51 protein-coding genes and 1 other RNA gene (1 of these 52 cut by a window edge) are annotated in these 57671 nt (G+C 63.5%); 27 read left to right on the top strand and 25 right to left on the bottom strand.

The features are described from left to right. The 4 genes in view from IE125_RS05670 to IE125_RS05655 are tightly spaced (each overlapping or abutting the next) and all read left to right on the top strand, a layout consistent with a single transcriptional unit that may run on beyond the window. Nucleotides 1–612 carry the 3' portion of a M20 family metallopeptidase gene (locus IE125_RS05670; RefSeq protein ID WP_189443653.1) on the top strand. Its footprint begins 549 nt before the window's first position, so only the last 612 of its 1161 coding nucleotides appear in the window; its start codon lies off the left edge, out of view; its stop codon occupies nt 610–612. Then, entirely contained in the window at nt 609–1700 is a 1092-nt protein-coding gene (locus tag IE125_RS05665) for a mandelate racemase/muconate lactonizing enzyme family protein (protein ID WP_189443652.1), read from the top strand. The genes IE125_RS05670 and IE125_RS05665 overlap by 4 nt, the downstream gene beginning before the upstream one ends. After that, nucleotides 1697–2872 carry a M24 family metallopeptidase gene (locus IE125_RS05660; protein WP_189443651.1) on the top strand — a complete coding sequence of 392 codons (1176 nt, stop codon included), beginning with the start codon at nt 1697–1699 and terminating at the stop codon, nt 2870–2872. Before IE125_RS05665 ends, IE125_RS05660 begins: the two co-directional genes overlap by 4 nt. Further along, the gene (locus tag IE125_RS05655; RefSeq protein ID WP_189443650.1) at nt 2869–4065 is read left to right on the top strand and encodes a glutamine amidotransferase-related protein; all 1197 of its coding nucleotides are present in this window, start codon (nt 2869–2871) and stop codon (nt 4063–4065) included. Before IE125_RS05660 ends, IE125_RS05655 begins: the two co-directional genes overlap by 4 nt. Before the next feature lie 74 nt (nt 4066–4139). On the opposite strand, the gene IE125_RS05650 is transcribed toward IE125_RS05655, so the two are convergent. From IE125_RS05650 to IE125_RS05635, 4 genes are all read right to left on the bottom strand, one after another. Next, a complete protein-coding gene (locus IE125_RS05650; RefSeq protein ID WP_189443649.1) occupies nt 4140–5348 on the bottom strand; it encodes a pyridoxal phosphate-dependent aminotransferase in 1209 nt (402 codons plus the stop codon). Nucleotides 5349–5548: 200 nt separating this feature from the next. After that, nucleotides 5549–6274, bottom strand: coding sequence for a 16S rRNA (uracil(1498)-N(3))-methyltransferase (locus tag IE125_RS05645; protein ID WP_189443648.1), 726 nt, complete (start codon nt 6272–6274; stop codon nt 5549–5551). A 19-nt stretch (nt 6275–6293) separates the two neighbouring features. Continuing rightward, nucleotides 6294–6773: a protein-export chaperone SecB gene (secB, locus tag IE125_RS05640; protein WP_189443647.1), complete on the bottom strand. Its 480-nt coding sequence runs from the start codon at nt 6771–6773 to the stop codon at nt 6294–6296. Nucleotides 6774–6827: 54 nt separating this feature from the next. Further along, entirely contained in the window at nt 6828–7250 is a 423-nt protein-coding gene (locus IE125_RS05635) for a rhodanese-like domain-containing protein (protein ID WP_189443646.1), read from the bottom strand. A gap of 471 nt (nt 7251–7721) precedes the next feature. Between IE125_RS05635 and gpmI the strand changes: the two genes are divergently transcribed. The 3 genes from gpmI (at nt 7722) to IE125_RS05620 (ending at nt 12096) form a co-directional block, all read left to right on the top strand. Continuing rightward, complete coding sequence (gene gpmI / locus IE125_RS05630; RefSeq protein WP_189443645.1) at nt 7722–9293, top strand: 2,3-bisphosphoglycerate-independent phosphoglycerate mutase; 1572 nt, start codon at nt 7722–7724, stop codon at nt 9291–9293. Between the two features lie 68 nt (nt 9294–9361). After that, entirely contained in the window at nt 9362–10546 is a 1185-nt protein-coding gene (locus IE125_RS05625) for a murein hydrolase activator EnvC family protein (RefSeq protein ID WP_229808940.1), read from the top strand. 146 nt (nt 10547–10692) lie between these two features. Beyond that, nucleotides 10693–12096 (top strand): S41 family peptidase, encoded by a 1404-nt coding sequence (locus tag IE125_RS05620; RefSeq protein ID WP_189443644.1) that lies wholly within the window; start codon nt 10693–10695, stop codon nt 12094–12096. Between the two features lie 17 nt (nt 12097–12113). On the opposite strand, the gene IE125_RS05615 is transcribed toward IE125_RS05620, so the two are convergent. From IE125_RS05615 to IE125_RS05600, 4 genes are all read right to left on the bottom strand, one after another. Next, nucleotides 12114–13376 carry a UbiH/UbiF/VisC/COQ6 family ubiquinone biosynthesis hydroxylase gene (locus IE125_RS05615; protein WP_189443643.1) on the bottom strand — a complete coding sequence of 421 codons (1263 nt, stop codon included), beginning with the start codon at nt 13374–13376 and terminating at the stop codon, nt 12114–12116. A 43-nt stretch (nt 13377–13419) separates the two neighbouring features. After that, the gene (gene ubiH, locus IE125_RS05610) at nt 13420–14643 is read right to left on the bottom strand and encodes a 2-octaprenyl-6-methoxyphenyl hydroxylase (protein ID WP_189443642.1); all 1224 of its coding nucleotides are present in this window, start codon (nt 14641–14643) and stop codon (nt 13420–13422) included. A 116-nt stretch (nt 14644–14759) separates the two neighbouring features. Then, the gene (gene pepP, locus IE125_RS05605; RefSeq protein ID WP_189443641.1) at nt 14760–16097 is read right to left on the bottom strand and encodes a Xaa-Pro aminopeptidase; all 1338 of its coding nucleotides are present in this window, start codon (nt 16095–16097) and stop codon (nt 14760–14762) included. An 88-nt stretch (nt 16098–16185) separates the two neighbouring features. Next, the gene (locus IE125_RS05600; protein WP_189443640.1) at nt 16186–16800 is read right to left on the bottom strand and encodes a UPF0149 family protein; all 615 of its coding nucleotides are present in this window, start codon (nt 16798–16800) and stop codon (nt 16186–16188) included. A gap of 243 nt (nt 16801–17043) precedes the next feature. On the opposite strand from IE125_RS05600, the gene IE125_RS05595 reads away from it, so the two are divergent. The 3 genes from IE125_RS05595 to IE125_RS05585 all read left to right on the top strand — a co-directional run bounded on the left by IE125_RS05595 (nt 17044) and on the right by IE125_RS05585 (nt 18301). Next, a complete protein-coding gene (locus IE125_RS05595) occupies nt 17044–17367 on the top strand; it encodes a cell division protein ZapA (RefSeq protein ID WP_189443639.1) in 324 nt (107 codons plus the stop codon). 64 nt (nt 17368–17431) lie between these two features. Continuing rightward, nucleotides 17432–17616: non-coding RNA, 6S RNA (gene ssrS / locus IE125_RS05590), on the top strand. Between the two features lie 37 nt (nt 17617–17653). Beyond that, nucleotides 17654–18301, top strand: a complete 648-nt coding sequence (locus tag IE125_RS05585) for a 5-formyltetrahydrofolate cyclo-ligase (RefSeq protein ID WP_189443638.1) — start codon at nt 17654–17656, stop codon at nt 18299–18301. Between the two features lie 484 nt (nt 18302–18785). On the opposite strand, the gene ilvA is transcribed toward IE125_RS05585, so the two are convergent. Next, entirely contained in the window at nt 18786–20351 is a 1566-nt protein-coding gene (gene ilvA / locus IE125_RS05580) for a threonine ammonia-lyase, biosynthetic (RefSeq protein ID WP_268249096.1), read from the bottom strand. Between the two features lie 137 nt (nt 20352–20488). On the opposite strand from ilvA, the gene rpiA reads away from it, so the two are divergent. Continuing rightward, complete coding sequence (rpiA, locus tag IE125_RS05575) at nt 20489–21160, top strand: ribose-5-phosphate isomerase RpiA (protein ID WP_189443636.1); 672 nt, start codon at nt 20489–20491, stop codon at nt 21158–21160. Between the two features lies 1 nt (nt 21161). Here the strand turns inward: rpiA and IE125_RS05570 are convergent, their stop codons facing one another. Next, entirely contained in the window at nt 21162–22157 is a 996-nt protein-coding gene (locus IE125_RS05570) for a 2-hydroxyacid dehydrogenase (protein WP_189443635.1), read from the bottom strand. Nucleotides 22158–22287: 130 nt separating this feature from the next. Here IE125_RS05570 and IE125_RS05565 point away from each other — a divergent pair, with 130 nt between their 5' ends. Continuing rightward, the gene (locus IE125_RS05565) at nt 22288–23223 is read left to right on the top strand and encodes a histone deacetylase family protein (protein WP_229808939.1); all 936 of its coding nucleotides are present in this window, start codon (nt 22288–22290) and stop codon (nt 23221–23223) included. On the opposite strand, the gene IE125_RS05560 is transcribed toward IE125_RS05565, so the two are convergent. The 6 genes from IE125_RS05560 to IE125_RS05535 form a co-directional block, all read right to left on the bottom strand. After that, nucleotides 23160–24230, bottom strand: a complete 1071-nt coding sequence (locus IE125_RS05560; protein WP_189443633.1) for a glycosyl transferase family 90 — start codon at nt 24228–24230, stop codon at nt 23160–23162. The two genes, IE125_RS05565 and IE125_RS05560, sit on opposite strands and share 64 nt — an antisense overlap. 116 nt (nt 24231–24346) lie before the next feature. Further along, nucleotides 24347–25615, bottom strand: coding sequence for a lipid IV(A) 3-deoxy-D-manno-octulosonic acid transferase (gene waaA / locus IE125_RS05555; protein WP_189443632.1), 1269 nt, complete (start codon nt 25613–25615; stop codon nt 24347–24349). 6 nt (nt 25616–25621) lie between these two features. Further along, on the bottom strand, nt 25622–27052 hold the full coding sequence (hldE, locus tag IE125_RS05550) for a bifunctional D-glycero-beta-D-manno-heptose-7-phosphate kinase/D-glycero-beta-D-manno-heptose 1-phosphate adenylyltransferase HldE (RefSeq protein WP_189443631.1): 1431 nt from the start codon (nt 27050–27052) through the stop codon (nt 25622–25624). Then, nucleotides 27042–28142: a glycosyltransferase family 9 protein gene (locus IE125_RS05545; protein WP_189443630.1), complete on the bottom strand. Its 1101-nt coding sequence runs from the start codon at nt 28140–28142 to the stop codon at nt 27042–27044. The genes hldE and IE125_RS05545 overlap by 11 nt, the downstream gene beginning before the upstream one ends. Before the next feature lie 98 nt (nt 28143–28240). Further along, nucleotides 28241–28870: a hypothetical protein gene (locus IE125_RS05540; protein WP_189443629.1), complete on the bottom strand. Its 630-nt coding sequence runs from the start codon at nt 28868–28870 to the stop codon at nt 28241–28243. Nucleotides 28871–28936: 66 nt separating this feature from the next. Then, nucleotides 28937–30067, bottom strand: coding sequence for a glycosyltransferase family 4 protein (locus IE125_RS05535; RefSeq protein ID WP_229808938.1), 1131 nt, complete (start codon nt 30065–30067; stop codon nt 28937–28939). A 140-nt stretch (nt 30068–30207) separates the two neighbouring features. Here IE125_RS05535 and IE125_RS05530 point away from each other — a divergent pair, with 140 nt between their 5' ends. Beyond that, nucleotides 30208–30942, top strand: coding sequence for a 3-deoxy-D-manno-octulosonic acid kinase (locus IE125_RS05530; RefSeq protein WP_189443627.1), 735 nt, complete (start codon nt 30208–30210; stop codon nt 30940–30942). Nucleotides 30943–30956: 14 nt separating this feature from the next. Further along, nucleotides 30957–32798 (top strand): DUF3413 domain-containing protein, encoded by a 1842-nt coding sequence (locus IE125_RS05525; protein ID WP_189443626.1) that lies wholly within the window; start codon nt 30957–30959, stop codon nt 32796–32798. A 103-nt stretch (nt 32799–32901) separates the two neighbouring features. On the opposite strand, the gene IE125_RS05520 is transcribed toward IE125_RS05525, so the two are convergent. Continuing rightward, nucleotides 32902–33792 (bottom strand): glycosyltransferase family 8 protein, encoded by an 891-nt coding sequence (locus tag IE125_RS05520; protein ID WP_189443625.1) that lies wholly within the window; start codon nt 33790–33792, stop codon nt 32902–32904. A 159-nt stretch (nt 33793–33951) separates the two neighbouring features. Here IE125_RS05520 and IE125_RS05515 point away from each other — a divergent pair, with 159 nt between their 5' ends. The 4 genes from IE125_RS05515 (at nt 33952) to IE125_RS05500 (ending at nt 38773) form a co-directional block, all read left to right on the top strand. After that, nucleotides 33952–34740 carry a glycosyltransferase family 2 protein gene (locus tag IE125_RS05515; protein ID WP_189443624.1) on the top strand — a complete coding sequence of 263 codons (789 nt, stop codon included), beginning with the start codon at nt 33952–33954 and terminating at the stop codon, nt 34738–34740. Further along, nucleotides 34712–35863 carry a glycosyltransferase gene (locus IE125_RS05510; protein WP_229808937.1) on the top strand — a complete coding sequence of 384 codons (1152 nt, stop codon included), beginning with the start codon at nt 34712–34714 and terminating at the stop codon, nt 35861–35863. The genes IE125_RS05515 and IE125_RS05510 overlap by 29 nt, the downstream gene beginning before the upstream one ends. Nucleotides 35864–35960: 97 nt before the next feature. Further along, nucleotides 35961–37058: a D-alanine--D-alanine ligase gene (gene ddlA, locus IE125_RS05505; protein WP_189443623.1), complete on the top strand. Its 1098-nt coding sequence runs from the start codon at nt 35961–35963 to the stop codon at nt 37056–37058. Nucleotides 37059–37210: 152 nt separating this feature from the next. Continuing rightward, nucleotides 37211–38773: a sulfatase-like hydrolase/transferase gene (locus IE125_RS05500; protein ID WP_189443622.1), complete on the top strand. Its 1563-nt coding sequence runs from the start codon at nt 37211–37213 to the stop codon at nt 38771–38773. On the opposite strand, the gene IE125_RS05495 is transcribed toward IE125_RS05500, so the two are convergent. The 5 genes from IE125_RS05495 to rfaD form a co-directional block, all read right to left on the bottom strand. Further along, complete coding sequence (locus IE125_RS05495) at nt 38766–39611, bottom strand: hypothetical protein (protein ID WP_229808936.1); 846 nt, start codon at nt 39609–39611, stop codon at nt 38766–38768. The two genes, IE125_RS05500 and IE125_RS05495, sit on opposite strands and share 8 nt — an antisense overlap. Before the next feature lie 197 nt (nt 39612–39808). After that, nucleotides 39809–40963: a glycosyltransferase gene (locus IE125_RS05490; protein WP_189443621.1), complete on the bottom strand. Its 1155-nt coding sequence runs from the start codon at nt 40961–40963 to the stop codon at nt 39809–39811. Beyond that, nucleotides 40960–41883: a glycosyltransferase family A protein gene (locus IE125_RS05485; protein ID WP_189443620.1), complete on the bottom strand. Its 924-nt coding sequence runs from the start codon at nt 41881–41883 to the stop codon at nt 40960–40962. Before IE125_RS05485 ends, IE125_RS05490 begins: the two co-directional genes overlap by 4 nt. A gap of 25 nt (nt 41884–41908) precedes the next feature. Beyond that, nucleotides 41909–42943 carry a lipopolysaccharide heptosyltransferase II gene (gene waaF, locus IE125_RS05480; protein ID WP_189443619.1) on the bottom strand — a complete coding sequence of 345 codons (1035 nt, stop codon included), beginning with the start codon at nt 42941–42943 and terminating at the stop codon, nt 41909–41911. Continuing rightward, the gene (rfaD, locus tag IE125_RS05475) at nt 42936–43904 is read right to left on the bottom strand and encodes an ADP-glyceromanno-heptose 6-epimerase (protein WP_189443618.1); all 969 of its coding nucleotides are present in this window, start codon (nt 43902–43904) and stop codon (nt 42936–42938) included. Before rfaD ends, waaF begins: the two co-directional genes overlap by 8 nt. Nucleotides 43905–44054: 150 nt before the next feature. On the opposite strand from rfaD, the gene glyQ reads away from it, so the two are divergent. Together glyQ and glyS are read left to right on the top strand one after the other, a co-directional pair. Continuing rightward, nucleotides 44055–45017 (top strand): glycine--tRNA ligase subunit alpha, encoded by a 963-nt coding sequence (glyQ, locus tag IE125_RS05470; protein WP_189443617.1) that lies wholly within the window; start codon nt 44055–44057, stop codon nt 45015–45017. 2 nt (nt 45018–45019) lie between these two features. Continuing rightward, on the top strand, nt 45020–47086 hold the full coding sequence (gene glyS / locus IE125_RS05465; protein WP_189443616.1) for a glycine--tRNA ligase subunit beta: 2067 nt from the start codon (nt 45020–45022) through the stop codon (nt 47084–47086). Nucleotides 47087–47253: 167 nt separating this feature from the next. Here glyS and IE125_RS05460 read toward each other — a convergent pair whose 3' ends face one another. Next, the gene (locus tag IE125_RS05460) at nt 47254–48150 is read right to left on the bottom strand and encodes a LysR family transcriptional regulator (protein WP_189443615.1); all 897 of its coding nucleotides are present in this window, start codon (nt 48148–48150) and stop codon (nt 47254–47256) included. 104 nt (nt 48151–48254) lie between these two features. Here IE125_RS05460 and IE125_RS05455 point away from each other — a divergent pair, with 104 nt between their 5' ends. From IE125_RS05455 to IE125_RS05440, 4 genes are all read left to right on the top strand, one after another. Continuing rightward, the gene (locus IE125_RS05455) at nt 48255–48980 is read left to right on the top strand and encodes an SDR family oxidoreductase (RefSeq protein WP_189443614.1); all 726 of its coding nucleotides are present in this window, start codon (nt 48255–48257) and stop codon (nt 48978–48980) included. 100 nt (nt 48981–49080) lie between these two features. Further along, nucleotides 49081–50121: an SDR family oxidoreductase gene (locus IE125_RS05450; protein WP_229808935.1), complete on the top strand. Its 1041-nt coding sequence runs from the start codon at nt 49081–49083 to the stop codon at nt 50119–50121. Nucleotides 50122–50330: 209 nt separating this feature from the next. Beyond that, nucleotides 50331–50900, top strand: a complete 570-nt coding sequence (gene gmhB, locus IE125_RS05445) for a D-glycero-beta-D-manno-heptose 1,7-bisphosphate 7-phosphatase (protein ID WP_373297369.1) — start codon at nt 50331–50333, stop codon at nt 50898–50900. A 181-nt stretch (nt 50901–51081) separates the two neighbouring features. Further along, complete coding sequence (locus IE125_RS05440; protein ID WP_189443611.1) at nt 51082–53160, top strand: AsmA family protein; 2079 nt, start codon at nt 51082–51084, stop codon at nt 53158–53160. Nucleotides 53161–53467: 307 nt separating this feature from the next. Here IE125_RS05440 and IE125_RS05435 read toward each other — a convergent pair whose 3' ends face one another. After that, complete coding sequence (locus tag IE125_RS05435; RefSeq protein ID WP_189443610.1) at nt 53468–53890, bottom strand: hypothetical protein; 423 nt, start codon at nt 53888–53890, stop codon at nt 53468–53470. A 226-nt stretch (nt 53891–54116) separates the two neighbouring features. Between IE125_RS05435 and exaC the strand changes: the two genes are divergently transcribed. Continuing rightward, the gene (gene exaC / locus IE125_RS05430; protein ID WP_189443609.1) at nt 54117–55637 is read left to right on the top strand and encodes an acetaldehyde dehydrogenase ExaC; all 1521 of its coding nucleotides are present in this window, start codon (nt 54117–54119) and stop codon (nt 55635–55637) included. Nucleotides 55638–55820: 183 nt separating this feature from the next. Beyond that, nucleotides 55821–56129: a hypothetical protein gene (locus IE125_RS05425; RefSeq protein WP_229808934.1), complete on the top strand. Its 309-nt coding sequence runs from the start codon at nt 55821–55823 to the stop codon at nt 56127–56129. Between the two features lie 10 nt (nt 56130–56139). On the opposite strand, the gene IE125_RS05420 is transcribed toward IE125_RS05425, so the two are convergent. Then, nucleotides 56140–57126, bottom strand: a complete 987-nt coding sequence (locus IE125_RS05420; RefSeq protein ID WP_189443608.1) for a threo-3-hydroxy-L-aspartate ammonia-lyase — start codon at nt 57124–57126, stop codon at nt 56140–56142. Nucleotides 57127–57243: 117 nt separating this feature from the next. Here IE125_RS05420 and IE125_RS05415 point away from each other — a divergent pair. Beyond that, nucleotides 57244–57671: GNAT family N-acetyltransferase (locus tag IE125_RS05415; RefSeq protein ID WP_189443607.1), on the top strand; the 428-nt coding region annotated here is incomplete at its 3' end.

The raw sequence follows: 57671 nt of genomic DNA, 5'->3' as shown, positions 1-57671 counted from the left end.
CGCGTGCGTGGCAAGACGGCGCATTCGGGCACGCCGGATCTCGGCATCAACGCCATCTATCAGGCGGCGAAGTTGATCGATCACGTCGAGCGCACCCACCCGGAAATCCGCCAGCGGACGCATCCGCTGGTCGGCAATGCCAGCCTGACGATCACGCGCATTCACGGCGGTCATGCCGATAACGTGGTGCCCGAGGGCTGCGACATCATGCTCGACCGGCGCCTGATCCCCGGCGAAACCGACGCCGGCGTCAAACACGAGCTAGCCGAGATCGTCACCCGCGCCGGCGAAGCGCTCGGCTTCGAGGCCGAGATCGTCGAGTACAAGCCGACGACCGGTGGCGCGGCCGAGACGCCAGCCGATCACCTCATCGTACGTACCGCGCTGGCCGTCTGCAGCGAAGCCGTCGGTGAAACGATCGAAGCCGGCGGGTTCCAGGGCGGCTGCGACATGGTGCATTTTGCCGGCCTGGGCACCGACTGCGTGGTCATCGGGCCAGGGTCGCTGGCGGTTGCCCACCAGCCGGACGAATTCGTCCCCATCGACGAACTCCTCCAGGCCGTCGATATCCACCGCGAGATGGTCCGTCGCCTGCTGCCGAGACAGGCATGACGTTCTCGCTGCATCGCCGCACGCTGCATTACGGCGGAGACGTCGTCCTGCACACCGCGACCTCGGGCGCCATCGCAGGGCTGGATGAGCTCTATCTTCGACTCGAAGCGGGCGCGGATCGAGGGTGGGGCAGCGTGCGCATCAACATCGACTACCTCAGCGGCATTCCGGCGGCGCGCGTTGTCTCTCAGGTCGTCGAGCGCTGCCGGGCCTGGCAGACCCTCGACGATATCCATGCGCTGCGTCGCCATCTCGAGACCGACGAAGCCCTGTCGCGCCCCGCCCGCGCGCTGTTCGATCAAACGCTGGCGGACGCCGAAGCGCGCCGCGCCGGATTGCCGCTGGCGCGATGGCTGAATCCACAGGCGACGGCCGCACGCATCGAGAGCAATCAGACTCTCTTCTGGGGCGATGAGGCGACTCTGGACGGACAGGCGCGGCGTTATCGAGAGCGCGGCTTTCGGGAGCTCAAGCTTCGCGTGGGCGTAGCGGATTTCGATACCGACCTGCGCCGGATCGCGCAGGTACGCCGGATCGTCGGCGCGGAGGTGGCATTGGCGATCGACGTCAACGGCGGCTGGTCGCCGGAGCAGGCTGCGCACTATCTGGAGCGACTGGCGCCGCTCGCGCTCGATTACGTGGAGCAGCCGCTCCCCGCGGGCGATTGGGACGGCCTGGCGTGGCTCGCCTCGCGCCACGCGACGCCGTTGCTGCTCGACGAATCGCTCGCCAGCCACGCGGATATTGATGCGCTAGCCTCGCAGCCTCTTCACGTCGGCGCGCATCTCAAGCTGGTCAAACTGGGCGGCGTGACGCCACTCATGGCGGCGGCAAAGCGGGTTCTCTCGCAAGGCCGCCGGCTGATGATCGGCCAGATGAACGAAGGCGCGGCGGCTACTGCGACCGCCGCCCACTGCGCCATCGCCTTGGGCGCCACGCGCGGCGAGCTGTATGGCGCCGATGGACTGATCGATGACCCCTTCACCGGGCTGCGCTACGCCAACGGCAGCCTCGATATTCCCATGACGAGCGGCATCGGCCTGGAATGGCCCGACGCGCTCGACGCCTTCAGCGAGGTACCCGCATGACTGACTCCTCTCAACTGTCTCGCCGCGGCCGTGAGGCCGTCTTTTCACGCGACGTCTTCGAAAGCCGAATCGAGGCCGCCCGTGCGCTGATGGCCGAACGCGCCATCGACGACCTGATCGTCACCGGCCCCGAGAACATCTTCTACCTCACCGGGCAGCAGACGCCGGGCTACTACACCTTTCAGGCGCTCCTGCTGCCGGTCGACGGCGAACCGCGCTTCATCGTCCGCGGGCTCGAGGAGATGAACTTCCGTGCCAATACCTTCCTCGAGGGTATCGAGGCCTATGACGACGGCACCGACCCGCTGGCGCTACTGGTCGATCTGGTCGGCCGAGGCGGCGCCAACCGCCGTATCGCCATCGACAAGCGCGGCTGGTTCCTGCCGATCGCTACCTACGATCTGCTGCGCGACAAGCTTGGCGAGCTCAAGGACGGGGCGGGCCTGGTCGAGACGCTGCGCGCCGTCAAATCCGCCGACGAGATTGCCTGCCTCGAGCGGGCGGCGGGCTACGTCGATGCCGGCATGGCGGCGGGTATGGCCGCCGTTCGCGCCGGAGCCAGCGAGAACGACCTGGTCGCGGCCATGATGGAAGCCGCCATCCGTGCCGGATCGGAGTATCTCGGCATGGAGCCGCTGGTCTCGAGCGGGGAGCGCACCGGCGTTCCCCACGGCACCTGGCGTCGTCGCAAGCTGGCCGCCGGCGAACCGGCCTTTCTCGAGATGGCGGCGAGCCATAACCGTTACCACGCGGTCGCGATGCGCTCGGCCTGGCTGGGCACGCCGCCGGACCGCGCCCGCCGCATGATGGACACCTGCCAGGAAGCCCTCGACGCAGCACTCGCCGCACTCAAGCCCGGCAATACCTGTGCGGATGCCCACAACGCCGCCCAGCGCGTCATCGACCGGGACGGCTTCACCGACAACTACCGCAAGCGCACCGGCTACAGCGTCGGCATCTCGTTCGCGCCGGACTGGGGCGAGTTTCAGGTCGCCAGTCTCTACGCCAATGTCGACCGCGTTCTGGAGCCGGGCATGGTCTTCCATATTCCGCCGGCACTGCGCGACTACGGCGTCTTTACCGTCGGTGTCAGCGAGACCGTGGTGGTGACGGCCGACGGCCACCGCGTACTTGGCCGCACGCCGCGCGACATGCAGATCGTCGGCGCGTGAGAGCGATCGTCTTTCGGGCGTCTCCGGCGCCCGATGCCGATCCGACGCCAGCAGAAAGCGCTCTTGCGCTGACGCTGCGCGGAGTCGCACTGTTCGCCGAACGCTACACGAAAGGCGCGTGCCGCATCGTACTGCCGTGGCGCGCGCTTGCCGACGATGCCAGTCCGGCACCGTGGTATCAGCACATTAGCGCCGATGGACAGCGCCTGCACAACCACGTCACGGCGCTGGAGCGGGCGCGGCTGGACTATGCAATAGGCTCTGCAGGGGAGTCCGCGGTCGGCTCCGGCGACAGCCTCACGCTCCATGCAGAACGAGTGAGCGACGAACTCGGCGAGCGTCGCTCGATCGCCGTCGAGCCGACCGCCACCGGTCTGAGGCTGCGCGCCGGCGACTGGCACGCCACGGCAGCCCTGGACCCGTTCGTCCGCGATCGCTGGCCGGAAACGTCCCGCCCCGAACCCGCCACGCCGAGCCGCCCGTACCGGCTGTCGATTGCCGGCGAAGTCGAACATTTGCAAGAGATCTATCCCGCCGTACTTGCCGCCATTGGTGACGCCGCGGACGCCATCGGGTTGAACATCGCGTTACGCATCGTCTCGCCGCGCGAACTCACTCTCGCGAAGGCGGAATCGCTGGTGGCGGAGAGCGACGGTCTCTTGCTGCCGGGCGGCTGCGACAACTCCCAGATCGATGGTCAGATTCTGCTGGCTGCCGCAGCGCTCGCCCGGGATCTGCCGACGCTCGGTCTCTGCTTCGGCATGCAGAGCATGGCCACTGCGTTGATCCGTCAGCGCCTCGGCGTGACCGGCGCCCATCTCGAAGAGGTGAACCCGGCGGCAACGACACTGGCGATCTCGAGACTATCGAGCATGCAGCCGCGCCTGGGCGATCGTCGCGTCGACCTGCTCGAGGGCTCGCGCGCGGCCGACGCCTACGGCGCTACCCGGGCCGTCGAGCGCATGAACCATCGTTTTGGGCTGGATGCGCACTGGTGGGAGCCGCTACGGCGCGCGGGCGTCATCGTCAGTGGGAGAGGAAGAGACGCCCCTCACATTGCCGACATTCTCGAGGTGAAAGACCGGCGCTTCTATCTGGGCGTGCAGGGCCACCCGGAACTTCGCAGTCGGCCTGATTTGCCGCATCCGGCCCTCGTTGCCTGGCTGCGTGCGCTGTCGAGCACAAGCAACTAGCGCGTAGCTGTCCGCAAGCGGATACGTTCTAACGGGGCCTCATCGAGGCCCCGTCCCCTTTCGCCCCCTTCCCTTCAGTCGGCCAGCCGCTGGCAAGCCGCCTCGATGGCGTCGAGCGCGGACTCGAGCGTCGGCGTCGGCACCCCGTAGGCCAGCCGCAGCCAGGGCGAGAGCCCGAACGCCGTACCGGGCACGACACCGACGCCCGCCTCCTTCACCAGCCAGGCCGCCACGTCCACATCCGTCTCGAGCCTCTCGCCATCATTGGCGCGGCGCCCGAGCAGCGCGGCACAGTCGATGTAGAGATAGAAGGCGCCAGCCGGACGCTCGCAGCGCAGGCCATCGATCGCATTGATGCGCGCGACCGCCAGGTCGCGCCTGGCCCGCAGCGCGGCCACGCGCGGCTCGAGAAACGACAGCGACCCGTCCAGCGCCCCTACGGCTGCCGCCTGACTGATGCTCGCGGCGTTGGTCGTGCTCTGGGACTGTAGCGTGGTCATGGCATGAATCAGCCATTGCGGGCCACCCGCATAGCCGATGCGCCACCCGGTCATCGAGAAGACCTTCGAGACGCCGTTGACGGTCAGAATGCGTGATTTGAGATCAGGCCGGCAGGCGGCCGGGGTCGCAAAACGCCCTTCGTAGACGAGATGCTCGTAGATATCGTCGGCCAGGATCAGCACGTTCGGCCAGGCGTCCAGCTCGAGCAGCAGCGCTTCGAGCTCGGCTTCGCTGTAGACCGCGCCGGTCGGGTTGTTGGGCGAATTGAGCACCACCCAGCGCGTCTGCGCCGTCAGTCGCTCCCGCAGCCCGGCCGGTGTGAGTTTGAAGCCTTCCTCGGAGGTGGTCTCGATCGTGACGGGTGTCGCGCCGGTCAGGGCGACGATGTCGGGGTAGGAAACCCAGTAGGGAGCGGGAATCAGCACCTCGTCACCGACATCCAGCGTGGCTAGCAGCGCATTGAAGATCAGCTGCTTGCCACCGGTGCCCACGATCACTTCATCGGGGCCATACTCGATACCGTTCTCGCGCGCGAACTTGCGCCGAACGGCGTCCTTCAACGCATCGGTTCCCGCGACGGGTGTGTATTTAGTCTGATTCGTCTCGATGGCAGCCACCGCCGCCAGCTTGGCGGTCTCCGGGGAGTCGAAATCGAGTTCACCCTCGCCCAGATTGATGACGCTGCGGCCGGCGGCCTGCATGGCGCGCAGCGTATCGGAAACCGCGGCCGTGGGAGACGGCCGAATGGCGGCCATGCGCCGAGCGAGGCGAGAGTCGGTCATGATATCGAAATCCAGATGGCTATTTTTGTATAAAATTAAACATATAATACAATCCGCCACCAAGACAAGCGCTCCGGTCTCGCATGACGCAACAGGCCGTCACGGATCACGAAAGAGATCGACTGATGAGAGACAGAAGCGGCGGGCGACGTCGCGCCTGGCGAGCGCGACGAGAAATACGTCTGGGTCGAGGGCGGGGCCTACAGATCCCCGAAGTGGTGCTGCAGCAGCGTCAGCGCGACCACGGGCGCGGTCTCGGTGCGCAGAATGCGAGGACCGAGCGTGAGCGGCAGGAAATCGGCGCGCCGCGCCGCCTCGACCTCGGCATCGCTGAGCCCGCCTTCCGGACCGATCAGCAGCGCCGCGGAGTCGATTGCCGCATGCTGGCGCCAGCTATCGTCCGTCGCCGGATGCAGCACCAGCCGCAACGCCTCGTCGCGGGCGCTCAGCCAGGCGGCAAGCGTCTGCGGCGGATGCACCAAAGGAACGGTAGCGCGGCCGCACTGCTCGCAGGCACTGGTCGCCACCCCCTGCCAGTGCGCGACCTTCTTCGCTTCGCGATCGCCCTTGAGGCGCACGTCGCCATGCTCGACATAGAGCGGTGTGATCGCGGCCACGCCGAGTTCGACCGCCTTCTGAATGGCGTAGTCCATGCGATCTCCCTTGGAGATCGCCTGGCCGAGATGGACCGCCAGCGGCGACTCACCGCCGCCCTGGCGAACCGATTCGACGGTCGCCACCACCCGCTTGCGACCGACTTCGGAGAGTGTGGCATCGGCTTCCCGGCCCGCGCCGTCGAACAGAATCAGCCGAGCGCCCTCGCGCAGCCGCAGCACGAGCGCGACGTGGCGCGCCGCACCCTCGGGCAGAACGACGTCGCCGCCAGCGACGAGGCCGGCGGCGACATGAATGCGGGTATTGGCCATCGCGCCGATTCCCGCGTGGTTACTGCGTGGTTTCGCTGGCCTGCGCGGCGCGCTGCTTCTTCTGGGCGTACATCGCCTCGAAGTTGACCGGCGCCAGCATCAGCGGAGGGAAGCTGCCGCGGCTGACCAGGCTGTCGATGCACTCACGCGCGTAGGGAAACAGCACGTTCGGGCAGAATGCACCCAGGGTGTGATCGAGCTGGTCACCGGCAAGCCCCGAGATACGGAACAGCCCGGCCTGCTCGACCTCGGCCAGGAAAGCGGTCGCGCCATCTTCGTTGTTGGAGACCTGTGCGGTCACCTTGACGATGACTTCGTAGAGATCCTCACCGACCGACTGGCTGGTGGTATCCAGATCGAGGCCGACCTTCGGCTTGAACGCCTGCTGAAATACCGCCGGCGCGTTGGGCGACTCGAACGAGATGTCCTTGACGTAGATCCGCTGCAGCGAGAACTGAAGCTGCGGCTGAGAACCCTGCTGATTGTTGTCTTCCGCCATGATGCGTTTCCTTTACGTTCCTGAATGACTGGGCGCGGCGCGCGGCTCTGCGCTTCAGCGCTTGACCACCGGGAGGCTGTCCGCCTGCCACTGGGCCATGCCGCCCTTGAGCTTGTAGACGCGCGAGAAGCCGGCCTGGGTCAACTCGGTGACAGCCGCGGCGGCCGCCTGCCCCTGCTTGCAGACGACGATGACCGGCTTGTCCTTGTGTTTTTCGAGCTGCGTCAGCCGCTCCTTGAGACGCGCCTGCGGCACGTTCTTGGCGCCGGCGATGTGGCCGGCCTTGAATTCGGGGCTCTCGCGGATGTCGATCACCACGCCATCCTCGCGGTTGATCAGCGTGGTCGCTTCACTGGTGGACACGCCGGAAGCGCCGCTGCGTTTGGCTTCGAAGGCGAGCCACGCCAGCAGCACCACCAGAAAGGCGCTGACCAGCAGCGGATGGTTTTCGACGAATTCGAACAACTGATCGATCATGGGTCTGCCGACACTCTTTCCATTCAATGGGCAATCGATGCACTGCGCGATTCACGGAGGCGCTGCCGATCTCGAGCTGCGGTCGATTTCTGTTGGCCAGATTGTGTAAATCCTGGCTTGATGGACGCCGCGCGAAGCGGACCGAACGGACGACGAGCGCATCGGCATCACGGCGCCAAGACCTCCACGCCGCCGGCGCGATGGCGCCGCATCGCCTGGCATGAAGGACGATGATTCGAGACCCGGATTCGGGCGCCGGCCATTATACACGAGGCAGCCGCCGAAACGAGGAAGCGCCGCGTCGACGCCAGATGCGGTGGCAGTGATGGCTGACCCGCCCTGCCCGGTGCGCTATGCTTTTCGCATAGTCAAAAAGGCCGATTCGGCTTTTCGGAAGCCAGGTTCGATGGTTCCCGAAAAGCCGGCTCGACTTCGCTTCATCGCCGATCACCCGACTTTTCGAGGCCTGTCATGGCAGAGACTTCCACTCCGCGCCCCGTGGCGCTGCTGATTCTCGACGGCTACGGCCAGAACGACAATGCCGACAACAACGCCGTTGCCAACGCCGATACGCCGGTCATGGACCGGCTCAAGAAGACCTTCCCGAACACTCTGATTCACACCGACGGCCCTTACGTCGGCTTGCCCGAGGGGCAGATGGGCAACTCGGAAGTCGGCCATATGAACATCGGCGCCGGGCGCATCGTCTATCAGGACTTCACGCGCATCACCAAGGCGATCGACGATGATGAGCTCGAGAAGATCGACGCCCTGACCCGACCGATCGATGCGGCAGTCGCCAGTGGTCATGCCGTCCACCTCATGGGCCTGCTCTCGCCGGGTGGCGTGCATAGCCATGAAGACCACCTGCTCGCGGTTGCCGAGCTCGCGGCGAGCCGCGGCGCGAAGCGGATCTACCTGCACGCCTTCACCGATGGCCGGGACACCGCGCCGAAAAGCGCCGGCGCCTCGATCGAGCGGGCCAATGCCAAGCTGGCCGAGCTGGTCGGCGCCGAAAACGGCTTCGTCGCCTCGCTGGTCGGGCGCTATTTCGCCATGGACCGCGACAACCGCTGGGACCGCGTCGAAAAAGCGTATCGCGTAGTGCGTTTCGGCGAGGGCGAGCACGTTGCCGAAAGCGCCGAAGCGGGCCTGCAGGCCGCCTATGATCGAGGCGAGACCGACGAGTTCGTCGCCGCTACGGCCGTGCGCCCGACAGGCGAGACGATCGCCATGACCGACAGCGACGCCGTGCTGTTTTTGAACTTCCGCGCCGACCGCGCACGCGAGCTGACTCGCGCCTTCGTCAATCCGGATTTCGACGGCTTCGATCGCGGCGAGAAGCTCAAGCCGGCCGGCGACGGTCTGGTCATGCTGACGCAGTACGCCGATGACATCGACGCACCGGTCGCGTTTCCGCCGAAGGATCTGGTCAACACGCTCGGTGAGGTCGCCGAAAGTCATGGTCTGACGCAGCTGCGCATTGCCGAAACCGAGAAGTACGCGCATGTCACGTTCTTCTTTTCCGGCGGCCGCGAAGCCGAGTTCAAGGGCGAGGAGCGCGCGCTGATCCCCTCGCCGAAGGACGTCAAGACCTACGACGAGAAGCCGGAAATGAGCGCCTTCGAGCTCACCGACACGCTGGTCGAGGCGATCGAGGCCGGCAAGTACGATCTGATCATCTGCAACTACGCCAACGGCGACATGGTCGGACACACCGGCGATCTCGCCGCCGCCACGAAGGCCATCGAAGCCGTCGACGTCTGTCTCGGGCGCGTCGTCGAGGCGATTCAGAAAGCGGGCGGCGAGTGCCTGGTCACCGCCGATCATGGCAATGCCGAACAGATGGTCGACCCGAAGACCGGCAACCCGCACACCGCGCACACGACGTTCATGGTGCCGCTGGTCTATGTCGGGCGTGACAAGGGCGCCAAACTGAAGAGCGACGGCCGCCTCTGCGACCTCGCGCCGACGCTGCTGCACATGCTGCGACAGCCCCAGCCGCAAGAGATGACCGGTAACGTGTTGATTGACGATGCGTAACCCACGGCATGGCTTTATGACCGCGCTGGCAAGGCGCGGCTTCCCCACCGCAACGGATGCCGAATGACGTGAGAATTCGGCAGGACAGGGTTCGACGCACCGAAGGCAAGGCGCTGAAGATGGCGCTGGCCGGGGCACTGCTGCTCGGCGGGGCCCTGGTGACAGATACCGTCATGGCCCAGGCCAGCCCTCGGGAGGCGCGTGCGCGGCTCGATAGCCTCGCGACCGATATTCAGGCGCTGCAGGGCAAGCTAGAGAACACGCAGGCAGCGCGAGGCGACGCCCAGCAGGATCTGGAAACGGTCGAGACCGCGATCGGCAAGACCCATCAGCGGCTGACCCAGCTACAGGCCGAGCGACATCAGCTCGACGGTGACGTTGCCAAGCTCCAGGCGCGCCGACAGACCCTGAGCACCGAGCGCGACCGTCAGCGTCAGGCACTGGCCAGCCAGTTCGATGCGCTCTACCGGCTCGGCAAGACGCCTCAACTGAAGCTGCTGCTCAATCAGGACGATCCGGCCGAAGTCGACCGTCTGCAGCACTATCTCAACGCGCTCTCCGCGGCGCGGGAGCAGCGGCTCGAGCAGCTCCATGCGCTCGACCAAGAGCTCGACGACAACCTCGCCGCCATCGACCAGCATCGCGAGCGGCTGGACGGCGTGCAGCGCGAGCTCAAGGATCAGCAGCAGCGACTGGCCTCGAATCGCGACGAGCGCCGCAAGCTGGTCGCCAAGCTCGACGCCCGCTACGACAGCGAGCAGTCGCGACTGGAGGACCTCGGCCAGGACCGCGCACATGTCGAGCGCCTGCTCGATCGCATGCAGCAGGAACTGGCCAATCTCAAGAAGCCACCGCCCTCGACCGACATCCAGAAAACGCGTGGCGATCTGCCGTGGCCAGTGCAGGGAACGATGCTCTCGAGTTACGGCAGCGGCGATGGCGTCAATCGCAATGGCATTCTGATCGGCGCGCCGGCGGGTACGGCGGTCAAGGCGGTGCATGCCGGGCGCGTCGTTTTCGCCAACTGGATGCGCGGCTTCGGCAACCTGCTGATTCTCGATCATGGCGATGGCGTACTGACGCTCTATGCGCATCTTCAGCAGATCGATGTCAACCCCGGCGCCAAGGTCAGCAACGCACAGGTCGTCGCTACGGTGGGCGATACCGGCGGCCAGTCGCGGCCGGCGCTCTACTTCGAGGTGCGCCAGAACGGCGACCCGATCAATCCCGGCAACTGGATTGCCAGGCGCTGATCCTGCCTTGCGCCAACGGCCAGCGTTCGCCCGCCGGCGCTGGATCATCGCCACGACAAGGCGCTATGCTGCCGTTATAGAACGCCGTTCCCTCTCGAACGGTCACGCATCAGCGCCCCATTTCTCGTTCGAGTCGCGGAGACCCCATGCCCCTGAACCGCCCGAAGCTCCCGTTATCCTCCGGCAAGGCCACGGCGCGGACGCGGGTCGCTCCGCTCGCCCTGAAAGTGCTCTTCTCGGGACTGCTCGTGCCGGGGCTGCTGTTCATCGGCGTGCCGAATGCGTCGGCTCAGACACAGACACAAGCGCAGTCGACCGACGCTGCCTCGCAGGACGCAGCCAACGGCCTGCCCGTCGAAGACGTCCAGACCTTTGCCGAGGTGTTCGAGCGGATCAAGCGCGCCTACGTCGAACCGGTCGATGACAAGACGCTGCTGCGTAATGCGATGCGCGGCATGCTCAGCCAGCTCGATCCTCACTCGGAGTATCTCGACGCGGACGCCTTCGAGAACCTGCGCGAGACGACCGAGGGCGAATTCAGCGGCGTCGGTATCGAGGTCGGGCTGCGCGACGATCAGCTCACGGTGATCGCGCCGATCGACGATACCCCGGCAGCGCGGGCCGGCATCCAGCCTGGCGACCGCATCCTGGCCATCGACGGCACGCCGACCAACAACCTGTCGCTGCAGGAAGCGGTCGACCTGATGCGCGGCGATGCCGGGACCGAGCTCGAACTGACACTCCTGCGAGATGGCGAGCAGGAGCCGAGAACGCTTACCCTGACCCGCGCGTCGATCCAGTCGGAAAGCGTCTCCAGCCGCCTGCTGGAGCCGGGCTACGGCTATCTGCGCATCAGCCAGTTCCAGAGCCGAACCGGTGAGCAGACGCGCGATGCGCTGACCTCGCTCATGCAGAAAGGCCCGCTGCAAGGGCTGGTGCTCGATCTTCGCAACAACCCCGGCGGCGTGTTGTCGAGCGCTACCGACGTGGTCGATCAGTTTCTGACCCAGGGTCTGATCGTCTATACCAAAGGACGACTGGCCGATGAGGACCTGCGCTTCAGCGCCCATGCCGCCGGCACCACGGCGCCGAACGTGCCGCTGGTCGTGCTGATCAACGGCGGCAGCGCCTCGGCCGCCGAGATCGTCGCCGGCGCCTTGCAGGATCAACATCGCGGCGTACTCATGGGCACCCAGAGTTTCGGCAAGGGGTCGGTGCAGCAGGTGCTGCCGCTCGGCAACGGTGACGGGCTCAAGCTCACCACCGCGCGCTACTACACGCCGAGCGGCCGCTCGATCCAGGCCGAGGGCATCACGCCGGACGTGCGCGTGGTTCGTGGGCGCCTCGAAGTCGAGGACGATGCCGGCTTGCAGCTACGCGAATCCAACCTGCGCGGGCACCTGCTCAACGGCGACCCGAGCGAGGCACGGCAAAACCCGGATACGCCGATCGCCGCCGACGACTATCAGCTCGGCGAAGCGCTGAACCTGCTCAAGGCCCTCAACGTGGTCAAGCGCCCGGCCGGCGGCACGGTCGCACCAACGAAGTAGGCCGCGGGCAGTGGGCCTCAGGCACGACACCGCGCTGGCAGGTCTCCGTACTCGCCCAGCGCCTGGCGGATCAGCAGGCGCTTGACCGGTGACAGGCGATCGAGTCCGGCAAGCCCCCAGTTTCGCGCCAGCCTGAGCGCCGGCTGGCGACTACCGAACAGCCGCTGGAAACCCTGCATGGCGGCGAGCATCGCCGCGTTTTCGCTGCGACGCCGTCGCTCATAGCGTGCCATGATGCGGGGGTCACCCGGCTCGGCACCGCGCTGCTTGGCCCGTATCCACTCTTCCGCCAGCACGGCGGCATCCATCAACCCGAGATTGACGCCCTGTCCGGCGAGCGGATGCAGGCTGTGCGCGGCATCGCCAACCAATGCCAGACCGTCATCGACGTAGCGCCCGGCGTGGCGCTGAGCGATCGGAAAGTGCGGTGCGGCGTCGATCACGTCGACCCGGCCCAGGCGCTCACCGATGGCTCGCGTCAGCATATGCCCCAGGTCGGCCCGGCCGGCCTCGTCGCCAGCCAGCGACGTCATGCGGCTCGCGGCCTCGGGCGTCGTCGACCAGACAATCGAACAGTGATCGTCCCGACCGTCGATCATAAGCGGCAGAAAGGCCAACGGCCCGGTGGCGAGAAAGACCTGCCGAGCGATACCGCCATGACCGTGCTCGGTGCGTACGCTGGTGACCATCGCCGCCTGACCGGTCTGAGTCTCGCAGACGGGAATACCCGCGAGCGAGCGCAGCGGCGAGCGCCCGCCGTCGGCGCCGACGATCAGCGGAGCACGAATCGTTTCCGGTCGTCGCTCAGTGGCGTTATCGAGGCCTACAACAGCTTCTCCAGCCTCGCGCCGGTAGCCGACCAGCCGCACGCCGTGACGCAGCCGCACATTGGGTAGCGCTTCGAGCCGCCGGGTCAGCGCTGCCTGCAACAACTCGTTTTCGACGATATGCCCCAGCGCCGACTCGCCGACGGTCCCTGCATCGAAGCGGATCTCGCCGCTGCCTTCGGCATCCCATACCGCCATGCCCTGATAGGGGGAGACGCGTCTCGACTCAAGCGAGGGCCAGACACCCAGCGAGCCCAGCAGGCGCCGAGAGGCGGCAGTCAGCGCGCTGACGCGCAGCGAGGGCGCTCCTTCGCCGAGGGTATCGATATCGGCAACCGGCTCACCCGCGTCCAGCAACTCGACCGACCAGCCCGCCTCGCCGAGCAGCAGCGCGAGCGATGCGCCAACCATGCCCGCGCCGACGATGATCACGTCGCCATCGTTATCGCTCATCTCGTTCTCCGTCGCGCTTGAATTCGTGTCTTGCGTCGCCCGCTCATCGCTCGATCCCCATGGCTCGCCGCCCTAGCGCCCGACGCAGCGGCCCGACAGCGTTGAGTCCCATCAACCCGGCTCCGCGGGCATGGGCCATCAATTCATGATCGATGCCGAACAGGCGAATCAGGCCATCGCTGAAGCGCACGATTTCGCGATAGTCCGCGCCGCGCCGGGCCTCGAACGCGTCGAGCGTCGCCGCCTCGCCCGCGCCCCGTCCCTCGGCTCTGGCGCGCGTCACGGCATCGACGAGGTCCATGACGCCACGCAGCGCCAGGTTGAAGCCCTGGCCCGCGACCGGGTGCAAGGCATGCGCCGCGTTACCGAGAATCGCCAGATGCGGACGCACGGTTTCACGCGCGGTCACCAGCGAAAGCGGATAGGTGTGGCGCTTGCCGACGCGGCGAAAGCGGCCGGCGCGGTCACCGAAGGCCTGCTGGAGCCGTTCGAGAAAAGCGCCGTCGGGAAGCGTCAGAACATCGTCCAGCGCGTGGCTTTCGTGGGTCCAGACCAGCTCCATGCGCCGCCCATCCAACGGCAGAAGCGCCATCGGCCCCTCGGTGGTGAAACGCTCGAACGCCCAGCCCTGATGGTCTCGACTCATCTCGACATTGGCGATCAGCGCCGTCTGATCGTAAGCGTGATGATCGCTTTCGATCCCCAACTGCTCCTTGAGTCCCGAGCGCCCGCCATCGGCGAGCACCGTCAGCGCCGCGTTCACGTTCTCGCCGCTGTCCAGCTCGAGCCGGTAACCCGAAGCGCTCGGCACAAGCGACGCCACCCGCGCCGGGCAGTGCCAGTCGATCGGCAGTGTCGCGAGATGGCGGTGAAGCACCTGGCCCATCCAGGCGTTGGGCACTACATAGCCCAGCGCCTCGACCTGGAGTTCGTCGGCGTGCAGACGCGTCGTGCCCAACCGGCCACGCTGACTGACGTGAATATGCCGAATCGCCGAAGCGGCTTCGGCGAGCTGCGCCCACAGCCCCAGTCTTTCGAAGTGACGACGCGATCCGTAGGCGATAGCGCTGGCGCGCGCATCGAAGCTCGGCTGGTATTGACACACGTTGGCGCTCGGTATCGGCTGCGCTTCGATCACGGCCACGCGCAGGCCCTGGTGTTCGATCAGCGGCTGCAGTGCGCAGGCCAGGCTCGCCCCCACCAGGCCACCGCCGATGATCGCGACATCGACGTGGCCACTCCGTTCATGATTGCGGTCTTGCTCCATGCCGCTACCTGCTCCATTACGATTGAATACCGGAAACCCGCTAACGGCCTACCCTACACAACGCTTACGCCTTTTACGTAACGAAGACGACCAGCACAGCCGTGCTCAAAAAACGATCAATCCGGACGACCCATCAGCGCCTCGATCTCCTCGGCGGCCTTCGGCACCTGCGGCGTCAATACCTCGCCGCCGTCGGCCGTCACCGCTACATCGTCCTCGATACGAATACCGATACCGCGATACTCGGCGGGAATGTCATCGGCGTCGGGAATATAGAGTCCGGGTTCGATCGTCACCACCATGCCCGGCTCGAGCGGACGGGGTTCGCCACTAACGCGATAGCTGCCGACGTCATGAACATCGAGCCCCAGCCAGTGCGACGTGGAGTGCAGGTAGAACCGGCGATAGGCGCCTGACTCGATGCAGGTTTCCAGATCGCCGCTCAGCAATCCCAGTTCGAGCAGCCCGGCAGTCATGTCACGCACCACGCCCTGATGAATGGATTCCAGCGTGGCGCCCGGTTTCACTGCGGCCACCGCGCGCTCCTCTGCGGCCAGCACGATGTCGTAGAGCGCGCGCTGCGACGCGCTGAAGCGCCCGTTGACCGGGAAGGTGCGCGTGATATCGCCGGCGTAGAGATCGAATTCGCCACCGGCATCGATCAGCACGAGATCGCCGTCGACCAGCGGCGCGCTGTTCTCGACATAGTGCAGCACGCAGGCGTTGGCGCCACCACCGACGATGGTGCCGTAGGCGGGCGCGCGTGCACCGTGCCAGGCGAATTCGTGCTCGATTTCGGCCTGCAGCTGGTATTCATGACGTCCGGGGCGGCTGGCGCGCATGGCACGACAGTGCGCCAGTGCGCTGATATGGGCCGCGTGGCGCATCAGCGTGAGTTCCGCCTCGCTCTTGGTCAGCCGCAATTCATGGATCAGCTCGCTGACGTCGGCGAAGCGCGTCGGCGCTACCGCGCCGCGTCGTGCCCGTGTGCTCAACTGGCTGCGCGCGCGCTCGGCGAGCGCCATTGCCACGCCGTCGCCGAGCGGCAGATAGAGCGAGGTGTAACCATCGAGCATGTCGACCAGATCGGCCCGACGCCCATTATCGAAGCCTTCATCCATGCCGTAGTCCTGCACCGCGCCTTCGGGGCCGATACGAATGCCGGTCCAGGCCTCCTTCTCGGGGTCCTTCTCCTGGCAGAACAGGACGGCTTCGCCGGCGGCTCTGCCGGGCAGCAGCAGCAGCAGAGCCTCCGGCTCGGGAAATCCGCACAGGTAGTGGAAGTCGCTCGACTGGCGGAAGGGAAATTCGCTGTCGTGGTTGCGCGTCTTGAGCGTGGCGCCCGGCAGCAGCACGGCGCTGCCTTCCGGTAGTTCGGCCATCAGGCGCTCGCGACGGGCGGCGAACTCCTCCGGCGAGATCGGCGCCGGACGAGGAAGCGGTTCGGGCAACATACGGGGTCTCCTGGGCGGGTTCCGGTCGGTGGTTGAAGAGGGCCATCAAGGTGAAAGACAGTTCGCGGAGCCGTCGAAAACCCGGCCCTCAGTGGAGCTGGGGCGGCGGGGTATTGCCATCGTCGGCAGGCAGCTCCGCGTCGTCGACCTGTTCGACCTGCGGCTGGCCGGGATGCTGCTCGGTGTAAAGCATCATCGCCGCCATGCGCGCATGCTCGGTCAACGCGAAAAGATCGTTCTCGTTCTCGGCATCGTCCTCTAGCTCGACCTCCATCGCGGCGAGCTGACCGAGATCCTCGACCGCCTCGCGCAGCTGCGGTGACCATTTGTCGTAGGTGTCGCCGTCAACCTCGTTGGCCAGCTCGAGAAAGCCTTGCGTCCACTCCTTGAGCCCTTGCGCGCGCTCCGACAGCGCGAACAGCTCGTCCGGCAACAGCGGTTCGAAATTGAGTTCGGCCGCCGCCAGCGCGTCGAGCGTCTGGCGCCGCCAGCGCAGCAAAATTTCGGCATCTTCAGGGCTCTGCGGCTGCTCCACGTTGAGCGCCAGGCAGACTTCCTCGAGCCAGCGCTCGGCCGTGAGATCGGCCAGCGCAAGCTCGGCGCAGAGGCGGCCGTCGAGAAACGCAGGGGACTGCATGCTGCCGTGAGCCAGAAAGACGTTGGCAACGGTGGAGAAATCGAGCTGGTCGTTGATGATCGACATGTCGGCATCCATGGTCGAGAGCCCGCCCCCCGCCATCCGGAGGCGGCCGGGGCCGCGTTGACCCCTCAGGGGCGGCTCTCTATAGTGGCTTGATCAATGGTTTGGTCGGGTCAATGACATTAACGGTCAATGGCGATAACGATCAGTGGCGAAACGCTCGCTTGAAGCGTAGCCGATCGCCTGGCATCGCGAACGGCTGCCATCTTACCGCATCGATCTTCACCGCCCACCCCGGAGCGTCTCATGAGCGACACGTCGCGCCCCACTACCGAAGTCACGCTGCTGGGCAAATCCTACGTGATCGCCTGTCCCCCGGAAGAGCAGGACCAGCTCAAGCGCTCTGCGCGCTATCTGGACCGCGCCATGCACGGCATCCACGCGCGCGGCAAGGTGCTCGGCTCGGAAAAGATCGCCATCATGGCGGCGCTCAACATCACACACGAGCTGCTGGCGGCACTGGACACCCACCGCAGCGGTGAGCAGGCACTCGGCGAGCTGAACGATCGCCTCGAGCGTGCGCTGGCCAAGGTCGGCGATTCGCAGCCGGCTTCCTCACCTTCTCAGTGAGCCGATCACTACGCTTATTGCGATCGGCGATTGGGCAAATCGCGCGGCTCTGCTAGGATGGTGCCGTTCCCTGGGGTGTTCGCCAGTCGTTACAAGTCCCTCGAGCCTATGCGCAGTACCCAGGGGGCCAATAGCTAGACAGGCCCGTGTGCATGTCCGCGCGACGGAAAGCCTGAAGGCCTGTCTGCGGCCACCCACCTTGAACCAATAGGTTCAGGGCCAGAATGACAGCGGCACTCTGGGGAACTCTCTTTTGTCTCTCGCTTCCACTCTGACGAATTCGGATGTGCCTACCGCTGATGGGCCCGCCGAACGCCGGCAGCTGCGTCGCGATCTGCGCCGACGCCGACGCGCACTGACGCTGCGCCAGCAGCGCATGGCATCGAACCGACTCTGCCGTCAGTTACGTCGCATGCCCGAAGTCCAGCGCGCCCGCCGCGTCGCGCTCTATCTGCCTAGCGATGGCGAGATCGATCCGCGGCCGCTGATCGCGTGGTTCGAGAAACGCTGCGTGGCTGTCTACCTTCCCGTGCTTCGCCCCCTTTCCGACAATCGGCTATGGTTCGTGCGCTATCACCGCGGAACGCGCATGGCGATCAACCGCTTCGGCATTCCCGAACCGGACACGCGCCACGGCGCGCACCGCGCCAGGCGTCTGCCCGCCTGGGCACTGGATACGATTCTGCTGCCGCTGGTGGGGTTCGACGATGCCGGCAATCGGATCGGCATGGGTGGCGGGTTCTACGATCGCACGCTGGCGTTCGCGCGGCGTACGAGACCCAAGCCCAGCCTGATCGGGCTAGCCCATGACTGTCAGCATGTGGACGCGCTGCCCGTGGCCGGCTGGGACGTGCCGCTGGATGCCATTGTGAGCGACCAGCGGCTGGTGCGAACGCGATCCGGCTGCCCGGCCAGAAACGACGACGGCCGGTAGCTCTCGCTACCGGCCGTCTCGATCTATCGTCGCCGTGTCGCCGTGTCGACGATGTCGCTCGATACGCCACCGACCGCCGACTATTGATGTCAGATCCGATGAAACTCAGCGCTCTCAGGCGCCGAGAAGCGTCTGCGCATACCCGGTTGCCACGACACCCACGCCGAAGATCAGTACCAGTGCCATCACCAGATCGGGTTTGCGTTTCATCTTGGCTCCAAGTCTTATTTGGCCCTGCGAGTCATTTGACTCGACAAGGTTCGGTTGCGTCGCTACCCCCCGCAGCGACGCGCACGACTATAGGGTCAGGCTAAAATCTTGACAAGATGGATTCCAGCCGCATTGACGCCTTTTTTCGTTACCGAACATTATCGACTTTTACATAAAAAGTTTGAGGCCGATTTGGATAGCAAAATGTCGCCAATTCTCTTCCAGCAACGCCAACTGCACGAAAACATACGTTGCCCCAGCGTGAAATCCGCGCTCAGGCCATGAACAGCCGATAAGCCGTATTGTCCGTCTCTTTCCAGTAGCGATAGCCGATGCGGTCGAAATGCTTTTCGGCGTGGGCGCGGTCGCCGTTGGGCATCTGCAGCCCCACCAGTACCCGACCGTAAGCGGCACCGTGATTGCGATAGTGGAACAGCGAGATGTTCCAGTCCGCCGGCAGGTGGGTCAGGAAGTTCATCAGCGCACCGGGGCGCTCGGGGAACTCGAAGCGGTAGACCTCCTCTTCGAACCGCTCTCGCGGGCGCCCGCCGCCGAGGTGACGGATGTGCAATTTGGCCAGCTCGTTGTCGGTGAGATCCTCGACCGGATAGTCGGCCTCGCGTAGCCGGCGAATCACCTCGGCGCGGTCTTCGCCGCCAGGCTTGACCTGGACGCCCACGAAGATGTGCGCACCGTCGGGATCGGCATAGCGATAGTTGAACTCGGTCACCATCCGCCGTCCGATCACGCGACAGAACTGCTTGAAACTGCCGGGACGCTCGGGAATCTGCACGGCGAGAATCGCCTCGCGCTGCTCGCCGAGTTCGGTACGCTCGGCGACGTGCTGCAGCCGATCGAAATTGATGTTGGCACCGGAGTTGATGCACAAAAGCGTCTGATCGCGCACCTGGGTCTGCTGGATGTACTTCTTGAGCCCGGCCAGCGAGAGCGCGCCGGAAGTTTCCGAGACCGCGCGCGTATCGTCGAAGATGTCCTTCACCGCGGCGCACATCTCATCGGTGTTGACCGTGATCACCCCATCGACGTGGTGGCGCAGAATCTCGAACGGCGCCTCGCCGATCTGCGCCACGGCCACACCCTCGGCAAAGACACCGACCTGATCGAGCGTGACACGTTCGCCGGCCTCCAGCGCCGCCTTGAGACAGGCGGAGTCTTCCGCCTCGACGCCAAAGACTTTCGTCTCCGGGCGTAGATACTTGATATAGGCAGCCACGCCCGCCAGCAGGCCGCCCCCGCCCACCGGCACGAAGACGGCATCCAGCGGCCCGGAGTGCTGGCGCAGAATCTCCATGCCGACCGTACCCTGCCCGGCAATGACGTCGTTATCGTCATAGGGCGGAATGTAGGTATAACCGTGCTCGTCGATCAGCTCTTTCGCGTGCGCCAGCGCTTCGCCGAAGGCATCGCCCTTGAGCACGACGCGGGCGCCCCAGCCTCGGACCGCCTGAACCTTGATCTCCGGCGTGACCCTTGGCATCACGATGACGGCCTTGACCCCCATCTGCCTGGCCGCCATCGCCAGCCCTTGCGCGTGGTTGCCGGCGGAAGCGGCGATGACGCCTTTCGCCTTCTGTGCTTCATCGAGCTGCGCCATCTTGTTATAGGCACCGCGAATCTTGAACGAGAAGACCGGCTGCAGATCTTCACGCTTGATCAGAATCTGGTTGGAAAACCGTTTGGAGAGCGAAGGCGTGGGAGAGATGGGCGTCTCCCGGGCCGCTTCGTAGACTCGGGCCTGGAGGATCTTCTTGACGATGTCTTCGAGTAGCATGGAAATGTGTCCTGGCGAGCGGCGTTCCCGCTTCGTACGGCGGGTTATCGTGGACCGATATTGTTAACAGACGCCGGCGCCGAGCGTCCAGCGCCATCGGCATGCCCGGTGGCTTGCTCTATAATGGGCGCGCTCGCTGGCGTGCCTGGCCACGCTCCCACCTCTCCAGCCCTGCCGGAATCGACATGACCCAGGATGACCTCAAACGCGCCGTGGCCGCCGCCGCGCTCGACGACATCGATGCCCTGCTGACCCCGGATGCCGTGATCGGCGTCGGTACCGGCTCGACCGCCAACCATTTCATCGATCTGCTGGCGACACGACGACAGGATTTCCGGGGCGCCGTGGCGAGCTCCGAAGCCACGGCCGAGCGACTCAAGTCCCACGGCATCGACGTTCTCGAGCTCAATCATGTCGGCACCGTACCGGTGTATATCGACGGCGCCGACGAAATCGATCGTCAGCTGCGCATGATCAAGGGCGGTGGCGCGGCACTGACCCGCGAGAAGATCGTCGCCGCCTGCGCCGAACGCTTCATCTGCATCGCCGATGCCAGCAAGTCTGTCGAGACGTTGGGCGGCTTTCCGCTACCGGTCGAGGTCATCCCCATGGCGCGCTCCTACGTCGCCCGTGAGATGGTGAAACTGGGAATCACACCGGTCTATCGCGATGGCGTGCTGACCGATAATGGCAACCGCATTCTCGACGGCTACGACAAGCTGTTCGACGACCCCGAAGGCATGGAAACCACCCTCGACGGCATCGTCGGCGTGGTCACCAACGGGCTTTTCGCCCGCCGTCCCGCCGATGTGCTGCTACTCGGCGGCGACAGTGGAGTGACGCGTTTCACCCGTTGATTCATAGCCGATTTGCGCACTCTCTGCCGTTGGCGAAGGCTTGCAGATTGCCACAGGTCACTTCGGCGATTTCACGCAGCGCCTCGACCGTGAAGAATCCCTGATGGCCGGTGATCAACACGTTGGGAAAGCTGGTCAGGCGCGCGAAGACATCGTCGGTGATGATCTCCGCCGAGTGGTCGCGAAAGAAGAGTTCACTCTCCTGTTCGTAGACGTCGATGGCCAGCGCTCCGAGCTGGCGCGATTTCAGCGCTTCGATCACCGCCGGTGTATCGATCAGCGCACCGCGCGAGGTATTGACCAGCATCGCATCCGGCTTCATCAGCGCCAGCGCCTGCCGGTCGATCAAATGGTGCGTCTGCTCGGTCAGCGGGCAGTGAAGCGAGACGATATCGGCATCAGCGAGCAGCTCGTCGAGCGATACCATCCGGCCGAACGCCGCGAAAGCCGCCGAGGGGAACGGGTCGTACCCCAGCACCTGGCACCCGAGGCCCTGGAAAATCCGCGCCATACAGAGACCGATACGGCCAGTTCCTACCACGCCGGCGGTCTTGCCATACAGCGTTCTTCCCAGCAGGCCGTCGAGTGCGAAATTGCCCTCGCGCACCCGGTTGAAGGCGCGATGCGTCTTGCGATTGAGCGTCATGATCATCGCCAGCGCGTGCTCGGCCACCGCCTCGGGGGAGTAAGCCGGCACGCGCGCCACGAATAGACCGAGACGCTGAGTGACCGCCAGATCGACGTTGTTGAAACCGGCGCAGCGCAGCACGATCGCGCGTACACCCTGCGCCGCCAGCGCCTCTATGACCTCGCTGTCGAGCCGGTCATTGACGAAGACGCAGACGGCATCGCTGCCGTCTGCCAGCGCAACGGTCCCGGCATCGAGGCTCGTCTCCTGGAAAATGAACTCGAACCCGGCATCGGCAAAATGACGTTCACGAACCTCATCGAAAAAGCGACGGTCGTAGGGCTGGGCACTATAGAACGTGATACGCATGACGGCAGACTCGCGGCAGGCAGAGGGTGCTCCTAGCTTACTGCGTCCCGTCAGGCTTGCCACCGCGCCATTGTCGCAGGCCTGCTGTCGTCATTTAGCTGCCACCCCTGACATACGGGAGGAGAGAGCCTTGTCGCCGCTGCCTATCGTTCATCATCCCGGCTACAGCTGCGCCTGGCCCGAGCGGCATCCGTTTCCCATGGCCAAGTTCACGGCGTTGCGCCAGCAGCTGTCCCGGCTCGGCTTCGATGATGACCGTCGGATCGACTGGATAACGCCCGCGCCGGCGAAGAGCCACGCGCTGCTGCGCGCTCACGGCACGGAATATCTACAACGGTTTCTGCTCGGCGAGGTGACGACGAGCCGCCGCACGCCGAGCGGCTTTCCCTGGTCGCCGGAACTGGTCGAGCGAACGCTGTTAGAGGTGGGCGGTACGCTGGCGAGCGTCGACGCCGCGCTCGAGACCGGGATGGCGCTGAACAGCGCCGGCGGCACGCATCACGCCTACGCCGATCGCGCGAGCGGATACTGCCTGCTCAACGACCTCGCCGTCGCGGCCCATCATCTATTGGCGGAACACGGCCTGAGCCGCGTGCTGATCGTCGACTGCGACGTGCATCAGGGCGACGGCAGTGCCGAGATCTTTCGCGACGACGCTCGCGTCTATACGCTCTCGATCCACGGCGAGGCGAATTTCCCGTTCGCCAAGCGCAAGAGCGATCGCGACGTGGCGCTGCCACGCGGTACCGGTGACGCGCGCTATCTAGAGATTCTGAAATGGGAGGTCGATGCGGTGCTGGCGCGATTCGCGCCGCAGTTCGTGCTCTATGATGCGGGGGCGGACGTCCATGCCGGCGACCGGCTCGGCCACTTCTCGCTCAGCAACGCCGGGCTCTATCGTCGAGACCGCTTCGTGCTATCGCGTTGTCTCGAGGCAGGCATTCCGGTCGCCGGCGTCATCGGAGGCGGCTACGACCGCGATATGGCAGCGCTGGTCGAACGTCACGCCCAGCTCTTTCTTGCCGCGCGTGCGCTACTCGACCCGACAGGCAGCAGCGCCGAATAGTCTTCGCTCGCCGGCGCCAGCTGGCCGGACAGCTTGAAGTAGCGATGCATCGTCAGTAGGCCGACCCACGTCTCGATGCGTGGATCGAGAAACTGCCGGACGTGGGCGTTGGCACGCCGGACGATCGCTTCCGCCTCTGCGGGATTGGCCAGGTAATGATCCATCTTCTCTTCCATGTCGCTGCAGTCCTCCGCGAGCGGCACGTAGTGAACGTATGGCTCGAGCCGCCCCTCCATGAACCAGGTCTCGAAGCGCGGCGGCGGCATGAAACAGAGTGAATTCGACGACAGGATCCATTTCAGATTGGTCGCCACGTCCTTGCCCTCGAGACTGAGCACGAACTGGTAGCGAAGCTGCTCGGCGATGGAGAGATAGGGCCGATAGTCACGCTGATGACGGCGCTTGGCGTGACTCTGACCGATGTTCATGCGCGGGTGGTCGCGATAGGTCCGCAGCACCGCGGCGCGATGCTCGTGAAAGCATTTGCCACGCCAGACGATCCCCGGCAGCTTGTCACGGAAGGCCAGTCGGTCCCGAGCGAACTGAAAATGGCGCACACTATTGAGCTTGAGAAGCAGGTTGTTGGCGTTACCCGGCGTCTCTCCGCCACTCACCTCGCTACCGACTGCCTCGCGACAGATCGGCCGACTCTTGACGATACTCGGCGTCTCGCAGATCCAGGTTACATCGCCGAAACGATACGCAAAGCGCAGGTCGGGATCGAAATGGCGCACGACGCGCTTGGCGTCGAGATAGTAGGCACCGCGCTTTTCATAGCGGAAATCACCGATCCGCACCGCTTCGGCGCCGAGTTCGAAGGGCCGCCGCAGGCGATTGTAGTAATACACGCGGTCCCATATCGCCTCTGTCTGCGCGCTGGAGAGCCCGCGAGAGCACTCAGCGAGCATACGCTCGAGACGCTGACGAAAGAGGGCGTCGGGCACCAGCAGGCTGGCCAGCCCGGTGGCGTAGAAACGAAGCTTGCGGCTCTTGAAACGAACATCCATGAACGATTACCGGTGACAAGGGCGCCAGGCCAGGCGCGGAATCCGTCGACGATTGTCAGTGATGAATTTGACGGTTTTCTGACAATCCGGCGTCGCGGGGATTCCCGGTAACGTTGTTACTTTTGGTGCATGACTCGCGCAATCCGTTCACGCGTGCGCGCCAGTGCACCGCGGTTGGCCGCCACCACGGCACGCCCGGCCGCTCCCAGCCCCAGGCGCCGCTCGTTATCGTCATGCAGCGCGATCAGCACTTGCGCCAGCGCGTCGGCGTCAGCGACTTCGAGACGGGCCTGGTGTTCGGCCAGAGACTCGGCGATCTCGCGCAGACTCTCCAGGTGCGGGCCACTGACCACCGGCACGCCCAATGCCGCCGGCTCGAGCAGATTGTGGCCGCCGATCGGCACCAGCGAACCGCCGACGAATGCCACGTCGGCGCAGCCGTAGAGCCTCATCAGATCGCCCATGGTATCGCCGAGCAGCACCGTCGCCGCCGAGTTCACCGAAGGGTTCTCGCTGAACCTGACCACTGACTCACCGCGCTCACGGCAGAGCGTTTCGACCGCCTCGAAGCGCTGCGGATGACGCGGTACCAGTATCAGCAGCGCCGTCGGATCGTGATGCCGTAGCTGGGCATGTGCCGCAAGCACCTGCTCGTCTTCCCCGGCATGCGTCGAGCCGGCGATCCAGACGAAGCGCTTGCCCCACGACAGACGCAACGTCTCACTGGCATCGGCAAGCCCCTCATCCAGCGCCAGATCGAACTTCAGCGCCCCGGTGACGGTGACACGACCCGCCGACGCGCCCAGCGCCGTGAAGCGTTCGGCATCCTCGGGGGACTTGGCACCGATCCAGGCGATGCTCGTCAGCATGCCGCGGCTGAGCGCCGCAAAACGGCGATAGAAACGATAGGTCGAAGCCCCCAGACGGCCGTTGACGATCACGACCGGCACGCGGCGGCGCCGGCAAGCCGCCAGCAGGTTCGGCCAGAGCTCGGTCTCGGCGACGATCGCAAGCTGCGGATCGAGTCGCGCGACGAACCGCCGTGTCGCCAGCGGATAGTCCAGCGGCAGGAAATGGTGACGGACCCGATCACCGAAGATCGCCTGAACGCGCTCGGCGCCGGTGCGCGTCATGGTCGTCACGACCAGCGCATGCGCCGGGAAGTCATCGAGCAGCGCGCGGATCAGCGGCGTCGCGGTCACCACCTCTCCGAATGAGGCGGCGTGCAGCCAGAGGCAGGGGCGCCCTCCCGTTTCGGGGACGAACCCGAGCCGCTCGAGACGTGAGTGAGTGGGCACCCACTCACGCCATACGCGCCACCATACCAAGGGGGAGAGGAGATAAAAGACCAGCGAATAGAGCCGGCGAGCCCATGTCGTTGACACGGTCGATCAGCGCTCTCGGTCGAGAATCGTGTCGATCATGGTGGTGGTCGACACACCATCCTCGAATCCCAGCACCTTGACCTCGCCACCGTTGGCGATGACCGCTTCGCCGCCAGCGATCTCCTCGGGGCGGTAGTCGCCACCTTTCACCAGGAGATCGGGCAGTACCTGTTCGATGAGGCGCTGCGGCGTGTCCTCGCCGAACGGCACGACCCAATCGACCGCCGCCAGTCCGGCCAGTACTTGTGCGCGCCTCGAGAGTGTATTGATCGGCCGCTTGGGCCCCTTGAGCCGCGCTACCGAGTCATCATCGTTCACCGCGACGATCAGACGGTCGCCCAATTTTCTTGCCTGCTCGAGATACGCGACGTGTCCGGCATGCAGAATGTCGAAACAGCCGTTGGTCATCACCACACGCTCGCCCCGCGCCTGAGACGCACGAACGGCCTGGACCAGCGCCGAGGGCTGGATCACGCCGAACTCCGCGAGCTTGTCGCCGTGCAGCGCCGTGTAGAGCTCCGCGACCGACAGCACCGCCGTGCCCGGCTTGGCGACGACCAGACCGGCAGCCAGATTGGCCAGCATCACCGCTTCGCCGTAGGCATGGCCGGCGGCCAGTGCCAGCCCGAGCACACCGATGACGGTGTCACCCGCACCGGTGACATCGAAAACCTCACGCGCGTGAGTGGGCAGATGCAGCGGCGCGTAATTCTCGCGGATCAGCGTCATGCCGCGCTCGCTGCGGGTCACCAGCAGCGCCTCGAGCTCGAGTTCCGCTCGCAGCCGCTCGCCCTTCTCGGCGAGTTCCGCGTCGTCGGCGCAGGGACCGACGATCGCCTCGAACTCACCGAGATTCGGTGTGATCACGCTCGCGCCGCGGTAGCGCCGGAAATCGCTGCCCTTGGGATCGACCAGCACCGGCTTGCCTGCCGCGCGTGCCGCCTCGATCAATGTCTCGACGCGGTTCAGGCTGCCCTTGCCATAGTCGGAAAGAATCACGACGTCGGCATCGGGCAATGCCTGCGCCACCGCTTGCGTCAGCGGCGCGGTGTCGACATCCCACAGCGACGACTCGAAGTCGAGACGAATCAGCTGCTGGTTTCGGCTCATCACACGCAGCTTGGTGATCGTCGGCACTTCCGGGCTGCGCTGGAAGTGAGTGCTCACATTGGCCGTCTCCAGCGCGAGCGCCAGCCGGTCGGCGTTGTCGTCGTCCCCGACCAACCCGGCCAGGCTCGCCCGACCGCCGAGCGAGGCGATATTCAGCGCCACGTTGGCGGCCCCACCCGGCCGGTCATCGGCGTCTTCGACCTTGACCACCGGCACCGGGGCCTCCGGCGAAATGCGCGAGGTGCCGCCGTGCCAGTACCGATCCAGCATGACGTCACCCACGACCAGCAGGCGGGCGTTTTCCAGTTGCGAGAGATCAACCTTCATCGGACGACTCCATCCGGGCGGCGGGTTCGGCCGTATCGGCCAGTAGGGTATCGAGATGACCGACGACATCCTCCAGCGTGATCAACGCCATCGCATCGGCGTGACGCACGCGCGTCCCCCAGGTCACGTCGCCGGGCGACTTCTGGAGATAGCGCTCGACCGCGTCCGGATAGCGATTGACCACATAATCACGCCATAGATAGGGCGCCGCGCGGTCCGGATTGGTCGTGGCGTAGAGCCCCAGGGTCGGCGTGCCGAGCGCGTTGGCCATGTGCACGGGCCCGGAATCCGGCGCAATGACGACACGCGCTCGATCGAGCAGCGCCAGGAGCCCCTTGAGCGACGTGCGGCCGATCGCATCGATGATCTCGACATTCGGCGTCAGGCGCCGTATCTGTTCGCCCATGTCGCGCTCCTGCGGGCTGCCGCCGCCGCTCATCACCGTTTTCAGCCCGTGGCGCTGCCAGGCATGTTCGATCACCGCCGCATAGCCCTCGGCCGACCAGTTGCGGAAATTGCGCAGGCGCGGGTTGGCACAGGGGCTGATGACGAGGTACGGCGCATCGCCGGTCAGCGCGCGCGCTTCCTCGAAGGCCGCTTCCGGCACCGGCAGCGACCAGTCGAGATGCGTATCCTCCACGCCGAGCAGGCGAGCGAAATCCATGAAAGATTCGAGCACATGCGCCTTCGGATGCGGCTTGAGCTGACGCTGGGTAAACCAGTGCTGCCAGTCCTTGGCCCGCGCCTTGTCGTAACCGATGCGCAGATCGCACTTCAGACCCAGAGACAATACGCTCGCTCGCAGTGCTTGCTGCATGTGCAGCAGCACATCGAAGCGCGTGTCGGCGAAGCGGCGCCATAGCGCGCGCATTCCCTTGACCCCGGTCGACTTGTCGTAGACGACGAGCTCGACGCCGGACAGGCCTTCGAGCAGCGCGGACTCGGCCTTGCCGACGATCCAGGTCATCCGCGCCTCGGGCCACCGGCGCTGCAGCGCGCGCACCGTGGGCACCAGGTTGCAGACGTCGCCGAGCGCCGAGAGACGCAGGATGGCGATGTGCTGGGGATGCTCCGGCAATGAGTGCTTCATGGGCGAAAATGTCTTCCCACTGGATAAAGCAGGCATTCTAACGAAAGCACGCAGGGAATGCGTCCTGCGCATCGGTGGCCTGGCCAGCGCCGCGTGTATCAGGGCTCGCCAGCGCGGGCCTCGATCACACGCAGCCCATGTCGGGCGACGGCCTCACGTTCGAATGCCCAGGCGTGGCCGTACCACTGCTTGCCACCGCCACCGTCGCTGAACCCGACGAGGACAATGTCGAAGTCGAGATCCAGCGCCGTCCGGATCTCTATCAGCAGCGCGATCATGTAGAACCCTGTCGATGCGCCGCCCCGCTCCGGTAACTCGTCGAACGGATAGCCATCCAGCAGCGCAAGATCCCCGCGCATCGGAATCCAGTGCACATTTTCTGCGGTCGTGGCTGGCGCCTCCCCGCCGAGCAGGAACGTCTCGGACTCTCTCGCCAACCGCTTGAACAGCGCCACTTTCCATCGCTGCGGGTAGCCGAAGAATCGCTGCTTGCGAATGCCGAACCGGTGCACGAAGACGTGACTCGTGTTCCAGGGGAGCCTGTAGAGCAGACCGCATTTATTGAAACTCAAAACCAGACTGCGAGGCGTGATGCCCGCCCGTCGCACATGCCTGCGACTCACGTCGGGATTGCTGGCGACCAGCACGACCCGATCCACCGCTCTCAGCTTATCGATCAGGCTCTCGGGCACATCATCCAGCGCCGATACGTGCGCGTTTGTCATCATCAAGTCATCCAGCCAGTTTTCGACAGGCATTTGGCTACGGCTCTCGTTGACTCGGCGGCCACCGACTCAGCGGGATAGCGTTTCGAAAGAGGCGCGAAGTTTCTCCGTCTGACGACGATAGGAAAAATCGACCACCAGACGGGATAGCGCGCTTCCGCGAGACGGTAGATCCTCTTCGAGCAGGGCTTCGAGCCGCGACACCCAGGCGTCGGTATCGCGACTGTCGAGGACGAGATCGGCGTGATCGCCCTCCAGCAGTTCGGCAGCGCCCGTGGTGCGAGAGAGCAGCACCGGCGTGGCACAGGCCATCGCCTCCAGCGCAACGCGCCCGAACTCTTCGATATGCGCCGGCAGCACGAACACATCGAGTGCGCCATAGAGTGCCTCGACATCGCTTACCGTGGTGCGCCAGAGAAAGGCATCGGCCACACCGATTTCCTTCGCCTCGCGTTGATAGGGCGAGACATCGTCTTTGCCGACGACCAGGAAGCGGCAGCGGCCGGGGTGCCGACGGTTCAGCTCGGCGGCCATCTTCACGAAGCCGGAAACGTTACGCTTGGGGAAGTTGCCGGAGGTGATCAAGCCGATCAGCCGGCAGTCTTCCCGCACGCCCAGTTCGCGACGCTTCTCGTCACGCCCTGCGCTGGCGCGCTCGACATTGAAGATGTCGGGATCATAGCCGGGATAGCTGATCTCGATCTTGGACTCGTCGATCCCGTATCGGTCACGAAGATCGCCCGCCATGAGGCGTGAGTTGACGGCGACCCGGCGGAATCGCCCACCGCTCAGCACGTGATCGTGGATGGCAGCCACTTCGTGCCCGGCCGGCAGCTCCCGCTGATGGATCAGCTGGCTGGCGAGATGCACGCAGTTATGCATGTAGACGATGTCGGGCGTTTCGACGTCGCCATGGCTGACCAGCAGTGCGGGGCGATGACGCCGACACCAGGCCTGAACGCGGCGATTGAACCAGAACCGGCGAAACGGCCCCTTGAAGGGCCAGCGCTTGAGTCGCACCCAGCGCGCGCCGGCAGCATCGACCAACGCCTGCCGCCCTCGTTCGGAGAGAATCGTCACGCGATACCCCAGGGCCTTGAGTGCCGCTGCCTGCTCGAAGGCGTTGCGGCTGGCGCCGGTGCTCTTCTCGACCTGTCGAATGGCGATCACCGCCAGCGGTGCTTGTGAATCTCCAGTCACTACGTGTCCTTCGGCGTCATTAGAGCCGGCGCGATCAACGGCGTTCGGCCTTGGTGAGACGCGACGCGCGGCCAGCATTACAATGCATTCCCCAAGGCCGAATCGAGATAGCGGCCACCGGCTCAATTCCGGGAGTTTTCATGTCACTGGTACAAAGCCACCACCAGCGCACGCACATCTTATACGATCGAACGCGCCTCGCGAGGCCCGATTGCGCTTCACTTCCCTCGCCGCTCAGCCGCTGGCTCGAGCCCGATGCCTGGCGAGAGCGAGGGCTGGTGGTTGGCGAAGCGCCAGGACGCGGCGCGACCCAGTTCCTGGACATTCAGGGACGCCGATGGGTGCTGAGGCCTTATCTGCGCGGCGGGTTGGCTGCCCGCATCAGTCACGCGGATTATCTCTGGCTGGGCCTGGAGCGCACCCGCGCCTTCCGGGAAATGCGCCTGACGCAGGCGCTCTTCGACAAGGGGCTGCCGGTGCCCGCGCCCGTGGCGGCCATCGTCCATCATGGCGGGCCACGCTACCGCGCGGCGCTGATCACCGAGCGGCTTCCCCGCAGCGAAGCGCTGGCCGATCGCCTGAGAGATGCCCCCGAACCGCTGCTGGAACAGGTCGGCGCGACGATCGCGCGCTTTCATCGAGCCGGATTGGATCATGTCGATCTCAACGCCCGCAATCTGCTGATTTCAGACGACGATAAGGTTTGGCTGATAGATTTCGACCGCTGTCGTCTGCGCCGCCCGGGCCGCTGGCAGCAGGACAATCTTTCGCGATTGAAACGATCGCTGGTCAAGCTTTCTGCCGATAACGCGGAGTCGAGCCACGCAGCCATTCTTCGTGGCTATCAGCAGACCGTTCTCGCCCGCTCCTCATAAGGCTCTCTCGGTTCATGGAAGACACGTTGAAGCGCCGCTGGCGCACGACCCTGCTTTTCTCTCTGTTTCAGCTTCCCCTGGTCTGGTTGATCGCCCTTCGCTACCTCCCCTATCTCGCGGTCCCGCACGATGCGATGGGGATCGCCTACCTGGTCCTGACCTGGGTCGGCCATTTCGGCATGCTCGTCCTGCTCGGCTGGCTACCGCTCGGCGCGCTGTCATTCGTGATCCGGGCGCGCTGGCTCTGGCTGCCGGCAGCGCTGCTCAGCGCGCTCGGCCTGTGTGCGCTTCTGCTCGACACCGTGGTCTATTCGCAATACCGGTTCCACGTGAACTACTTCATGATTTCGCTATTTCTCGACGACAAGAATGGCGAGATATTCAGCTTCGAGCCGACGACATGGGTCGTGGTCGGCGGATGCGTGCTGGCCACCCTCCTGCTCGAAGGCTGGCTTGCGCGCCGGTTGATCGTCGACGGCCGCGGGCGCCGGTTGCCGGCCGGATACGCCACTCTCGGGATCGTGCTGATGCTGCTCGGCAGTCACGCGCTGCACGTCGTGGCAGACGCGCGCTACGTGCGCAGCGTGACACAGCAGGTCGGCATCTATCCGCTGCTGTTTCCCGCGACGGCCAAGGATTTCATGGAAGATCACGGCTGGCTCGACCCCAGGGCCGCACGCGCCGCGCGAGCCGATATCGACGCCAAGCAGGCGGAGAATCTGAACTGGCCCAAACACCCGCTGACCTGTCAGGCAGACGAGCCGCCCAACATTCTCGTCGTGCTGATCGACTCCTGGCGCGCCAATGAGTACGGCCCGAAGAACACGCCGAATCTCTATGCCGCGCTCAACCAGACCGGGCGCCGCTATCTCGACCACTACAGCGGCGGCAACGCCACGCGTAACGGCACCATGAGCCTGTTCTACGGACTCACCGGCAACTACTACCACTATCTCAACAATACCCAGACGCCGGCCCTGCTGATCACGCAGATGCAGAAACAGCGCTATGCGCTCGGCATCTTCTCGTCTGCCAGTCTCGACAGCGTCGGCTTCGATCGCACGATCTTCTCCTCGGTCAGTCCCCTCAGACTCAGCACCCAGGGCGACTCGCCGGCCGCTCGCGATCGCCAGATGACCGAGGACTGGCTCGACTGGCTGGCACGCCAAGAGAGCGAGAACGATCCCAACCCTTGGTTCGGTATGCTGTTTTACGACGCTCCCCACGGCTATGACATTCCGCCCGACGGCGAGACGCCCTACCAGCCGGAAGCCCCGATGGACTACCTCGACCTCGGGCCTGACACCGATCCGACGCCGTATGAGAATCGACACCGCAACGCCGCGCATTACGATGACGCCCTGATGGGCAAGGTGATCGACGACCTCAAGGCCAAGGGCGAGTGGAACGACACGATCGTGATCGTCACGGCCGACCACGGGCAATCGTTCAACGACTTCGGCAAGAACTACTGGGGTCATAACAGCAACTTCGCTTCACCGCAGACGCACGTACCGATGATCGTCAACGGCCCCGGCATCGAGCCTGGCGAGGTTCAAGGCATGACCAGCCATCTGGACGTTGCGCCGATGCTGATGCGTCACGCGCTCGGCTGCACCAATCCGCTTTCGGATTACGCGCAGGGCGAGGACCTGCTGGAACCCGGCATCGATCATCCCTGGGTGCAGTCATCGAGCTACATCGACTACGGTATCATCGAGCCCGACCGGATCACGGTGATCGACGGTACCGGCCAGTACGACATTCTCGATCGCCAACTGGACCCGGTCCCCGACGCGCAGTTCTCACCGGCCGTGTTCGAGGCGATGCAGAAGTTTCAGCAGTTTTATCGATGAGTCTCGCGGCAGCCGATCTGCCATAGCGCCTCGCCACTTCCAAGGCGAGGCGCTCAAGGCGCCGCCGGGTCCTGTCCCTTGTCAGGCGGGCTGCCCACCAGATTTACACAAAGGAAAGGTCAGGAAAGCGCTTCTTGAATTGATAAAAAGCCACCTTATACGCCAAAGAGGCTCGAAGGCTTCGTTTCCAACGCTCGCGAGGCATCTTTCGCCACGGCTTCTCCGCGCCGTGAAAGTGGAGAATGCGAGCAGACTCTCTGCGCACTTCCTCACCTGAATAACCTAGCTCTTTGGCCCACCTAGCCTGCAGATGATGCCGTCCCCAAGACGAGTTCCAGGATGGATTGAGATGCAGAATACGTCCTTTAAAGAGCTCGTTGATATAGTCTTGATCAACTAACGAGTATTTATTGGCACGCTCGAATTTTAGCATGTCATCGGCTAACGTTGGCTCCCTACGAATGGCAGCGCAATCGATAACCAGCACCCCTGAATTGATATAACTCTCGATAGGTGACGGGCTAACAATTGCTTCGACTTCTGAACGCGTCGACCATGACCGCCCTCGTTGAAATTTGCACTCTTTTTTTAAACGAGAAAAGTCGCGAACCCCGGCAATCAAACTCCCGCCCATTGAGATATCGAATGCCGATCTCAGATTCCGCTGAATCAGTGTGTCACCGTCAATATATAGTACTCGCTCGTCAACGATGTGAGGGAGATAGAGCCGAGCCAAAGCCGCATTGGGAACGTGACCACCTTTATACGTCACACCGGTAAAAGAAGACTCCTCCAGTTCGTGAATCACCAAACGTGTTTTTGCCTCGCCCGCGATACGATGCAAGATATTTTTCGCGGCTAAGGTTAGAGACACCCCGAGAATATCCACCTGCGAGACCGAGGTAGTTCGAAGAGCGGAATCGAGCGCCAAAGCTGTCGGAGCGAGCAATCCCATATCGGTACCAAACGCGATTCGCACATCGTGGTTCTGCACATCAACCTCTTTGGATACTTTCTGCTGAAAATCGGGGCGACATCTGGACGGCCCGATAGACCCGCCTCAGCTGGACGCTTCAGGGATTCGATGATCCAATTGCCACTGATACCGGCAATCTCGTACTTATCCTCGCGACGACCCCATGGCGCACTTCCAATGACCAACCTCACCGGCGTGGTGATCACGCTCAACGAAGCCGACAACATCGAAGACTGCCTCGCCTCGCTCGCGCGTGTCTGCGACGAGCTGATCGTGGTCGACTCCGGCTCGCGGGACGATACCATCGCTCGCGCTGAAGCGCTCGGGGCACGCGTCATTCATCAACCCTATCTGGGTGACGGGCCGCAGAAGCGGGTCGGTCCGCTTGCCGCAAAACATCGCTGGGTGCTCTCGCTAGATGCCGATGAGCGACTGACCGATGAGGCGGTCGCGGCGATCCAGGCGCTCGATCTCGAGACGACCCAGCATGACGCCTACGCGCTGCGCCGGCGCAATTTCGTCGGCAGCCGCTGGGTCAAGCGCTGCGGATGGTATCCGGATTACTGCCTGCGGCTTTTCGATCGTGACCGCACGGGGTTCTCCGAAAGCCGCCAGCACGCCTCGGTCCAGGCCGGGAACCCGCAGCGCCTGAACGCCGATATCGAGCACTACTCGTTTGCCAATCTCGGCGAGCTGTTCGGCAAGGCGAGCGGGCGCTTCTCGAACCGCGCGGCGAAAATCATGTTTCTCAAGGGCAAGCGAGCCAATGCCGCGTCTCCCGCGCTCCACGGCGCCAACGCCTTCGTGCGCAAGTATGTGTTTCAAGGCGGCTGTCTCGCCGGGCTGGACGGAATGTCAGTGTCGCTATCCGCCGCGGTCAACGCCTATCTGAAGTATGCCAAGCTGCTCGAACTGCAGCGCGACGCGAAAGTCCACGATGCGGAAGACTTCGATCGTGTGTGGTGACGCGATGACGCAGAAATCGGGGCCTCGGGCCGCGCTGCACGTTCGCCATGTCAATCTGGCCCGCGGCTTTCGCGGCGGCGAGCGTCAGACGATCCTGTTGATCGAAGCGCTGGCGCGCATCAATGAGGAACAGGGCGGCACCGAGCACAGGGGTATCAAACACAGGGCTATCGAACAATCCCTGGTCTGCCGTCGCGATTCACCGATGCGAGAACGACTTGCCTCGACCGATGTGGCGCTGATCGATGCCGACCACGCACTGGCCGGCCACTGGCGCCATCCGCGTGCCGATATCGTGCATGCCCACGAGGCCAAGGCCGTGCACTGGGCCTGGCTGGAGCGCCGCCTTCGCGGTACGCCCTACCTGCTGACCCGGCGCGTGCCGCAGCCAGTCAAGAACAAGCCGTTCAATCGCCTGACCTACGGCGGCGCCGCCGTCGCGGTCGCCATTTCGTCGGTCATCGAACGGCATCTGCGCGAGCGGGCCTGGTGCCAGGTCGCGCGCATTCCCAGCGTGCTCTCGGGGCAGCCGAGCGATCCCGCGGCCGTCGCCGCCCTGCGCGAGCGTTTTGCCGGCCGCACCGTCATTGGTCATATCGGCGCGCTGGTCGACCGCCACAAAGGGCAGCGAGTACTGCTGGACGCCGCTCGCCGGCTGCGCCAGAGCCATCCGGAGGCGCTGTTCCTGCTGCTCGGCGAGGGAGAAGACGGCGACGCGCTGAAGCGCGAGAGCGCGGATCTGGACAATGTCGTCTGGGAGGGGTTTCACGCCAACGTCGGCGATTATCTCGAGGTCATGACACTGTTCGCGTTCCCCTCGCGCAACGAGGGACTCGGCTCGACGCTGCTGGACGCCATGGACCACGGCGTACCGATCGTCGCAAGCGATGTCGATGGCATCCCCGATCTGGTTGAACATGAGGTCAGCGGACTGCTGACCCCACCGGGTGACGGTGACGCGCTCGCTGGCGCACTGGCAACGCTGCTGGAAGACCCCGTCCTCGGCGAGCGGCTGGCATCGGCGGCAAGCGCCCGCCTGGCCGAGTTCACGCCAGCGGCCATGGCGCAGGGGTACCTCGCGCTATATCGACGCGTGACGGCCGGCGAGGCGCTCGGCGACTGACGGCAACGAATACATCGATGTGTTCGACGTGGCATCATGCGAGCATTCCGGGATACCGAACCGGTATCGTCAGTAGCGTTTCAGCGGAGCGGTTGTCATGAGCAAGATTCGGGTCGGGGTGATCTGCGGCGGCAAGTCTGCCGAACATGAAGTCTCACTGCAGTCGGCGAAGAATATCGTCGACGCGCTCGATCGCGAGCGCTACGAGGTCAGCGTCATCGGTATCGACAAGCACGGTCAGTGGCATCTGAACGCGGCCGATGACTTCCTGCTGCATGCGGACGATCCGCGTCGTATCGCACTCAACCCTTCTCAGGGTGATCTCGCGCTGGTGCCAGGACGTCATGAAGGGCAGATGATCGCTGCGGAGTCGGACCATGGCGCCCTCGGCCAGCTCGACGTAATCTTTCCTATCGTCCACGGCACGCTCGGCGAGGACGGCTCGCTGCAAGGGCTTTTGCGCATGGCCAATCTGCCGTTCGTCGGCTCTGGCGTGCTGGGCTCGGCCGTCGGAATGGACAAGGATGTCGCCAAGCGCCTGCTTCGCGATGCCGGCATTCCGGTCGCACCGTTCATCACCGTGACACCGCGAAGCGTAACCGATCTCGATTTCGCCAGCGTCAGCGCGCAACTGGGGTCGCCGCTGTTCGTCAAACCCGCCAACCAGGGCTCTTCGGTTGGCGTGAGTCGCGTCGATAGCGCCGAGGCGTTCGATGAGGCGATCGAGCTCGCCCTGTCCTTCGATCACAAGGTCCTGATCGAGTCGGCCATCGTCGGCCGCGAGATCGAGTGCGCCGTTCTCGGTAACGAGGCCCCCGAGGCCAGCGCCTGTGGCGAGATCGTGGTAACCCAGGGCTTCTACTCCTACGACACCAAGTATATCGACGACGATGCGGCGACCGTGGCGGTACCTGCCGATATCGATCCCGAAGCAAGCGAGCGCATCCGCGACATCGCCGTGCGCACCTTCCAGGTGCTCGAGTGCGCGGGACTCGCGCGTGTGGATGTCTTTCTGACGCCAGCCGGCGACATCCTGGTCAACGAGATCAATACGCTCCCCGGCTTCACCCGCATCAGCATGTATCCCAAGCTGTGGCAGGCCAGCGGCGTGAGCTACTCGTCGCTGGTCACGCGGCTGATCGAGCTGGCGCTCGAGCGCCACGCCGCCGGTGAGGCGCTCAAAAGCTCGCGCTGAGTCGATATTCCGGCGACACGCGTGAGCCCTTGGCTCTGCGTGTCATCCAGCCGTCATGATAAAGTCACAAGTCAGTTTGCAGCGCCAGGAATCGGTGCTGCCGAGATCGGGTGCTATCACAGGCCCACGACGTTCACGGATCGAGAGACGTCATGACCATTTCCCGCGACACCCTCCGCTGGTGTTCTCTGACTTATATCGGGCTGTGCCTCGGCTACGCCATCATGGTGGTCTGCGTGCTGCCCTGGTGGACACCGGCGCTGGTCACCCTGCTCTGGCTGGCCATCGGCTACCGCTTCCGCTGGGGTGGCGCAAACCAGCGTGCCACGTCGCGCAAGGCTTGGCCCTGGTCTCTGCTGCCGCTGTTCCTGTGGTGGGTCTACATCTACCTCGACGACAGTTTTGGTCAGCTCGACATCGGCGCGGTGATTTTCCACCTCCAGGCCGGAATCGAGGAAAACGGCAGCACCGACCGCCAGATTGCCGGCGTCGTCTACGTGCTCGCGGCGATCGTCATGTCGATGGCCGTCACCTGGCTGGTGCGGGCCGATCATCGCTGGCGGCTGTGGGAGCGTGTGCTGAGCCTGTTCCTGCTCGCCTTCAACCCGCTGCTGTTCGGCCTCTCGCTGCGCGGCGCTTCGGTGATCGATGACGACGAGTCCTGGCTCAACGATCGCTACCGACCGCCCGAGATCGTCAAGGCACCGCAGAAGGCGCCCAACCTGCTCTATATCTACATGGAGAGTACCGAGCGTACCTACAGCGATACCGCGCGTTTCGGTCACGTCTACGACGATCTGGAGGCGTTGGGAGAACGCGGCGTGGTCTTCCGTGGGGTCAAGCAGCTCGACAACACGGGCTGGACGATGGCCGGCATGGTGGCGACGCAGTGTGGCGTACCGCTGATGCCGGCCGGGCTGATGCACGATAATCAGTTCGAGCCGCTGGCGGATGTGCTGCCCGGCGTGAACTGTCTCGGCGACCTGCTTCACGAGCGCGGCTATCGGCTGACCTACATGGCCGGCGCCAGCACCAAATTTGCCGGCAAGGCCAAGTTCTACAACGGCCACGGCTTCGACACCGTCCTCGGTCGAGACGAGCTGGCAGACAAGGTTGCGCCCGACTATCTCAACGACTGGGGACTTTACGACGATACGCTGTTCGACCTGGCGGAGGAGCGAATTCGCCGGCTTCACGACAGCGGGCAACCCTACGCCTTCTTCGGCCTGACGCTGGCCGCGCATCCGCCGTTCGGCAATCCCGCCAAATCCTGTCTCGAGCATCAAGGGCCTTTCGATGGCACGGACATGCTCTATTCGGTCAAATGCACCGGTTGGCTGGTCAAGAACTTCATCGACCGTCTCGACCGCGAAGGACTGCTCGACAATACGCTGGTCGTCGTCTCGAGCGACCATCTCTCGATGAAGAATTCTGCCTGGGAAGACCTGATCGCCGAGGACCGCCAGAACACGCTGATGATGCTGGGCAACGGACTGCGACCCGAAATCATCGAGCGGCCGTCGACGATGGTGGACGTGCTTCCGACCGTGCTGGAAGCGATGGGCTACGAGATTCCCGACCATCGGGCGGGTCTCGGATCGTCGCTCTTCTCGAACCAGCCGACGCTGGTGGAGCGTTACTCGCTGGACGAGGTCAATCGCCGCATGCGAAGCGAGAACCTTTTGCAGGAGCGGCTCTGGCAGGGCGTCAACTGACGTCGGCGGCAGGCCGGCGCGGCGTTGGCCACTCGATGGGGCCAAGGTCGTCCCCCGGGTCCAGCGGCCCGGGCTCGAGCTCGGGCCGGCAGTCCGTCAGCGCTGCCCGAACGCGTTCCAGCGCCGCCTGGCCGCGGTTATCCTGAACGACACGATCCCACCACAGGCGGTGAACGGCCCGCACTCGGACCGGTACGCTGCGTAGCCCCAGACGCTGCGCCATGGCCAGGCGATGAAGCCCGCGGTTGATCTTGAGCAACCGCCCATCGCGGGTCACGGCGACCCCGAGATCGTCCTTGCCGAGCCCGGCATCGAAACCGTTGACGGCCATGTCGTCGAGAAAACCCAGATAGGTCTCGAGATACGCCAGTATCCGCGCGTCGCTATCGAGCAAGAGACCCTGCCGGTAGGAAGAGAACGGCTTTCCCGACTGAGCCCAGGAGTGATACTGGCGAAAGCGCTCGGTCTGCGTGAGATCGTGGCGATGCTCGTCGAGATCGCTGATGAAGCGATAGCGGGAACCTCGCCGCAAATCTCCACGACTCAGATCCCAATCGCCATCCCAGATGAAATTCGAGGATGACGGCTTCTTGCCTCCGACCCCCTTGGCATTGAAGTCCCGGATCAGCTGACGGGGATCGACATCGAGCACGAGGCTGCCATCGAGGTGCATGTCGAGCGCTCTTCTGGGCAACCCCTTGGCTTCGATTCGAGCGGCGCCCATCCGGTCCTGTAGCCAGCGCTCGAACAGATGCTTCTCCAGGGGCAGGCTAATGCATCGATGCAGTGCGGCGGCGGTATTTTCCTGCCAGCGAGCACGACGCAGGCCCCACCTCATTCGCGGGTCTGACAACGTCTGGAATGCCAGCTCCTCGGCTGGCAACCGAGGAGGCGATGACGAGCGCGAAGCGAAAGCTCTGGTCATGGCCGATTCACTCAATGGGGCGGGTTATGAAACAGTGTTCACCCAGCTTACCATGTTCATAAGCAGGCTATGCAATTAGTTTGACGATCTCCCGTGTTCGCCGATATCCGTTACCGACCGCCGCCGGTCGGTAACGCGAGGAACTGTTCCATGATGCGCGTATCGCGAAAGCGCTCGATCAGCTCCGGGTCGGCTGCGAGGTCGGGCGGATTCGACAGCCCCTCGCGAATCTTGCCGGCAAGGCCGCTGATCGAGTTCTCTGCGATCAGTCTGGCCTGATCGTTGATCAGCACGTTGCGCACGCCTCCCGGGCAATCGACGGCGACACAGGGCGTTCCACAGATCATGCTCTCGGCCAGCACGATACCGAACGCTTCGCTGCGCGAACTCAAGATGAAGAGCCTTGCGTGTTTCATCCATGGATAGGGGTTGGGGCGACTACCGATGAAGTGAATACGCTCGCGCGCGCCAAGCTCATCGGCCAAGGCCTCCAGGCTCGCGCGCTTGGGACCGTCACCGACGATCACGAGATCCTCGTCGATGCCGGCCTCCAGATACGCCCGTATCAGCCACTCCTGCCGCTTGACGTCGGACAGCCGGGAGACATGAACGACAAAGGGGCGCTCAGGCAGCTCGACCGGTTCGGCAGCCTGACGTCGAATGGCCTCGATATCGCAGGGATTCATGATCGTGGCCCAGCGCTTCGGACGAATATTGTGATGCGCCAGCTGACGTTCCAGCTGTTCGCGCACGTTGGGCGTATTGCAGACGACCTGCTTGTCGTCGTAGAGGCGGCGCAGATAGCTCCCCTTCAGACGCCCACCGGGATCACCGGGCCAGGAAACGGTCACCTGCCATAGTCGCGGGTCGCGCCACGACCAGACGGTCTCGAACGCGCCCTGGCCGCGCATGATGACTCGGTCTATCGGCCCCTGCTCGCGCTCCAGCTTTTCCACGAAGCGCTTGAGATACCCGCCGCCATACCAGCCGCGCCACAGGAAGCCCGAACCCGGTAATACGGGTTTCAGCAGTGCCCGCGTCAGCAGATCGTAGAGCAATCCGATACCTGTCCGGCGGAAAGCCTTGTCGAAATCCACCCGATGAACCGTGACACCGGCGTCAGGCTCAAGCTCGTGCCCACCTTTCAGGACGAGCACATGCACCTCATGCCCTTCGCGCGCCAGCACGTTGGCCAGGTTGACGGTGACGCGCTCGATGCCACCGATACTCAGTTTTCGTACGACGAGCAGCACTCTTTGTGTCATTGACTCACCGGTTTTTCCGCCGTGAGGCGATCTTCGTCAGGGCCTTGCTGGAGACCGAAGATCAGTGGCTTGATGTCGGGGAAGCGCGTCAAACAATTGGCAAACTGCCGATCGTTACCACCGCGCTTGATATTCTCTTCATGTAGCGCCGACTCTCCCGCTGCCGGTGTCGGCAAGAAGTCGACATTCTCCGCATTGATGCGAACACAGGGCGTTCTCGCCTTGAGCGAGGCTACCTTGAACCAGATGTCGTCGGCGTTGGGTGCCAGCTCGCGGAAGGCTTCGACATCCGACACGAGCGGATCGAGCGATCGCGGGGGGTAAAGCACCCCGCCGCTTCCCGTCGGCATCAGCGCAAAATTGGGGCTCGTGGCGCCGGGTTCCTTTCGGCTTCTGACGACACGATAGGAAATCTCTCCCGATCCCGGCGACGTCTCGCACAGCATGTGACCGCGGTGACAGACGATCGCACCCGGGTAGCGCTCTGCCCCCTCGACCAGACGCCTCGCCCAGTCCGGTGGATACATCACGTCGTCATCGGCGGTGATGATCGTGGCCTCGGGATACGCAGACAGCGCGTGTAGCAGCTTGTCGTAGGAGCGGTAATCCTCTTCGGTCACTACGACCTCGACCCCGCGTCGCGCCAGCCGCGTTAGCGTCTCCGGCCAACGCTCGATGCTCTCCCTGTCACGACGAGACAGGTATAGATGGACGTCGAAGGCCTCGAGATCCTGTTCGCACAGCGATTCGAGCGTGGCGAAGACTTGCCTGAGACGAGGCGGATGAGTCGTCAGCGAGATGATCAACCGCTTGCCGCTGGACGGCACGCGGCGGCGTGAGACAAGGTTCTTCCAGCGGTAGCGCCAAAATCTCAGCGCCGAGCGCACCTTGCGTTTTCGTTTGGTCGTGAGCAGCGGCATGCGGGTTCTCGTGGCCAGAGCGATATCAGAGGGGCGAGCCACATACCGCGGCTTCGATTCGCGCCGGCAGCATCTGTTTGAGGCAGTTGCGATGGCCCAGCGGGCAGGTGCGTTCGAAGCAGGGCGAGCAGGAGAGCCCGAGATAGTGGATGTCTGCATTGTCGGTCAGCGGCGGCGTATACGCCGGCGTGGAGGAGCCATAGAGCGCCTGGATGCGCGTGCCGACTGCGGCTGCCACGTGCATCAGCCCCGAATCGTTGGTGACCACCTGCTCGCAGGCGGCCAGGAGATCGACGGCGTCCGCCAGACGCGTCTTACCGCAGAGATTGTGGGCGTAATCGAGCTCGGCCGCGATGACCTCGCCCGCTTCGGCATCCTTGGGGCCACCCAGAATCCAGACGGCATATCCTCGCGCGATCAGGCTCTGCGCCAGCTCGCGGAAATACTCGAGCGGCCACTGCTTGGCGGGGCCGTATTCGGCACCGGGCATCATGCCGATGGCCGGACGTTCGCCGAGGCCGAGCTCGGCCCGCAGCGCAATCTGGCGCTGCCCATCGACGCTTAGTGCCGGCCTGGGTATCGCGAAGGCGCCGCTCGCTGCCTCGTCGGCAGACAGCCCAAGCGCCACGAAGCGTTTGACCGTCTGATCGAGCACGGTCTTGTCGAGCTTGCGTCGATCGTTGAGCAAAAGATAGCGCTGCTCGCCGGTGAATCCCGTGCGAAGCGGGATTCCCGCCAGAAACGGCACCAGCGCCGACTTCAGCGAGCGCGGTAGCACGATGGCACGGTCGAAACGACCTTTGAGCGTGCGCGCCACGTCGCGGCGCGTCCGCCAACCGAATTCACCATGTTTCACGTCGAGCGCGATCGCTTCGTCGACTTCCGGCATCCGTTCGAGAATCGGCAGCGACCAGCCCGGCGCCAGCACGCCAACGACAGCGCCGGGATGCCTCGTCTTGAGCGTCATGAAGAGGCTCTGTGCCATCACCATGTCCCCGACCCAGGACGGGCCGACGACGAGAATGCGAGGCGCCTCGCGCGAAGCGGCGGCTTCAGCCATTCAACCATTCCAGGTAGGCATTCACCCCTTCGCGAACGGTCTTGAACTCCGCCGCATAGCCAGCCTCGCGAAGCCGAGAGATATCGGCGCGCGTGTAGCTCTGGTAACGCCCCTTGAGCTCATCGGGAAAGTCGATGTACTCGATGTCGCCCTTCCCGTAGAACTCGATCGCGGTCTCGGCAATCGCCTTGAACGGCTCGGCGCGGCCGGTGCCCAGGTTGAAGATGCCCGAGACTTCCGGGTTATCGAGAAACCATAGATTGACGTCGACGACGTCACCGACGTAGACGAAATCACGGCTCTGCATGCCGGCGTCATAGCCATCCCAGGCCCCGAAGAGTTTGGGATTCTCGCCGCGTTGCACTTGCGTGTGATGATGGTAGGCAACGCTCGCCATCTTGCCTTTGTGCTGCTCGCGCGGACCGTAGACATTGAAATAGCGGAATCCGACGACCTGGCTGTCGAAACTGTCCCAGCGTGCGCGTACGTACTGATCGAACAGCAGCTTGGAGTAGCCGTAGACGTTGAGCGGCTTCTCGTGCGCCGGGTCCTCGACGAACACTTCGCTGCCACCGTAGGTCGCGGCTGACGAGGCATAAAGAAACGGAATCCGCTTGGCCTGGCAGTACTCGAGCAGCACCTTCGAATATTCGAAGTTGTTCTCCAGCATGAAGCGACCATCCCATTCGGTCGTATCCGAGCAGGCACCCTCGTGGAAGATCGCCTCGATCGGCGGCAGACCGCCGGTCTCGCCGCGCATCTCCCCGTTGAGCTCTGCCTTCACGCGAGCGAGGAAGTCGTCCTTGTCGAGATAGTCTCCCAACGTGCAGTCCGCCAGATTGACGAATTTCGTGCCGTCGCTGAGGTCGTCGACGACCATGACGTCCTCACGGCCACGCGCATTGAGTGCCTTGACCAGATTGGCCCCGATGAAGCCGGCACCGCCGGTGACTACGATCATGTCGCTCTCCTGTCTGTCTCGACTCGGCCAGACTACCGCCGCGAGAGCCGCGATGTCGCTCTCGGCGGATTCATGCCGGTGCCTATAACCGATTAGGCGCTAATTGTATACTTGGCGGCTCACGAATTCATGGGCAACGGTGCGCAGTCAATGACAGAGCCGACGGCAGATGCAAAAACCTTTCAGGGGCTGATACTCGCCCTTCAGCAATACTGGGCGGAGCAGGGCTGTATCGTCATGCAGCCTCTGGATATGGAAGTCGGTGCGGGCACCTTTCATCCCGCCACTTTCCTGCGATCCATCGGCCCGGAGAGCTGGAACGCTGCCTACGTCCAGCCGTCTCGACGTCCGACCGACGGCCGCTACGGCGAGAACCCCAATCGCCTGCAGCACTACTACCAGTTCCAGGTCGTGATGAAGCCCTCGCCGAAGAATCTGCAGGAGCTCTACCTCGGCTCTCTGAAGCGCCTCGGCATCGATCCACTGGTCCACGATATCCGCTTCGTGGAAGATAACTGGGAGTCACCGACGCTGGGCGCCTGGGGACTCGGCTGGGAAGTCTGGCTCAATGGCATGGAGGTGACGCAGTTCACTTACTTCCAGCAGGCCGGCGGTCTGGAATGCTTCCCGGTCACCGGCGAGCTGACCTACGGCCTCGAGCGCATTGCCATGTATCTGCAGGACGTCGAGAGCGTCTACGACCTGGTCTGGACGATCGCGCCCGACGGCTCGAAGGTGAGCTACGGCGACGTTTACCTGCAGAACGAGCGTGAGCAATCGGCGTACAACTTCGAACACGCCGACGTCGACTATCTCTTCGGCGCCTTCGATCACTGTGAGACCGAGTGCAACAAGCTGCTCGAGGCCAATCTACCGCTGCCCGCCTACGAGCAGGTACTCAAGGCCTCACACACTTTCAATCTGCTGGACGCGCGCCACGCGATCTCGGTGACCGAACGGCAGCGCTACATTCTGCGTGTGCGCACGCTGGCGCGCGATGTCGCCCACGCCTATTACGCCTCGCGCGAGGCAGCCGGCTTCCCGATGGCGCCGGAGGCGCTGCGGCGCGAGCGACTTCAGGACACACCCGAAACCACTCAGGGAGACGCATGAGCATGGCAGCCAACACCCTACTGATCGAACTGGGCGTCGAGGAGCTGCCGCCGGGCGCCCTGAGCGATCTGGCGCATGCGTTGCGCGATGGTATCGTCAAAGGCTTGAGCGACGCCGAAGTCCCGATGGGCCAGGCCAGGGCGCTGGCCTCTCCCCGCCGGCTGGCCGTGCGTATCGAAGCACTTGCCGACAAGCAGCCCGACCGCGACGTCGAGAAGCGCGGACCGGCGCTGGCAGCCGCATTCAAGGACGGTCAACCGACCAAGGCGGCCGAGGGCTTTGCTCGCTCCTGCGGTGTGACGGTCGACGAGCTGATTCACCTGGAGACGGACAAGGGCACCTGGCTCGGCTATCGTGAACAGCAGCAAGGCGAGCCGGTTGCACAGCTTTTACCGGCAATCCTGTCCGCCGCCGTCAACGCGTTGCCCGTTCCCAAGAACATGCGCTGGGGTGCGTCGCGGATCGAGTTTTCCCGCCCGGTTCACTGGCTGATCGCGCTATACGGTGCGGACGTCGTTCCCGCTTCCGTACTGGGCCTGGAGTCCGGCCGCACGACTTACGGTCACCGCTTCCACGCACCTGCGCCGATAGAACTCGCTCATGCCGATGATTACGTCGATGCGCTGGAGCAGGCGTACGTCCTGGTCGAACTGGATCGCCGTCGCGAGCGTATTCGCGAGCAGGTGCTGGCCGAGGCCGAGGTGCACGAGGGGCAGGCAGTGATCGACGAAGACCTGCTCGATGAGGTTAACGGGCTGGTCGAGTGGCCGGTGGCCCTCACGGGCAGCTTCGACGAGCGGTTCCTCGAGGTACCGGCGGAGTGCCTGATTTCGTCGATGAAGGCCAATCAGAAGTACTTTCACATGCTGGATGAGTCCGGACGACTCAAGCCGCAGTTCATCACGCTGGCGAACATCGAGAGCGATGATCCGCAACAGGTCATCTACGGCAATGAAAAGGTGATTCGCCCACGGTTGGCGGATGCTGCCTTCTTCTTCGAGACCGACCGCAAGCGAACGCTCGAGTCGCGCCGTACGGCGCTGACGAATGTCGTGTTCCAGCAGCAGTTGGGTACGCTCGCGGACAAGGCCGCGCGCAGCGAGGTCATTGCCCGCTTCATCGCCGGCAAGATCGGTGGCGACAGTCACGCCGCTGCTCGCGCGGCGCAGCTCGCCAAGTGCGATCTCGTCACCGAGATGGTTCTCGAATTTCCTGAGCTTCAGGGCGTCATGGGGACCTACTACGCGCGCCATGACGGCGAGCCGGCGGCCGTCGCCGAGGCGCTGCACGAGCAGTACCTGCCCCGCTTTGCCGGCGATGCCATTCCGCAGACACCAACCGGCCTGGCCATCGCGCTGGCCGACCGGCTCGACACGCTCACCGGCATCTTCGGTATCGGCCAGCGTCCGACCGGCGCCAAGGACCCGTTCGCGCTGCGTCGTGCCACCATCGGTGTGCTCAATATTCTGATCAAGGGCGAACTCGACCTCGATCTGCGTGAGCTGCTGGAGCTGGCGGTATCTCAGCATCGCGACTTGCCCAAGACCGAAGGGCTCGTCGATGACGTGCTGACCTACATGCTCGACCGCTTCCGCGCTTGGGCGCAGGATGAAGGGCTGCCGGTATCGGTCTATCTCGCCGTTCGTGCGCGCCCGGTCACACGCCCCCTCGACTTTGCCCGTCGACTGCAGGCCGTTCACCACTTCGAACAGCGCGAAGAAGCTGCAGCGCTGGCGGCGGCCAACAAGCGGGTTTCCAACATCCTGGCCAAGCAGCAGTACGGCGGCGAGCAGCGAGTCGATGAATCACTGCTGAGCGAAGATGCTGAAATCGCGCTGGCGAATGCGATCACGGACTGTCGAGAACAGGTCGAACCGCTGTTTCAGCAAGCCCAGTATGCGCAAGCCCTGGACATCCTCGCGACGCTCCGGGCGCCGGTAGACCGATTCTTCGACGAGGTCATGGTGGCGGTGGACGATGACGCCACACGGCGTAACCGGCTGGCACTGTTGGCGGGCCTTCAGGCGGTCTTCCTCGCTGTTGCGGATATCGCCGAGCTGCAGCAATAAACTAGGCGCCCTCATCAAGACGTGTTTCACGTGAAACAAAAGGCTCGGTGGTCATCACTCCGAGCCTTTTTAGTGGGTGGAAGCCCTGATCCGAAGTTGGAGACTCCCTGCCTCGGGAGCCTACCCCGGCTCGACGCCGTTCGTGTTCCACGTGAAACATCGGGACTTCACTCGTGATCTGCGCACCAGGCCTTGAGCCAGTCGACCAGCGCCTGAAGCCTTTGCGGTCGATAGCGGTCGCGAGCCATCACTGCGTAGAGCGCAGACGGTGTCGGCAAGTGTTCATCGAGAACGCTTTCCAGCCTGCCGTCGTTCAGTGGCGCGGAGATATCGCGCTCGGACTTGAGAATGACGCCATAGCCGTTCATCGCCCAATGGCGAAGAACGAGGCCGGAGTTGGCTCGCAGCGTGCCCTGAACATGCACCGCCAGAGCCGTACCCTGATCCTGGAAATGCCATGGCGTCTGCGGCTCGCCATCCCGTGTCAGCACCATGCAATTGTGGTCGGCCAATTCCTTTGGATGCGTCGGCTTGGGATGCTCGCGCCAGTATTCGGGAGACGCAACGATACGGCGGCGATCTTGCGACAGGGGAACAGCAACCAGCGCACTATCCTGCAGCGGCCCGGTTCGAACGGCCAGATCGATCCCCCGCCCTACCCCACGCGAGATGGCATCGCTGAGGTGAAGTTCGGCGCTGACCCAGGGATGCTCCGCACAGAATGCCGAAATGGCGGGCGCAATCAGCCGCTGGCCAACGTCGTTGGGCGCCGTGACGACAATATCTCCCGATAGAGACTCCTGCCGACGGTGCAGACGATCCTCGGCACGATTCATGGCGGAGAGCGCCTCTCGGCACCCTTGAAGGTAAGCAGCACCCTCCTCTGTCAGAGATAGAGTGCGCGTGGTCCGGTTGAGGAGCGTGGCGCCCAGCTCCTTTTCCAGCTGCTGGAGGCGATGGCTGGCAGAGGATAGCGCCAGCTCATGGCGTCTCGCCGCTGCCGACAGGCTACCCGTTTCCACGATGTCGACGAAAAGTCTGAGCGTGCTAAGCGATGCTGACATTATTCGAGTTCCTCGAATTTCGATTTCGCATTGCACCAGTTTATCAAACCTTTCCGCTCTACCAGACTGCTTTCAGATCGAATTCACCATCAGGAGCGCAAACTATGGGACTGGAAGCACTCACGCAACGCACGATATTCATTGCCGGCGGCGGCTCGGGAATGGGAGCAGAGCTGGCAAGACAAGCATCTGTTGCTGGCGCCAAGGTCGCTCTCGCCGGCCGTTCGAAAGAAAAGCTGACAAGCGTCGCGAGTACGCTTCCTGGGCCTGTAACGATCCACCCTCTCGATATCAGCCAGCGCGATCAGGTCGAGGCGGCATTTCGCGAACTGGAGCGCGTGGACCACATTGTGTCGACTGTCGCCGACCTGACATTCAAGCCATTCATTGAACTGACCGACGGCGAGATCGAGCGCACGCTGGCGAGCAAGATCTGGGCCTCGATCCAACTGGGCCGGGCAGCACATCGCTTCCTCAATGAAGACGGCAGCCTCCTCTTCTACTCGGGTGTTGCCGCCTATCGCCCCGTTCCTGGCGGCAGTATGGTGTCCGCCGCCAATCATTGGCTGGAAGGCATGATGAATGCCCTTGCCGTAGAGCTTAAGCCGCGTCGCGTGAACATCGTCTCGCCCGGCATCGTCGACTCCCCGACCTGGGACGGCATGTCCAATGAAGACAAGCAGGCAATGTTCACCGATACCGCGGATTCACTGCCTGTCGGTCGAGTCGGCAACGTTCAGGAGCTTGCCGAAGCCGGCCTGAGCATCCTGACCAACGGCTACATCGACGCGCAGGTTCTCCATGTGGACGGCGGCGGACGCATCGCCTGAGTCCTCTCGCGCAGACGGACCTGCCGCAGCGACAGATCTATCGCAGCGCCAAACCCATTGAATATAAATGCATGTTTCACGTGAAACAGGGAGCCAACGCATGAAAGCATTGATCGCCGGTGCCAGCGGCATCATCGGACATGGCGCGCATGAAGCGCTTCGAGAACATGGTGCGCAGGTCAAGGGATTGGGGCGCCGCCCTGTCGAAGGCATTGACACCGTCACCGCCGACCTGACCAACGCCGAAGAGACGTTGAACGCGATTCGCGAACAGGCAGCTGGTACGACCCATCTGTTCTACGCCGCTTTGGCACCGGACTCGGATCTGGCGGTCGAGGCAGATCGCAATGGTCAGATGCTGGATAACCTTCTCGACGCCCTGGAGCAAGCCGGTGCGCCGCTCGAGCGAGTGGTCATCTACCAAGGGTTCAAGATTTATGGCATCCATCTAGGGACCAAGGTACCGACGCCCGCTCGAGAGTCCGATCCCAGCCATATGCCGCCCAATATCTATCAGGCCCAGGAAGCGATGCTGGCTGCCCGAGCGGAGACTGCGAACTGGGACTATGTCGTGCTCAGGCCCGATGTCGTGGTCAGCGGCAACATCAACGGCAATCCCATGAATATTGCCACCGTGCTGGGTACCTTCGCGGCTATCTCCCATGAGCTTGGCATCCCGCTCCGGTACCCCGGGAGTGAAACCGCCTATCGGGTATTGATGCAGATCACGGATGCGGCCCTGCTGGGTGATGCCAGTGTCTGGGCAGCCGAAGCGGATGGCATCAGCGGTGAAGCTTTCAATATCACCAATGGCGATGTTTTCCGTTGGGAGCGCCTGTGGCAGGACATCGCCAACTATTTCGATATGGAAACGGCTTCCCCGGTCCCGCTGACGCTAGCCGACCACATGGCCGATAAGCAGCCCGTTTGGCAACGTATCAGCCAGAAGTACGGACTTGCCGAGAACGATCTGGAGAAGGTCGTTCAGTGGGGCTTCGGGGATTTCGTCTTCAACACCGAGACGGACGTCATATCAGACGTCAACAAGATCTATCGCTACGGATTCACCCCGCGCATGGACTCGCGACAATCACTATTTGCCGCGTTCGACCGGCTACGGGAGCGAAAGATCATCCCCTAGGCAAGCAGGCACTGGCAGTACCAAGCGACAGCACGCTTCCCACTCATTGTCTGTTCCATAAAAGATCGGCATGTTTCACGTGAAACATGCCGATCTTTGAGTTTGGTCTAGGGTGTGCCGAGTGCGCAATGGGTCGGCTTGCCTGGAACGCCGATCGCGATACCATAGGATTGCACCGTCTCACTCAGGCTGCAGGGGCAACTTCGCGCATGGACAGACTCATCATCCTCGACAGGGATGGGGTGATCAATCAGGACTCCGACGCTTACATCAAATCACTGGATGAATGGCACCCACTGGATGGCGCGGTCGACGCGATTGCCAAGCTGAATCATTGTGGCTGGACAGTGGCAGTGGCCACCAATCAGTCCGGTATCGCCCGGGGCTACTACACCCTCGATACCCTGAACGCCATCCATGACCGAATGTCGTTGCTGATCCAGAAGGCCGGTGGGTACCTGGCCGCGATTGAATATTGCCCTCATCTACCGAGCGATGAATGCGCTTGTCGGAAGCCCAAGCCCGGGATGCTGACCAATATCATCGATCACCTGCGAACTGATGAGGATGCTGATCGATGGATGGTTGGCGATAGCCTTACGGACATCCAGGCTGGCATTGCGGCCCGTTGCCGGACAGTACTTGTGCTGACCGGCAAGGGGTCTCGGTTTGCCAGTGAAGTCAGGAGGCGTTATCCGGATACGTGGATCTGTCACGATCTCGCCGCCTTTGCAGAACGACTGATCTCCGAAAGCCGACCGAGCGTTGGCGAGAACTGAACCCCAAAGCGTCTTCGAGGCACAAGCAGTACATCTCCGGACTAAGCCTTGTCACGTCTCTCGCCACCCCCCCCCGATGTTTCACGTGAAACACACCCGGTAGCGATTCCCAACCAGCTTTCACATACGAACGGCAGCCCCTGGTCTATGCTTCCAGGACCCAACGGATGGGGGCTCGACCATGACAACCGGCAAGAAAATATCGCTATGGGCACTCGCGGTGGTCTTGATGATCCTGCTCGTGCTCGTGGTAGTCATCATTACGTTCGACTGGAATCGACTCAAACCGACGATCGAAGCGCAAGCCTCGGGCGCGCTGCATCGCGATGTCTCCATCGACGGAGACCTCTCTGTCGACTGGGAATGGCCTTCCCCGACGCAGAGTTGGCAACGATGGATTCCGTGGCCACGGGTGCAGGCCCAAGGTTTGCATATCGCCAGCCCTACCGATGTCACGAGCGCCGACCTGATCAGCCTGGACAGCCTGAGTATCACGCTCTCGCCACTGCCGCTGCTGGATAAAGACGTGGTCATCCCGCAAATCGCGTTAGGCGGCGGCTCCGTCAACCTCGTTCGACTGCTGGACGGCACCAATAACTGGACGTTCGACACCACCAGCGATGCCGAAAGCAGCGATGCCACCTCGACAGACAGCGGTGGGTGGCGTGTCGATGTCGGAGACATCCAATTCGACCCCCTCAGCCTGAGCTATGACGACGATCAACTACCGGCCAACATCGATGCCAAGCTTCAGCTACTCGGGAAGCCTATTGCGGTCGGTGCGCTGACGACTGGCAACGATGACGCAGCGAATACGCAGAATACGACAGAGTCAGATCTGAGTTACCGCTTCGGCTGGCAGGCAGAGGGACAATATCGAGGGCAGTCGTTTTCGGGCTCCGGGAAACTGGGCGGGCCTGAGGCGCTCAGGCAACAACGCATGCCCTATCCGCTGCAGGCGAAAATTCAGGCCGGCGCCACCAAGGTATCGGTCCAGGGCGCGGTGACCAATCCGCTGGCGCCCACGAAGATCGATGTCGACCTCACGTTCGCGGGTCGGAATCTCGGCGATCTATACAACGTCATCGGTGTCACGCTGCCGGACACCCCGCCCTATTCGACCCGGGGGCATCTTATCGCTGACCTCGACACGCAGCAGCCGCTGACGTTCAGTTATCAAGATTTCGACGGCGCGGTGGGCGACAGCGATATTCATGGAAACCTTACCTACCGCATGGGTCAGCCGCGCCCCTCGCTGACCGGGGAAGTCGTATCTCGCCAGCTTCGCTTCGCCGATCTGGCGCCGCTGATCGGTGCCGATGGCGGCGGAGATGATGGTAGCGAAGCGCAGCCTGCCCAGGTGGACACCGATCAGCCAGCCGATAAAGTTCTTCCCGTGGACGAATTCCAGACCGACCAGTGGAAAGCCATGGACGCCGACGTGAAATTCACGGCACAGCGTATCGAGCACGGAAAGTCCCTGCCGCTTCGGGATCTCTACACCCACGTCACGCTCGACGATGGCGAGATTCTGCTCGACCCGCTTCGATTCGGCGTCGCCGGCGGCGATCTCAATACCACGCTGCGGCTCGACGGGCGCCAGACGCCAATGCAGAGTCGGGTCGATATGCACATACGTCGCCTGCGTCTTGGCCAGCTGTTTCCCGACGTCGACATGATGGACGAGAGCCAGGGTGAGCTGAATGGCGATGCGACCCTGACCGGCAGCGGCAATTCCGTTGCCTCGATTCTGGGCTCCAGCAACGGCGAACTACGCATGATCGTGAGCGACGGGCTGATCAGCCAGAACCTGATGGAGCTTGCGGGCCTCAACGTCGGTAACTATCTCGTCGGAGAGCTTTTTGGTGATGAGCAGGTCAAGATCAACTGCGCGGCCGCCGATTTCGAGGTCAATGACGGCAAGGCCGATAGCCGCTTTTTCCTGATCGATACGGAGAATGCACTGATCAAGATCGATGGCAGCGCGGATTTCGGTTCCGAGGCGCTAAACTTCACTATCGAGCCAGAAAGCAAAGGCGCCAGAATCCTGACACTGCGATCTCCGCTCTATGTACATGGGACTTTCAAGAATCCCTCGCCCGGCGTTGATGCAGGTTCACTGATCGCCCGGGGAGCGGCGGGCGCCATTCTCGGCACGGTGGCAGCTCCCGCTGCCGCACTGTTGGCCCTTGTCTCTCCGAGCACGGACGAGAAGACGCCGTGCAATGACTTTCTGAGTCAGGTGCAGACGCAGGAGTGAGACATCTCAACGCAAAAGTCGCGCGGGCAGCGGCGACGACTTGTTTCACGTGAAACTACTTTTCAATCCCGGTTTTTAGTTCCGGTTTTAATTTCAGGAGGGAAAGGCATAAAAGCGGGCTCGGTTGCTTGATTGGTCACGGCAACCGAACCCGGGAGGCAAGCTTTGATAGACGGGAAGCTTTACAGAGCGAAAGCATTATCGGAAAGAAGAAGCTTCGTCGATGGCACGCCACCAGCTTGGGCAGCGCTCGCGTCGGGCGCGACGCCCTGCTGCCTGCTACTTACCCGAACCTCTTACCTGAACCTCAGCGGGTGCCGGACTCTTGCCCCTGATCCGCCCGGTACTGGCGACCGAGAGCCTCCAGTGCGCCGATCAACTTGTCGATCTCGGCATCGAATTTCTGCTGCTGCTGGCGGTAGAAGTGACTCCTGAACGAGGCAGCCTTGTGCTTGTCGACCAGCTGCCCAAATTGCGCCTGCAGCGACTCGGTGTGAAATCGTAGCCGCTCGGTCAAAAACTCGGCCTGTCCCTGGTGACAGGCAACGTCGAGTAATGCCCTTACCTGAACCGTCAGCAGGTAGAGCTGCATGACATTGCGCTCCTGGACCTCTTTCTGTGTCGATACGCTGTCATCCAGCAAATTGATCGCCGTCATCTCGCAGCAACCGCGATCATCGACGGTCGTCGGTTCACGCATCGACTCATTACCTATCGCATGCATCATCATTCAGTCCTCCTGAAGATCCATGACACGACCTACAGAGTATCACTGCAACGCGGCGTGACAGTTCGCCAATGGTCGAAGTGCGTGATCTCGATCATCGTCCGAGGTCGCTACTCAGGCAATACGCCGCACGCCTAAAGCGTAATGGCGAAACCGCAGGGAGACTCGCAAAGTGACGGAATGAACGCCGCACTGACCGAGCGCGGCCCCGGCGACAAGGAGACTCACCATGCGTTATGCCAACCCCAATACGGCGGATGCCATCGTCAGTTTCGACAAGCGCTACGACAACTACATCGGCGGGGAGTGGGTAGCTCCGGTGGAGGGTCGCTACTTCGAGAATGTCACGCCCGTCACGGGAGAGGTCTTCTGTGAAGTCGCTCGATCCAGCCAGAAGGATATCGATCTCGCACTCGACGCTGCCCACCGAGCTGCGCCGGCCTGGGGCAGGACGTCGGTCCAGCAGCGATCCGACCTGCTGCTGAAGATCGCCGATCGCATCGAGCAGAACCTGGAGATGCTGGCGGTCGCCGAAACCTGGGAGAACGGCAAGGCCGTGCGCGAAACGCTGGCTGCCGACATCCCGCTCGCAGTCGATCACTTCCGTTACTTTGCCGGCTGTATCCGCGCCCAGGAAGGCTCGACTGCCGAAATCGACGAGAATACGGCGTCCTACCATTTCCACGAGCCACTGGGCGTCGTCGGTCAGATCATTCCGTGGAATTTCCCGATCCTGATGGCGACCTGGAAGCTTGCGCCCGCGCTGGCGGCGGGCAACTGCGTCGTGCTGAAACCTGCCGAGCAAACACCGGTGTCGATCTTCAAGGTGATCGACGTCATTCATGATCTGCTGCCCAAGGGCGTGATCAATATCGTCAACGGCTTCGGCGAAGAAGCCGGTCAGGCCCTGGCGACCAGCAAGCGGATCGCCAAGATCGCTTTCACCGGGTCGACCCCGATCGGCTCGCATATCATGAAGTGCGCCGCTGACAACATCATCCCCTCGACCGTGGAGCTCGGTGGCAAGTCGCCGAACATCTACTTCGAGGATGTGATGTCAGCCGAACCGGCCTTCATCGACAAATGCGCCGAAGGCCTCGTCATGGGCTTTCTCAATCAGGGCGAGGTCTGTACCTGTCCTTCTCGAGCTCTGGTTCAGGAGAGTATCTACGATGACTTCATGGCGCGCGTCGTCGAACGCGTCAAGAAGATCAAGCGCGGACACCCGCTGGATACCGAGACCCAGGTCGGTGCGCAGGCTTCTCAGGAGCAGTTCGACAAGATCATGTCCTACATGGATGTGGCCCGCGGCGAAGGTGCCGAATTCCTCACCGGTGGTGAACGGGAGTCGCTGAGTGACGACCTCTCGCGCGGCTACTACATCCAGCCGACCCTGCTGAAGGGTAACAACAAGATGCGGGTGTTTCAGGAGGAGATCTTTGGCCCGGTCGTTTCGGTCACCACTTTCAAGGACGAAGCTGAAGCGCTGGCCATTGCCAATGATACGGAGTTCGGACTGGGAGCCGGGGTCTGGACCCGAGACATCAACCGTGCCTACCGCATGGGCCGCGGTATTCAGGCCGGGCGCGTCTGGACCAACTGCTACCACGCCTATCCGGCTCACGCCGCGTTCGGTGGCTACAAGAAATCGGGCGTCGGCCGCGAGACGCACAAGATGGCGCTCGAACACTACCAGCAGACGAAGAATCTGCTGATCAGCTACGACATCAACCCGATGGGGTTCTTCTAGACCGGTTCGAGAATTTGGCGGAAATCGAGCGCTCCGTCGTGTTGGCGGGGCGCTGACTTTACGGGCGGCCGGGCTGTCACGTCAGGCGCTTCTTTAGTCGAGCTCGCCTGCACTCCATGGCTTTGCCTGCTCTCGGATCATCTCGTCTACACTGATCAGGACATTCACTGCGGGACGAATGCCATGACAGATCTCACGACGTTCATCGATACGCTGGACCGACCGATGCCGCCAAAGACCCTGGGTTGCGAGCTGCGTGCGCTGTGGTGGGCAGGAAAGTCGGAGTGGTCGCGGGCCCACGATCAGGTAGACAACGCGAGCGGATCCCATGCCGCCTGGGTCCATGCCTACCTGCACCGCTGGGAGGGCGATCTCGGGAACGCCGGCTACTGGTATCGCCGGGCCGGGCGCCATCTACCGGATCAAAGCCTCGACGACGAATGGCGCGATATCACCCGTAAGCTACTGGGCGAGACCACCCCGGCGCTATGAGCCGGGCGTCCTAGCGCCGCTCGTCGGAGCGAACCAATTGCGCAAACCGGTCGACGTCCACATTGCCACCTGACAGCACGATGCCGACACGCTGGCCCGCGATCTCTACCCGACCCGACAGCGCGGCGGCCAATCCCAGGCAACCGGTCGGCTCCACGAACTGCTTCATTCGACTCGCCAGAAACCGCATGCTCTCGACGAGTTCGGTATCGCTAACGGTCACGATCTCGTCGACGTGTCGCTGGATGATCGGGAACGTCAGCTTGCCCAATGCCTGAGTTTGCGCCCCGTCGGCTATCGTGCGGGGCGTGTCGATAGCGACGATTTCACCACAAGCAACGCTTTGCTGAGCGTCGTTTCCCGCCTCCGGCTCGACGCCGATGACGCGGCACCGGGGAAAGCGCGTCTTCGCCACCGTGGCGCATCCCGAGATCAGTCCACCGCCACCCAGCGGTACGATCAGCGTATCCAGCTCCCCCACCTCATCGAACAGCTCCAGCGCCGCCGTCCCCTGCCCGGCCATGACGTGTGGATGGTCGAACGGCGGGATCAGTGTCAGACCTTCAGACGCCGCCAGCTCTCGGCCAAGCGCCTCTCGATCCTGCGTGTAGCGATCGTAGAGCACGACTTCGGCACCATAGCCCCGCGTCGCCGCGATCTTGATCGCCGGTGCGTCCTCGGGCATCACGATGACGGCGCGAATCCCGTGCAGACGAGCCGACAGCGCGATCGCCTGTGCGTGATTGCCGGACGAAAATGCGATCACGCCCGCTGCCTTCTGCGCGGCATCGAACTGACTGATGGCGTTGTAGCCTCCTCGAAACTTGAACGCACCGATACGTTGCAAGTGCTCCGCCTTGAAATGGAGCGTTGCGCCAGTGGATGCGTCCCCCGTGGTCGATCGCAGCACCGGCGTGCGGTGCACGACACCCGCCAGGCGTCGCTGCGCCGACGCTACATCGTCATAGTCGATAGCCAGTTCACCAGGTTGTGTCATCTCGTCTCCCGTCTTCGTCAAAGCCGCTGTCATGACATCTTCAGTGCGCGTACGTAAGATGCCGAGGTTCCCCGATTACCGATGATGATGGCTGCAACGACCCGAGGAAAGCGACAGATGGAATCATACGCCTGGCGGTGGCAGCAGGGCAGCGAGCTAGGTGCCGAGCGTCTCTATGAACTGCTCGCGCTGCGCGTCGCCGTGTTCGTGGTCGAGCAGCAGTGCCCCTATCAGGAGCTGGACGGTCTCGATCTGCTGGCTTCGACGCAGCATCTCGCCGTCGAATCCGGCGGCCAGCCCGTCGCGACGCTTCGCCTGCTGGTGCCCGAAAACGACAGAGAAGCCGTGGTGATCGGCCGGGTCGTCATCGCGCAGGGACACCGCGGCACGGGGCTGGGCCATACACTGCTGCAGGCCGCGCTGGAGCGCATCGAAACGACCTGGCCAGGCCGGGAGGCCTATCTATCGGCGCAAGCGCATCTTCAGGCCTACTACGGCCGCCATGGCTTCGAACCGGTGACCGAGGTCTATCTCGAGGACGACAT

This window comes from Salinicola rhizosphaerae (assembly GCF_014652715.1).
In the GTDB taxonomy this organism is placed as follows: Bacteria; Pseudomonadota; Gammaproteobacteria; order Pseudomonadales; family Halomonadaceae; genus Salinicola; species Salinicola rhizosphaerae.
The sequence above is the reverse complement of the archived record's forward strand: the minus strand, read 5'-3'. Positions and strand labels throughout refer to the sequence as shown.

Excerpts from the sequence above, each read along its gene's own strand:
- rpiA (WP_189443636.1), top strand. The coding sequence starts at position 20,489 with ATGACCCAGGATGACCTCAAACGCGCCGTGGCCGCCGCCGCGCTCGAC.
- pepP (WP_189443641.1), bottom strand. The coding sequence starts at position 16,097 with ATGTTGCCCGAACCGCTTCCTCGTCCGGCGCCGATCTCGCCGGAGGAG.
- IE125_RS05665 (WP_189443652.1), top strand. The coding sequence starts at position 609 with ATGACGTTCTCGCTGCATCGCCGCACGCTGCATTACGGCGGAGACGTC.
- IE125_RS05450 (WP_229808935.1), top strand. The coding sequence starts at position 49,081 with ATGAAAGCATTGATCGCCGGTGCCAGCGGCATCATCGGACATGGCGCG.
- gpmI (WP_189443645.1), top strand. The coding sequence starts at position 7,722 with ATGGCAGAGACTTCCACTCCGCGCCCCGTGGCGCTGCTGATTCTCGAC.
- IE125_RS05425 (WP_229808934.1), top strand. The coding sequence starts at position 55,821 with ATGACAGATCTCACGACGTTCATCGATACGCTGGACCGACCGATGCCG.
- secB (WP_189443647.1), bottom strand. The coding sequence starts at position 6,773 with ATGGCGGAAGACAACAATCAGCAGGGTTCTCAGCCGCAGCTTCAGTTC.
- IE125_RS05525 (WP_189443626.1), top strand. The coding sequence starts at position 30,957 with ATGGAAGACACGTTGAAGCGCCGCTGGCGCACGACCCTGCTTTTCTCT.
- waaF (WP_189443619.1), bottom strand. The coding sequence starts at position 42,943 with ATGGCTGAAGCCGCCGCTTCGCGCGAGGCGCCTCGCATTCTCGTCGTC.
- IE125_RS05645 (WP_189443648.1), bottom strand. The coding sequence starts at position 6,274 with ATGGCCAATACCCGCATTCATGTCGCCGCCGGCCTCGTCGCTGGCGGC.
- IE125_RS05635 (WP_189443646.1), bottom strand. The coding sequence starts at position 7,250 with ATGATCGATCAGTTGTTCGAATTCGTCGAAAACCATCCGCTGCTGGTC.
- IE125_RS05490 (WP_189443621.1), bottom strand. The coding sequence starts at position 40,963 with ATGACACAAAGAGTGCTGCTCGTCGTACGAAAACTGAGTATCGGTGGC.
- IE125_RS05500 (WP_189443622.1), top strand. The coding sequence starts at position 37,211 with ATGACCATTTCCCGCGACACCCTCCGCTGGTGTTCTCTGACTTATATC.
- IE125_RS05435 (WP_189443610.1), bottom strand. The coding sequence starts at position 53,890 with ATGATGATGCATGCGATAGGTAATGAGTCGATGCGTGAACCGACGACC.
- ddlA (WP_189443623.1), top strand. The coding sequence starts at position 35,961 with ATGAGCAAGATTCGGGTCGGGGTGATCTGCGGCGGCAAGTCTGCCGAA.
- IE125_RS05485 (WP_189443620.1), bottom strand. The coding sequence starts at position 41,883 with ATGCCGCTGCTCACGACCAAACGAAAACGCAAGGTGCGCTCGGCGCTG.
- IE125_RS05510 (WP_229808937.1), top strand. The coding sequence starts at position 34,712 with ATGCGGAAGACTTCGATCGTGTGTGGTGACGCGATGACGCAGAAATCG.
- IE125_RS05540 (WP_189443629.1), bottom strand. The coding sequence starts at position 28,870 with ATGATGACAAACGCGCACGTATCGGCGCTGGATGATGTGCCCGAGAGC.
- rfaD (WP_189443618.1), bottom strand. The coding sequence starts at position 43,904 with ATGATCGTAGTCACCGGCGGTGCCGGCTTCATCGGGGCCAATCTGGTC.
- IE125_RS05620 (WP_189443644.1), top strand. The coding sequence starts at position 10,693 with ATGCCCCTGAACCGCCCGAAGCTCCCGTTATCCTCCGGCAAGGCCACG.
- exaC (WP_189443609.1), top strand. The coding sequence starts at position 54,117 with ATGCGTTATGCCAACCCCAATACGGCGGATGCCATCGTCAGTTTCGAC.
- IE125_RS05570 (WP_189443635.1), bottom strand. The coding sequence starts at position 22,157 with ATGCGTATCACGTTCTATAGTGCCCAGCCCTACGACCGTCGCTTTTTC.
- IE125_RS05455 (WP_189443614.1), top strand. The coding sequence starts at position 48,255 with ATGGGACTGGAAGCACTCACGCAACGCACGATATTCATTGCCGGCGGC.
- gmhB (WP_373297369.1), top strand. The coding sequence starts at position 50,331 with ATGGACAGACTCATCATCCTCGACAGGGATGGGGTGATCAATCAGGAC.
- IE125_RS05420 (WP_189443608.1), bottom strand. The coding sequence starts at position 57,126 with ATGACACAACCTGGTGAACTGGCTATCGACTATGACGATGTAGCGTCG.
- IE125_RS05660 (WP_189443651.1), top strand. The coding sequence starts at position 1,697 with ATGACTGACTCCTCTCAACTGTCTCGCCGCGGCCGTGAGGCCGTCTTT.
- ubiH (WP_189443642.1), bottom strand. The coding sequence starts at position 14,643 with ATGGAGCAAGACCGCAATCATGAACGGAGTGGCCACGTCGATGTCGCG.
- IE125_RS05495 (WP_229808936.1), bottom strand. The coding sequence starts at position 39,611 with ATGAGGTGGGGCCTGCGTCGTGCTCGCTGGCAGGAAAATACCGCCGCC.
- IE125_RS05650 (WP_189443649.1), bottom strand. The coding sequence starts at position 5,348 with ATGACCGACTCTCGCCTCGCTCGGCGCATGGCCGCCATTCGGCCGTCT.
- IE125_RS05460 (WP_189443615.1), bottom strand. The coding sequence starts at position 48,150 with ATGTCAGCATCGCTTAGCACGCTCAGACTTTTCGTCGACATCGTGGAA.
- glyS (WP_189443616.1), top strand. The coding sequence starts at position 45,020 with ATGGCAGCCAACACCCTACTGATCGAACTGGGCGTCGAGGAGCTGCCG.
- glyQ (WP_189443617.1), top strand. The coding sequence starts at position 44,055 with ATGACAGAGCCGACGGCAGATGCAAAAACCTTTCAGGGGCTGATACTC.
- IE125_RS05615 (WP_189443643.1), bottom strand. The coding sequence starts at position 13,376 with ATGAGCGATAACGATGGCGACGTGATCATCGTCGGCGCGGGCATGGTT.
- IE125_RS05440 (WP_189443611.1), top strand. The coding sequence starts at position 51,082 with ATGACAACCGGCAAGAAAATATCGCTATGGGCACTCGCGGTGGTCTTG.
- IE125_RS05595 (WP_189443639.1), top strand. The coding sequence starts at position 17,044 with ATGAGCGACACGTCGCGCCCCACTACCGAAGTCACGCTGCTGGGCAAA.
- IE125_RS05530 (WP_189443627.1), top strand. The coding sequence starts at position 30,208 with ATGTCACTGGTACAAAGCCACCACCAGCGCACGCACATCTTATACGAT.
- IE125_RS05560 (WP_189443633.1), bottom strand. The coding sequence starts at position 24,230 with ATGGATGTTCGTTTCAAGAGCCGCAAGCTTCGTTTCTACGCCACCGGG.
- IE125_RS05600 (WP_189443640.1), bottom strand. The coding sequence starts at position 16,800 with ATGTCGATCATCAACGACCAGCTCGATTTCTCCACCGTTGCCAACGTC.
- IE125_RS05515 (WP_189443624.1), top strand. The coding sequence starts at position 33,952 with ATGACCAACCTCACCGGCGTGGTGATCACGCTCAACGAAGCCGACAAC.
- IE125_RS05545 (WP_189443630.1), bottom strand. The coding sequence starts at position 28,142 with ATGAAGCACTCATTGCCGGAGCATCCCCAGCACATCGCCATCCTGCGT.
- hldE (WP_189443631.1), bottom strand. The coding sequence starts at position 27,052 with ATGAAGGTTGATCTCTCGCAACTGGAAAACGCCCGCCTGCTGGTCGTG.